This is a genomic window from Paenibacillus dendritiformis, assembly GCF_015845845.1.
Lineage (GTDB): Bacteria > Bacillota > Bacilli > Paenibacillales > Paenibacillaceae > Paenibacillus_B > Paenibacillus_B dendritiformis_C.
In genome coordinates this window covers 1-47,508 of record NZ_LDIG01000102.1, presented here as the reverse complement: position 1 = coordinate 47,508, position 47,508 = coordinate 1, and the positions used below count along the sequence as shown (strand labels likewise).

At 55.4% G+C, this 47,508-nt stretch carries 41 protein-coding genes and 1 pseudogene; 10 read left to right on the top strand and 32 right to left on the bottom strand.

Going from position 1 to position 47,508, the window contains the following annotated elements; genetic code table 11:
* The 13 genes and pseudogenes from ABD76_RS08615 to ABD76_RS08555 form a co-directional block, all read right to left on the bottom strand.
* A pseudogene (locus tag ABD76_RS08615) lies at window positions 1–211 on the bottom strand (IS1380 family transposase); the annotation flags it as partial.
* 367 nt (window positions 212–578) lie between these two features.
* The gene (locus ABD76_RS08610; protein WP_197256007.1) at window positions 579–740 is read right to left on the bottom strand and encodes a hypothetical protein; all 162 of its coding nucleotides are present in this window, start codon (window positions 738–740) and stop codon (window positions 579–581) included.
* 40 nt (window positions 741–780) lie between these two features.
* Entirely contained in the window at window positions 781–3,681 is a 2,901-nt protein-coding gene (locus ABD76_RS08605; RefSeq protein WP_197256005.1) for a DEAD/DEAH box helicase, read from the bottom strand.
* On the bottom strand, window positions 3,678–5,330 hold the full coding sequence (locus ABD76_RS08600) for an SWIM zinc finger family protein (protein WP_338125081.1): 1,653 nt from the start codon (window positions 5,328–5,330) through the stop codon (window positions 3,678–3,680). Before ABD76_RS08600 ends, ABD76_RS08605 begins: the two co-directional genes overlap by 4 nt.
* A gap of 218 nt (window positions 5,331–5,548) precedes the next feature.
* The gene (locus tag ABD76_RS08595) at window positions 5,549–6,763 is read right to left on the bottom strand and encodes a Ger(x)C family spore germination protein (protein ID WP_338125079.1); all 1,215 of its coding nucleotides are present in this window, start codon (window positions 6,761–6,763) and stop codon (window positions 5,549–5,551) included.
* Window positions 6,744–7,859 (bottom strand): GerAB/ArcD/ProY family transporter, encoded by a 1,116-nt coding sequence (locus ABD76_RS08590; RefSeq protein ID WP_242069460.1) that lies wholly within the window; start codon window positions 7,857–7,859, stop codon window positions 6,744–6,746. The genes ABD76_RS08595 and ABD76_RS08590 overlap by 20 nt, the downstream gene beginning before the upstream one ends.
* Entirely contained in the window at window positions 7,856–9,505 is a 1,650-nt protein-coding gene (locus ABD76_RS08585) for a spore germination protein (protein WP_197256001.1), read from the bottom strand. Before ABD76_RS08585 ends, ABD76_RS08590 begins: the two co-directional genes overlap by 4 nt.
* 196 nt (window positions 9,506–9,701) lie before the next feature.
* Entirely contained in the window at window positions 9,702–10,724 is a 1,023-nt protein-coding gene (locus tag ABD76_RS08580; protein WP_197256000.1) for a LacI family DNA-binding transcriptional regulator, read from the bottom strand.
* A 90-nt stretch (window positions 10,725–10,814) separates the two neighbouring features.
* The gene (locus tag ABD76_RS08575; RefSeq protein ID WP_242069459.1) at window positions 10,815–12,434 is read right to left on the bottom strand and encodes an alpha-amylase family glycosyl hydrolase; all 1,620 of its coding nucleotides are present in this window, start codon (window positions 12,432–12,434) and stop codon (window positions 10,815–10,817) included.
* 68 nt (window positions 12,435–12,502) lie between these two features.
* The gene (locus tag ABD76_RS08570; RefSeq protein WP_197255998.1) at window positions 12,503–13,333 is read right to left on the bottom strand and encodes a sugar ABC transporter permease; all 831 of its coding nucleotides are present in this window, start codon (window positions 13,331–13,333) and stop codon (window positions 12,503–12,505) included.
* On the bottom strand, window positions 13,330–14,643 hold the full coding sequence (locus tag ABD76_RS08565; RefSeq protein WP_197255996.1) for a carbohydrate ABC transporter permease: 1,314 nt from the start codon (window positions 14,641–14,643) through the stop codon (window positions 13,330–13,332). Before ABD76_RS08565 ends, ABD76_RS08570 begins: the two co-directional genes overlap by 4 nt.
* 81 nt (window positions 14,644–14,724) lie before the next feature.
* On the bottom strand, window positions 14,725–16,047 hold the full coding sequence (locus ABD76_RS08560) for a sugar ABC transporter substrate-binding protein (protein ID WP_242069458.1): 1,323 nt from the start codon (window positions 16,045–16,047) through the stop codon (window positions 14,725–14,727).
* A 524-nt stretch (window positions 16,048–16,571) separates the two neighbouring features.
* Window positions 16,572–18,353, bottom strand: a complete 1,782-nt coding sequence (locus ABD76_RS08555; RefSeq protein WP_197255992.1) for a glycoside hydrolase family 13 protein — start codon at window positions 18,351–18,353, stop codon at window positions 16,572–16,574.
* Between the two features lie 250 nt (window positions 18,354–18,603).
* Between ABD76_RS08555 and ABD76_RS08550 the strand changes: the two genes are divergently transcribed.
* Genes ABD76_RS08550 through ABD76_RS08540 form a run of 3 tightly spaced genes read left to right on the top strand, consistent with a single transcriptional unit; the run spans window position 18,604 to window position 22,365 of the window.
* Window positions 18,604–19,710, top strand: coding sequence for a GerAB/ArcD/ProY family transporter (locus ABD76_RS08550; protein WP_242069457.1), 1,107 nt, complete (start codon window positions 18,604–18,606; stop codon window positions 19,708–19,710).
* A gap of 17 nt (window positions 19,711–19,727) precedes the next feature.
* Window positions 19,728–21,206, top strand: a complete 1,479-nt coding sequence (locus ABD76_RS08545) for a spore germination protein (protein ID WP_197255988.1) — start codon at window positions 19,728–19,730, stop codon at window positions 21,204–21,206.
* Window position 21,207: 1 nt separating this feature from the next.
* On the top strand, window positions 21,208–22,365 hold the full coding sequence (locus ABD76_RS08540) for a Ger(x)C family spore germination protein (RefSeq protein WP_197255986.1): 1,158 nt from the start codon (window positions 21,208–21,210) through the stop codon (window positions 22,363–22,365).
* Between the two features lie 63 nt (window positions 22,366–22,428).
* Here the strand turns inward: ABD76_RS08540 and ABD76_RS08535 are convergent, their stop codons facing one another.
* The 13 genes from ABD76_RS08535 to coxB all read right to left on the bottom strand — a co-directional run bounded on the left by ABD76_RS08535 (window position 22,429) and on the right by coxB (window position 35,984).
* Window positions 22,429–24,675, bottom strand: coding sequence for a bifunctional 2',3'-cyclic-nucleotide 2'-phosphodiesterase/3'-nucleotidase (locus ABD76_RS08535; protein ID WP_197255984.1), 2,247 nt, complete (start codon window positions 24,673–24,675; stop codon window positions 22,429–22,431).
* Between the two features lie 246 nt (window positions 24,676–24,921).
* Complete coding sequence (locus ABD76_RS08530; protein WP_242069462.1) at window positions 24,922–25,698, bottom strand: tyrosine-protein phosphatase; 777 nt, start codon at window positions 25,696–25,698, stop codon at window positions 24,922–24,924.
* 226 nt (window positions 25,699–25,924) lie between these two features.
* Window positions 25,925–27,196: an ABC transporter permease gene (locus tag ABD76_RS08525; protein ID WP_197255978.1), complete on the bottom strand. Its 1,272-nt coding sequence runs from the start codon at window positions 27,194–27,196 to the stop codon at window positions 25,925–25,927.
* Complete coding sequence (locus ABD76_RS08520) at window positions 27,189–28,094, bottom strand: ABC transporter ATP-binding protein (protein ID WP_197255976.1); 906 nt, start codon at window positions 28,092–28,094, stop codon at window positions 27,189–27,191. The genes ABD76_RS08525 and ABD76_RS08520 overlap by 8 nt, the downstream gene beginning before the upstream one ends.
* The gene (locus ABD76_RS08515) at window positions 28,091–28,990 is read right to left on the bottom strand and encodes an ATP-binding cassette domain-containing protein (protein WP_197255974.1); all 900 of its coding nucleotides are present in this window, start codon (window positions 28,988–28,990) and stop codon (window positions 28,091–28,093) included. The genes ABD76_RS08520 and ABD76_RS08515 overlap by 4 nt, the downstream gene beginning before the upstream one ends.
* A gap of 22 nt (window positions 28,991–29,012) precedes the next feature.
* Window positions 29,013–29,402 carry a GntR family transcriptional regulator gene (locus ABD76_RS08510; protein ID WP_197255972.1) on the bottom strand — a complete coding sequence of 130 codons (390 nt, stop codon included), beginning with the start codon at window positions 29,400–29,402 and terminating at the stop codon, window positions 29,013–29,015.
* Between the two features lie 71 nt (window positions 29,403–29,473).
* Window positions 29,474–30,205 carry an ABC-2 transporter permease gene (locus ABD76_RS08505; RefSeq protein WP_197255970.1) on the bottom strand — a complete coding sequence of 244 codons (732 nt, stop codon included), beginning with the start codon at window positions 30,203–30,205 and terminating at the stop codon, window positions 29,474–29,476.
* Window positions 30,206–30,520: 315 nt separating this feature from the next.
* A complete protein-coding gene (locus ABD76_RS08500; RefSeq protein ID WP_197255968.1) occupies window positions 30,521–30,982 on the bottom strand; it encodes a DUF420 domain-containing protein in 462 nt (153 codons plus the stop codon).
* Window positions 30,983–31,040: 58 nt separating this feature from the next.
* On the bottom strand, window positions 31,041–31,946 hold the full coding sequence (gene ctaG, locus ABD76_RS08495) for a cytochrome c oxidase assembly factor CtaG (protein ID WP_197255966.1): 906 nt from the start codon (window positions 31,944–31,946) through the stop codon (window positions 31,041–31,043).
* 110 nt (window positions 31,947–32,056) lie between these two features.
* Window positions 32,057–32,377, bottom strand: coding sequence for a cytochrome C oxidase subunit IV family protein (locus tag ABD76_RS08490; protein ID WP_197255964.1), 321 nt, complete (start codon window positions 32,375–32,377; stop codon window positions 32,057–32,059).
* 3 nt (window positions 32,378–32,380) lie between these two features.
* Window positions 32,381–33,001 carry a cytochrome (ubi)quinol oxidase subunit III gene (locus ABD76_RS08485; RefSeq protein ID WP_197255962.1) on the bottom strand — a complete coding sequence of 207 codons (621 nt, stop codon included), beginning with the start codon at window positions 32,999–33,001 and terminating at the stop codon, window positions 32,381–32,383.
* A complete protein-coding gene (gene ctaD, locus ABD76_RS08480; RefSeq protein ID WP_197256011.1) occupies window positions 32,998–34,848 on the bottom strand; it encodes a cytochrome c oxidase subunit I in 1,851 nt (616 codons plus the stop codon). The genes ABD76_RS08485 and ctaD overlap by 4 nt, the downstream gene beginning before the upstream one ends.
* Before the next feature lie 62 nt (window positions 34,849–34,910).
* Window positions 34,911–35,984 (bottom strand): cytochrome c oxidase subunit II, encoded by a 1,074-nt coding sequence (coxB, locus tag ABD76_RS08475; protein WP_197255960.1) that lies wholly within the window; start codon window positions 35,982–35,984, stop codon window positions 34,911–34,913.
* 544 nt (window positions 35,985–36,528) lie between these two features.
* On the opposite strand from coxB, the gene ABD76_RS08470 reads away from it, so the two are divergent.
* A complete protein-coding gene (locus ABD76_RS08470; protein WP_197255958.1) occupies window positions 36,529–37,296 on the top strand; it encodes a hypothetical protein in 768 nt (255 codons plus the stop codon).
* 160 nt (window positions 37,297–37,456) lie between these two features.
* Here the strand turns inward: ABD76_RS08470 and ABD76_RS08465 are convergent, their stop codons facing one another.
* Window positions 37,457–37,645: a hypothetical protein gene (locus ABD76_RS08465; protein ID WP_006677863.1), complete on the bottom strand. Its 189-nt coding sequence runs from the start codon at window positions 37,643–37,645 to the stop codon at window positions 37,457–37,459.
* 321 nt (window positions 37,646–37,966) lie between these two features.
* Here ABD76_RS08465 and ABD76_RS08460 point away from each other — a divergent pair, with 321 nt between their 5' ends.
* Window positions 37,967–39,145: an MFS transporter gene (locus ABD76_RS08460; RefSeq protein ID WP_197255956.1), complete on the top strand. Its 1,179-nt coding sequence runs from the start codon at window positions 37,967–37,969 to the stop codon at window positions 39,143–39,145.
* A gap of 135 nt (window positions 39,146–39,280) precedes the next feature.
* On the top strand, window positions 39,281–39,568 hold the full coding sequence (locus tag ABD76_RS08455; protein WP_197255954.1) for a transposase: 288 nt from the start codon (window positions 39,281–39,283) through the stop codon (window positions 39,566–39,568).
* A 39-nt stretch (window positions 39,569–39,607) separates the two neighbouring features.
* On the opposite strand, the gene ABD76_RS08450 is transcribed toward ABD76_RS08455, so the two are convergent.
* Window positions 39,608–40,396, bottom strand: coding sequence for a sporulation protein (locus ABD76_RS08450; RefSeq protein ID WP_197255953.1), 789 nt, complete (start codon window positions 40,394–40,396; stop codon window positions 39,608–39,610).
* A 217-nt stretch (window positions 40,397–40,613) separates the two neighbouring features.
* On the opposite strand from ABD76_RS08450, the gene ABD76_RS08445 reads away from it, so the two are divergent.
* On the top strand, window positions 40,614–41,519 hold the full coding sequence (locus ABD76_RS08445; RefSeq protein WP_242069456.1) for a diacylglycerol/lipid kinase family protein: 906 nt from the start codon (window positions 40,614–40,616) through the stop codon (window positions 41,517–41,519).
* Between the two features lie 87 nt (window positions 41,520–41,606).
* Complete coding sequence (mscL, locus tag ABD76_RS08440) at window positions 41,607–42,116, top strand: large conductance mechanosensitive channel protein MscL (protein ID WP_197255951.1); 510 nt, start codon at window positions 41,607–41,609, stop codon at window positions 42,114–42,116.
* A gap of 115 nt (window positions 42,117–42,231) precedes the next feature.
* Here mscL and ABD76_RS08435 read toward each other — a convergent pair whose 3' ends face one another.
* From ABD76_RS08435 to ABD76_RS08425, 3 genes are all read right to left on the bottom strand, one after another.
* On the bottom strand, window positions 42,232–42,543 hold the full coding sequence (locus tag ABD76_RS08435) for a dipeptidyl aminopeptidase (RefSeq protein WP_197255949.1): 312 nt from the start codon (window positions 42,541–42,543) through the stop codon (window positions 42,232–42,234).
* 208 nt (window positions 42,544–42,751) lie between these two features.
* Window positions 42,752–43,525 (bottom strand): TrmB family transcriptional regulator, encoded by a 774-nt coding sequence (locus ABD76_RS08430; RefSeq protein WP_197255947.1) that lies wholly within the window; start codon window positions 43,523–43,525, stop codon window positions 42,752–42,754.
* Between the two features lie 185 nt (window positions 43,526–43,710).
* On the bottom strand, window positions 43,711–44,472 hold the full coding sequence (locus ABD76_RS08425; RefSeq protein ID WP_197255945.1) for a zinc ribbon domain-containing protein: 762 nt from the start codon (window positions 44,470–44,472) through the stop codon (window positions 43,711–43,713).
* Between the two features lie 502 nt (window positions 44,473–44,974).
* Between ABD76_RS08425 and ABD76_RS08420 the strand changes: the two genes are divergently transcribed.
* Window positions 44,975–45,667 (top strand): GTP pyrophosphokinase, encoded by a 693-nt coding sequence (locus tag ABD76_RS08420; RefSeq protein ID WP_197255943.1) that lies wholly within the window; start codon window positions 44,975–44,977, stop codon window positions 45,665–45,667.
* Window positions 45,668–45,890: 223 nt separating this feature from the next.
* Window positions 45,891–46,115, top strand: coding sequence for a small acid-soluble spore protein Tlp (tlp, locus tag ABD76_RS08415; protein WP_197255941.1), 225 nt, complete (start codon window positions 45,891–45,893; stop codon window positions 46,113–46,115).
* 537 nt (window positions 46,116–46,652) lie between these two features.
* On the opposite strand, the gene ABD76_RS08410 is transcribed toward tlp, so the two are convergent.
* A partial coding sequence (locus ABD76_RS08410) for a reverse transcriptase domain-containing protein (protein WP_197255939.1) occupies window positions 46,653–47,508 on the bottom strand: 856 nt, incomplete at its 5' end.

Here is a 47,508-nt window from a genome sequence, read left to right as displayed (position 1 = left end):
CAAAGTCACTTTTCCCTTGACAAAGTAGCCCCAGGTACGCGTAGACCACATCCGGGTGAGTGACCGTGGGTTGATGTACACCGGGAAGCGAGGAACGAGTCAAGCGCTTGGCAATCTGGGTATGGGAAAGGAGCAAGCCAATGAGGGCAAGACCGGAATGAGCGGTCAGCATCTCCACGGACTGATCCAGTTGAAAACGTACGGGTTTCATCAATGGCACCTCCGGGGTGAGTTAAAGAAATACGGGAATTCTTCCCTTTTTCCTTATTTTACTTTACCGGCGGCTCATTTTCTAACTTTTCTATGATTTCATTTCACGGATTCAGGTCTGCTTATGTTTTGTAAAAAAAGGAAAGTTATGCAGGGCCAACAGAGGAAAGAACACTGTGCTCTATACCGCTAAGACAAACAGCCATCATCTTGAACGGCCCATACACAAAAACGTCCGCGTTTTTCCCTTGCCTTCGGGCTTGGAGCACGCTCCCTTTTCCGTCCCTCCCCCACCAATGCTGCAAAAGTGCAGTAATTTTTACGCTACCTAATCCCCTTATTAGTAATCCTGCAAAATTACATCAATTTCAGCCCGCTTCACCTCCGGCAACGTTAAAACAGGCGAAATCCTGCAATCCAGCAGGAATTTCCGCGAAAAGGCCCGGCGCGGCCATAAAATACTGTAAAATTGCAGGATTGGCCCCAATGGCCGTCATATGAAGCATGGAGAGCCAGGCCATCCGCAGCATGCCAAAAAGGCGCCCCCGGTCTAAACCGGGGACGCCTCTTTTATTCCATCCAATGACTCCGCAGGGCGAACAGCTCGCGCAGCTCCGTCGTGGACATTTCCGTAATCCATTTGTCGCCGCTGCTCATCACCTGCTCGCTCAGCTGCAGCTTCTGCTCGATCATATCATCGATCCGCTCCTCCAGCGTGCCGAGCGCAATGAGCTTGTGCACCTGAACGTTGCGGGTCTGGCCGATGCGGTATGCCCGGTCGGACGCCTGATTCTCGACCGCCGGATTCCACCAGCGATCATAGTGGAACACATGATTCGCCGCCGTCAGATTCAAGCCGGTTCCCCCGGCCTTCAGCGAGAGGATGAAGGCCGATGCGCGCCCGGCGTCTGCGGCGCTCTCCCCCTGGAACTGCTCCACCATCCGGTCCCTCTCCTTCTTCGGCACGCCGCCGTGAAGGAATGGCACCCGTTCGCCGGTCTCCCGCTCCAGCACCGCCTGCAGGAGGCGTCCCGTCTCCGCATACTGAGTGAAGATGAGGCAGCGTTCGCCTTCCGAGCGAAGCTCCTCCAGCATCTCGAGCAGGCGGACCAGCTTGCCCGAGCGTTCCGGCCTCCATCCGGCCGGCCCTTCCTTGCGCAGCATCGCGGGATGATTGCACACCTGCTTCAGCTTCGTGAGGGCGGCGAGAATATGAGCGCGCCGCTCCAACATCTCCATCCGCTCGATCGGCGCGAAAAGATCCTGCAGCGTCTGCTCGTACAAGGACGCCTGCTCCGCCGTCAACGGAACATACACCTTCGCCTCGTGCTTCTCCGGCAGATTGAGCTGGATGTCCGGGTCGCTCTTCATGCGCCGCAGCAGGAACGGCTGCACCAGCCGCTGCACCAGCTGCATCCATTCCTTGTCGCGGGTGCGCTCGATCGGCAGGATGTAGGTCTGGCGGAAATGGGAGAGCGACCCCAGATAGCCCGGGTTCAAGAAATCGAAGATGGACCACAGCTCGGTCAAATGATTCTCGATCGGCGTCCCCGTCAAGGCGATCCGGTGTCTGGCCTGCAGCTTGCGAATGGCCACCGATTGCTTCGCATAGGGGTTCTTGATATTTTGCGCTTCGTCGAGACAGAGCGAGCTCCAGACGATCTGCCGCAGCTCCTCCCGATCCTTGAGCGCGAGTGTATACGTCGTAATCACGACATCCGCCTGACGGGCCGCAGCGGCAAAGCCTTCTCCCTTGGCCCGATCAAGCCCATAGTGCAAATGCACCTTCAAGCTCGGCGCAAAGCGCTCCAGCTCCTTCTGCCAATTCCCCATCAGCGAGGTGGGGCAGATGAGAAGGGACGGAGCCTTCTCAGGCTCCTCCTCTTGAATGCGGAGCATATAAGCAATCCATTGAATCGTCTTCCCCAGCCCCATGTCGTCGGCAAGACAGGCGCCCAGCCCGAACCGCCGCATGAAGGCAAGCCAGGAGAACCCCTGGAGCTGATAGCTGCGCAGCTCGCCGCGCAGGCCCGCAGGCGGTTCGCACAGCGGGATGGAGTCGTGATGCTTCAACTTATCGATGAACGTCTGAAGATAGCTGTTCAGTTCCAGCTCAAGCCGAACCGCATCCTTCCGCTGCAGCGGGTCCTCTTCTTCCAGCGTCTCCTTCTCGGCCGTTAGCTGCAGCTCCAGCACTTCGCCCAGCGACAAGCCTTCCCGCTCGGCCTTCATCATAATGCGCCGTATCCGTGCCGCTTCCTCCGGATTCAGCGCCACCCATTGTCCATTCTGATAAATTAACCGCCGGTCCTCTTCAAGCAGGGCGCGGAACTGCTCCTCCGTGAACTGGGAGTCGCCGATAGCGAGCTTCCAATCGAACTGCATCATCTGCTCCAGTCCGATATAGGACGTCCCGGTGAAGCCGTTCCCGGTGAGCTTCGCCTTCAGCCGCGTCTGCAAGCGGCGCGCGCGCTGCCACCAGGCCGGCACGGCCACCAGAATGCCCGCATCGGTCAGAATCAGGCTGCCCTCCGCCAGGAACTGCCACGCCTCCGCCTCGGTGAGCAGGGTCTTCAGCCCGCCGCCCGCCTCCTCCGGCGCGAGCCAGGGGAGGAGACGGACGATTTTGTCCGTCTCATGGTGTACCCGGCTGTCGACATAAGACTGCCACGTCTCCGGGAACGCGCCTTCCGCGGCGGCAGCCCGGTAACCCCGGCCTTCGGGCATATAAGCGCAGGCCAACTGGACGGCCGGCTGCTCCTTGTCTTGCAGCAGCACGCGGAGCCTCCACGGGCCGCGCTCCTCCTCCGGCTCGTCCAGCCGCACCATGAAACGGAACGGCGTCTCGTCCCTTGCCCAGCCGATCGCCTCCAGCCAGTCGGCCTCCTCCCACCAGGCCGCAGCCCGTTCGGGAAGGCGCAGCGTCTCGATGCCCGGCCTCACGGACGCGATCATCCGCCATACCCCCGGATGTTCGTCACGCCGGGCCTGGGCGTCAGCCATCAGCTCGTCGAACCAGCGGGCCAGGCCCGGATCGCCGAGGGCGGCCGCCTCTTGCTCCAACGCTTCCAGAGCCAGGCGCTCTTCCATCGTCAACTGCAGATCCCAGCCGCGCTTGCCCTGCTTCCACAAGTCGAATGACGGCCGGTAGCGGCCGTCCCGCAGCACTTCCGCATAGATATGGGCGGCCGACGCCGCGATGCGGAAGCTGTCTCCCCATGCAATCCCCGCCCAGCGGACGGAGATCGGCTCTTCCGCCAGCTCCAGGAGCATGACGGGAGAGACGGCAATGCCCAGGACGCGGCCTTCCTCCGCCTCGTCCAGCATCGTGCCGTAAAAGGAAGGCCGGTGCCAGCCGAACAGCGTATGCTTGAACGTCCGCAGAGTCCGTCTGAACTCCCCGTGATGAAGCAGAAATCCGCCCTGGCGGCGAGAGAGGCATTCCACCTTCCAAGCTCCCTGTTCCTTCATGTCAAGAGCGCTCCTTCTCGTAACTCTTTGTGCAGCGCCCGCAAGCGGGCGTAGCGGGCCGCGAACCGCTCCATGAACAGCTCCCATGTACCGGCCGAGCCGCAGGCTTCATAGAGCGGCTTCAACCGTTGAAGCAAGCGGGCGGCCTCGCGGTAATGCTCCTTCGTCCGTTCCTCGATATGGCGCTCAATCGCCTGGTGGAACAACGGCAGCAGCAGCTCCGGAGCGGCGCGTTCCACCGCTTCCAGTTCGCCGGACGCGATATCTGCGGGCGAGACCCGCTGAAGCAATTGAATTTCCGCCCAATCGCGGTACCGCCCCTGTTCCAGCAAAAAGGAAGACAAGTACGGAGAAATGCCAGGCAGCAAAGAGAGGACGAGCGCTTCCAGACCGTCCTTGTCCGGCATCCGTTCATAGACCCGCTTCCAAAATTCCCAGTATTGCTCCAAATCGGAGACCTGGCCGGACTGGCGGATCAACGGAGCGAGGGCGCCGAGCCAATAGACAATCCGATCGTAGCGTCCGGAGCGTTCATGCTCGCGCAAATAACCCCAGTACCGTCCGGGATCGTTGTGGTAGGTCAGCTCGCTCAGCCGCTTCACCGCCTCGGCTTCGCGTCCAAGCAGCACCTCCAAATGAACCAGCGCCACCCGGATCGCGTCCCGGCGCCGTGGACGGAGCGACGAGACGGGAACGAGCATCCGTTCCAGCCTGCGGTGCGCCTCCTCCATCCAGTCCGGCCGGTTCAACACGGTCGACCAGAGCAGGGCGAGCACGTCCAGTCCGTCGACCGCCGATTCCTCCTCGGACAAGGCCACCGCTTCCGCGATCTCGCCCAGGGCGGCGACATGCGGCTCATAAGCGGCAGGGGTAGCGCAGGGGTCGTAAGACTCCGCCAGCCGCCGCAGCTCCTCCATATAGGGCCGGACCGTCTCCGAAGCCGGAGCGTCCCGGCCCGGATAGCTCCGGGAGCTGCCTTGGCCGTAACGGATGGACAGCTGCCGCAGCAAGAAGAGCAGGACATGCATGCGGTATAACGGAACAACCTGCCCGGGAAAGCGTTCTCCCTCGCGGTACAATTCATTTTGAGCCCAGGCCGCGATATCGGTCACCGGAGAATGGTAATCGGTGAAGGGCTTGCTATATTTTCGATGGAAAAAATCATGCCATTCTTGAGCCGGAGCCGACGGAGACAGACTCATCTGCCAAGCCTTCTTGCGCCGTTCGAGCTCCGCCTTATGCTCGGCCCGCTTGCGCAGCACCATGCGTTGGCGTTCCTCTTCGATATAAACCTGGCGGAATTCAGCCAGATACAATTCCGGCTTCTTCCCCAGCTCGTCACACAGCTGAAAATAGACGGCGGCCATATGCTTGCAGCCGCCCTCCTCCGGACAGGTGCACTGGCTCCGCTTGACGGCGGTGCAGTTGAACCGGACGCGGTAACGCTTCGTCTCATACACTTCGGCCGCTATCCACTGATCCGGCTCTTCCCCGCCGCCGGCCTGTTCCTCGGCCGCCATACCCAGCACGGCCCGCTTGCGGTAATAGCGCCAGCCCTGTTCCAAAGTCGCGTAGCGAAAACGGCGCTTCATCTGCTCGGTTACACGGTTGAATGTCTTAACGGATAATCCCAGTTGTGACAAGCGCACGTACCTCCACTTTCACGGCTTCTCAAGGAGAAGGCCGCATTCTGTATCCTTTCAGTTTACACAAAATCAACGAAAGATAGAAGAAAAGCGAACAAAAAATGGCCCATGCAGCGTAGCAAAGTTCGCTCCGAATCGGCGGGAACAGCCGGAGGACGCGCCAAAAAGAGGGCGTGGAAACTTTTCCGATCCGCCCTCATGCGCCATGCCGGCCTATCCTCTTATTTGGCCTTGATGCTCGTGGTGCCGAACTCCTTCACCTTCAGCCTCAGATTGTACCTGATCTCGGCATCCGCGAAGATTTCATCCCAATCCTTCTTCCACTTCCTCCACAAGCGGGGATAATGAATGCGGACATGATCGCCCAGGCGAAGGACATCCGCCCGGTACTCCTTCTGCACCTTATGCAGCATGTCGGCGATGCGGGCTTCCACCTGCTTCGCCGCGTCCGCCTCGACCTGCTGGAGATTCCGGGAGTCGAAATCGTCCTGCTCGCTCGACCACTGCTCGGCAAGCCTGCCCTCCGACTCGATCCGGATATCGAACGCAATCCTGCCCTTCTCGATACGTGAGCGAATATCACTCTTGATTGAAGTTATCTCATAGACGCAGATGTCCCCGGTCCGATTGTCATGGGACTTGACGACACCGCCTTTGATGTCCCCGGTGACCCAGTTGACGGCCTCCAGCTGCTCCTCATCGAGAAATCCGATCAGCTTCCCGGTCTTGCCATAGATGACCGCAGCCCCGGCCTGCTTCACTTCTCCCTCCGCCGTAATGAGGTTCTGCAGCAGGAAGCTGGACGATGCATTGATCTCGTTAAGCACCTTCGTTAACGGCATCGGCGGCAGCAGCCGGCTGCTCCGGTACTGGTTGTCGCTGATGCCGGTCAGCCGCATGGCGGGGAACTCGGTTTGGTCCTTGAGCTCCAATGTCTTGCGTGCCTCTCCCTTGCTGATGAAAAGGCGGCAGCTCGGCCGAAATTCCTGCTCCCGCATGAAGAAATCAAGCAGCTGGCGCAAACTGTGCGTCCGAGCCAGCTTGTCGCTGAGGACGATGACTTTATGATGCTGGCCGAAAATAGGGCGGGCGCGGCTCAAGGCGATTTCCCGCGTCAGTTCATGGAGTGAATCTCCCGTTACCGAAATATTGCGGTATTTTTTCTGAGTGCCCGGCTGCCCTTTCCCCGCCCCTGCGCTGCCCCCGGGCTCGATAACTTGGTAGGTCATCGTCAGCATGTTTTTTTTCGAATAATCGCCGCCCTCTTCCTCCAGACTTTTCTGCAGTTTCGTCTCCTTGCTGATATCGACCGCGGTCCCGATCGCGATTCCCAGCTCCTCGATCTCCCTGGCGCTCCAGCAGCCTGCGGCCAGAAGGAGCAGCGCAATCATTGCGCATGACAGCGGCATCCTCCATTTAGGTCGCTTGTTGCCCACGTTTTCCACCCCGCAGCTTCACGATCCCGAGCAGCACGGCGGGCAGCACGCCGAACAGCACGATTCCGGTATTGCCGATATTGTCGGCGAACTGGAACATATCATTAATATTTTTCGGCAGCATCGCGACAATGAACACGATCGGAATCATCACATACTGAATCGGACGAAGCTCTTTTTTGAGCATGATTGCCAACCCCTTAGCGGCCGCGTAATGCGTAATGACATACGTTGCAAAAATTTGCATGATCCAAATGACAAGCATCAGCGATTCATACCGTTCGAAAAAAATGCCCGGAAAGTCAAAGCTCCGGATTAAGGTGATCATGGGCCAAGCGCTGCTAACCACGCCTTCCACCGACAGCGCCCCGATCACCATGACGACCGTCGTCACATAGAAGAGAAGCGGAATCGACACCCCGAACACCACCGCACGAGCCGCTTGCCTGGGGCGAAGCATATACGCCTGCAAAATAAGCATGATCTCATACCCGGCAAACGACAGTCCTGTCGTCCTGACGCCCTTCAATACGGGCATGATGCCAAGTCCAAGCACCGGGCGCAGGTTGTCGAGATCGAATATTTTGAAGCTCATCGCGGCGATCATGACGAAGATGAGCAGCGTAATGGGAAAAATGATCGCAAACAAGCGGCCGATGGCGGGAAGGCCGCCGAGTATCAGGTAAAATCCGACCCACATAAAGGACAGGATGATGGCCCATCGCGGGGTCCCTTCCAGGAGGAACAAGACCGTCACTTCAGCGAGCGAGCGCACGACATGCCCGGACGTGGCGACAAAATAGACGATCACGACGAGGTTGATGATTTGGGAGAGCCATTTGCCGACAATCCATTCGCTGTATTCATAGAAGGTTCGGCCCGGGAAATGCTCTCCGAGCTTGACGATAATGATGCCCGCCAGCATCGCCAGCAGCCCGCCCAGAATGACGGAGAGCCATATATCCGGCGTCTGGACCTTCTCGGCCGCCTCCCGGGGCAGTGTCAGTATGCCGACCCCAAGGATAAAGTTGCCGACGAATACGGCCGCCTGCTGCGTCGTGATGCCCTGTTCTCTGCCCATCTTCACGCTTTTCATTCCTCCTGCTGCTTTTTGCGTATCGAATCCTGGACATGCAGCATCTTCGGCCGGCGGGTCATCCAGCGCAGCGGCGCCCGCACGAAATAATCCTTCCAATCCCGGAGGCGGTAAGGGGCCGCCGGGCTCACGTAAGGGATGCCGAAGCTCTTCAGCTTCACCAGATGGCTGCAGAGCGCCAGGAAGAACAGAACGACGCCATACAGGCCGAATACGGCCGCGAAGAACATGGCGCCGAAGCGGAGCATCCTCAATGTGATCCCGGCGTTGTACTGCGGAATCGCGAAGGAAGATATCGCGGTCACGGCAACGACGATGATCATGATCGGGCTGATGATGCCGGCTTGAACGGCCGCTTCGCCAATTACCAGCCCCCCTACGATGCCAATGGTCTGGCCGATCGGCTTCGGCAGGCGGAGACCGGCTTCCCGCAATATTTCGAGGGCCACTTCCATAATCAAGACCTCGATCAGCGACGGGAACGGCACCCCCGCACGCGTCTCTGCGATGGATAGCGCCAGCTTCGTCGGAATCAATCCTTGGTGGAAGGAAATGAAAGAAATATATAACGATGGGCCGAACGCCGAAATAAATGCCGCGAAATAACGAAGGATGCGAAGCAGCGTGACGGGCATCCAGCGTTCATAATAGTCCTCCGGGCTCTGCAGCAGCATATTGAAGGTGACCGGAACAATCAGGGCGAACGGGGTTCCATCCAAAAGGAGCGCCACTCGCCCTTCCAGCAAGGCGGCGAGCACGCGGTCGAGCCGCTCCGTGCTCTGCACCTGCGGGAACGGAGACAGAAAGTTATCCTCCACGATTTGCTCGATATAACCGGTATCCTGAACGTCGTCCAGATCGAGACGCTTGATTCTTGCCATGACCTCCCGGACAAGATGGGGATCGGCGATATCGGCAACATAGGTGATCAGCAGTTCCCTCTGAACCCGCTTGCCGACGCGAATCCGGGCAATGACCAGATTCTCGTTGTCGCCATGCTGCCGCAGCAGGGCGGAATTCTCGTCGATGCTCTCATTGAAGCCGAGACGCGGCCCCCGAACCAATAGTTCCGACGGCGGTTCCTGCACGCTTCGCGTAATTTCTTTTCTCGTCGCGAGAATGAGGGCCCCGTGATACTGTTCGATCAGCAGCACGGTATTTCCCCGCAGCAGCTCGGAGGCGACCTGTTCCAGGTTGTCCGTTTCTTTCACTGTACTGACTGCCAGCGCATGCTCTACAATAAATGTCTTGGAATATGGCGGGCCGGAGGCTTCCGAATCGCTATTCATCCGCGCCAAATCTACCATGAGCGATTTCAGGATATGCGTCTCAATCAATTGCTTATCGGAGATGCCGTTGACGAAAAAAACAGCCGCTTTCTGACTTGATTTTCCAAGGCAAAACTCGCGTACGGAGACATCTCTCTGGTGATTGAATCTATTCTGAATCAGCGTCATATCGGAGCGCAGCTCCCCTGTAAAATCGGCAGGCTGGTCCGTTGAACCGTCCTCTTGCTCTGCTGCCTCCTGATTCGGATGCTTGCTCTTGCTTACGGCCAGGGAGATTCCATAGGGCACGCACAGCCCAATCGCCGCCTGCAGCCATATTTCCCAGCCTGGAAAATAGGATACTATCGCATTCCACATTCGTGATCACCTGTCATTACTATGCATCGTTGCCAATCATCCTATTCATCCGCCCGGCATCAATCCGCATGCCTTCCATACAAAAAAGCCGACGCCGGCAATACGCCGAGGTCAGCCTTCCATGTATGCTATGGATGTGGTAATAGCCGAATTCGCTTGGATGTGTTCCTTGCCGAATTCGAGCCCGGAGCGGCTCTTATTCCTTAATCCTCCGCAAAGAGGATTCGCGAACAATCAGCCGATGAGGGATAATGAGCCGGTTCTGCATCGGCTCGCCCTTGATCGACCGGATCAAGGTCTGGGATGCGGCATAGCCCAGTTGATATATGCCAATATCGACCGAGCTAATCGGCGGCGTCGCCAGCTCGGACAGCGGGACGTTGTTGAAGCTGACGAGGCTCAGATCATGAGGCACCCGGTAGCCGAGCTCGACCAATCCCCGCAGCACGCCGAAGGCGACCGCATCGTCGATAGCGACCAGCGCGGTCGGGCGCTCCGGCAGGCTCATGAAGAACGACATGGCCCGATAGCCGCTCTCCTGCAGGAATTCGCCTTCCACAATCCATTCCGGCCGGCCTTCAATGCCCGCCTCCCTGAGTGCGGACTGATATCCCTCCATTCGATCCTTCGAGATCATGAGATTCGAAGGACCGCTTACGAAGCCGATGCGGCGGTGCCCCTGATCGATTAGATGGCAGGTCGCGTCATAGGCGGCCTGCAGATTATCATTATTGACGGATAAAATATCCGGATGCTCCTCGCTGCGGCCGATAAGCACGAACGGAAATCGCTGCTCCTTCAGGAACGACACGATCGGGTCGTTGCGCCGGGAATAGAGCAGGATGACCCCGTCAACCCGCTTGCCCTTGACCAGCCGGGTGACGGCCTCAAGCTCCTCCTGCTCCGTCGAGCCCGTCGTCATCAGCAGATCGAAGCCCGCGCGGCTCGCTTGCGTGACCAAGCCGCGCATCACTTCGGAGAAGAACAGGTTCAGAAATAATTCCTCCGCCGGGCGGTGAAGCAGCACGGCAATCGTGTTGCTTACTTTGGAGACCAGGCTCTTCGCCATCACGTTCGGATGATAGCCGAGATCGGCCATCACTTCGCGGACCCGCTGCGCGGTCTTGGCACTGATCCGGGGGTGGTTGGATAATACTCGCGATACCGTCGAAGGAGAGACTCCCGCTTGCTTGGCGACATCGATGATCGTTACGGACATAACAGCTTCCTCCTTCGTCTTGCATCCACAGTCCTTCCATTCCCTTCTTGATACTATAGAAGATCTTCAAAAAGTCTGCTTTGTTCCGTTTTATTTCAATAGTACGGAACTATACGGGGGCAGCGTCACGATACCGTCGCGCAGCGCGGTCTCCTCCTTCGTCGAGCGGGCGATCTCCCGGAACGGCAGATCCGGTTGAGCACTGATGTCGACGCTCTGTTCGCGGGCCGACAAGTTGTGAAGGACCAGCACTTGATCGTCCTCATTCATGCGAATGAAAGCCAGCACTTCATTCGGCACGCCCGCATACGGCAGGATCGCGCCATCGGCCAGGAGCGGTTCCTCGTTGCGCCATGCAATCATCGTTTGGTAATGCCGCAGCAGCGAGGCTGGATCCTTCAACTGCTCCTCAACCGGCACGACGCCGTCCGCGTGCTTCGCCGGCTGCCATCGGGTCTGCCCCTCCGCCTTCTCATCGGAGTGCCAGAGCATCGGTTCGCGAATCCGCTCATCCGGCTTCACCCCGCGCATCCCAATCTCTTCCCCATAATAAATAAACGGATTGCCCGGCATCGTCAACAAGAGCGAGGCCGCCATCTTCGCCCGCTCCGCATGGCCGTCCAGCTCGCTCATGACCCGGTTCTGATCGTGATTGGTCAGGAACGGGGCATCGACGAAAACGCCGTCCGATTGCTTGCTGAAGAAGGAATACGTCTTGCTTAGCACCGACGGAATCGTGGAGGCGCGCTCCAGTTTGGCGGCGTTGACCAGCATCTTCGCCAGATCGAAGTTGAAGCCCGAATCGAGCGCGTGATCCAGATACGGCCCGACGACGCTCGCGGCATCCCATATCTCCCCGATCAGATACGCCTCGGGATCGGCCTCGTCGAGACCGCGGCGGAATTCCTGCCACCACGCCTGATTCTTCTTCACCACATCGGGATTGTTGACCGATGATTGGAAGTCTTCGTAGATATGCTTCGCCGCATCGAGACGGAATCCGTCCGCGCCCTGCTTCAGCCAGAATTGTCCGATCTTGATCATCTCGGCGCGCACATCGGGATGATCCAGGTTCAGATCCGGCATCCCCTCCCAGAAAATCCCCAAATATTTGTTATCCCCCGTTCCATGCCACGCCTGCTGCCCCCAGGCCCCCAATTGGGACTCCTCCGGGCGGGAGCCTTCTGCAAAAGTATACCATTCCCGGTAGGGGCTGTTCTTGTCCTCCAGTGCGGACTTGAACCACGGGTGCTCGCTGCTCGAATGATTGACGACCAGATCGATAATCACTTCAATGCCGCGCTCATGCGCCGCTTCCGTCAGCGTCCGGAAATCGTCCAGCGTTCCGTAATCCGGATTCACCTCATAGTAGTCCGTGACATCATATCCGTGATAGCTCGGCGACGGATGGATCGGCATCAGCCAGATGCCCTTGATGCCGAGATCCTGCAAATAGTCGAGCCGTTCGATGACACCACGCAGATCACCGATGCCGTCGCCATCGGAATCATGGAAGGATCGGACGAAGATCTCGTAAAAGACGCCCCGGCTCTTTCCCATCGCCGGCTGGGCGCGGTCCAGGACGAAGACGGCTGTGCCTGCTGCGCTATCCCCAGGCTGGACCGCCGCGCTGTCAACCGGCGGATCGCGTTCCGGCTCCGTAGACGCGCAACCCGCAGCCAGCGCCGCACCCAGGCAAATTCCAATCATAGCGCCCAGCATCCGCCGGATGAAACCGGGCGCTCCCTGTCGATGCCCGCATGGTCTGTTCCCTGTCTTCATCCCTTATCCGCTCCCGCCGTCAGACCTTCGACCAGGAAGCGCTGCATCGACATGAACAGGATTGTAATCGGCAGGGCGACGAGCACGCAGCCGGCGGCGAAGACGGTGAACTGCGTCGCGAACTGATCGCTGACCATGCTGTAGAGCCCGACCGCCAGCGTCTGCTTCTCCTTCGTGCGCAGCACCATCTGCGCGAAGATGAAGTCATTGAAGGCCCCGGCGAACGAGGTCACGCTGAGGAAGACAATCAGCGGGCGCGACAGCGGCAGGAAGATGCGGAAGAATACGGTAAGATGGTTGGCGCCATCGATCCGCGCCGCTTCTTCCAAGCTTTTCGGAATCGTGTCGAAGTAGCCCTTGACCAGCAGGTACCCCATCGCTGCGCCCGCAGAGTAGACGAGCATCAGGGCCGAATGCTTGTTCAGCAGGTTCATGTTCAACAGCAAAATGTACACGGCAATCATGCTCATGAAGGAAGGGAACATGCCGAGTATGAACAGGAAGCTCATGATTCCTTTGCGTCCGTAGAAGCGGAAACGCGAGAAAGCATAGCCCGTCAGCAGGACGAACAGGGTGCTGAATACCATCGACACGACCGCGATTTTGATCGTGTTCACATACCAGTCGGCGAACGGGAACTTAATGAACAACTGACGGTAATGCTCGAGCGTGAACCGATCCGGGATAAGCGATTCGCTGAACAGGGATGTCCCCGGCCGGAAGGAGGACAGAATCACCCAGATCGCCGGATACAGGGCGAACAGGGCGATAAGCACAAGCAGAATATGGGTAATGACGGACCAGGTCTTTTTTCTCCACCGGTTCATCGGTAAACATCCTCCTCTCGGAACGAGCGCGTGCGGCGGAAATTCCATAATGAGATCGTAGCGAGAATGACGAAGATGATAATGCTGACGACAGCGGCGAAATTATACTTGCCGTTGTTAATCGACAAATTGTACAGCCACGTAATCAAAATATCCGTCTCGCCGGCAAATTGGTAGTCGCTATTGGCCGGCCGCCCGTTCGTCATCAAATAGATGACATTGAAGTTGTTGAAGTTCCCGGCAAACTGGCCGATCAGAATCGGCGCAAGCGAGAACATGACGCTCGGGAACGTAATCTTGCGGAACTTCTGGAACGGCGACGCCCCGTCGACTTCGGCCGCCTCGTACAGATCGCGCGGAATCGTCGTCAATATTCCGATGATGAGCAGCATCGACACCGGGAACCCGAGCCATAGGTTGACAAGCAGAATCGTCACCTTCGCCCAGACCGGATCAGAGAGCCAATTTGGCCCCTCCAGTCCGAGCCAGCGCAAATACTGATTTACCGGCCCGAACTGCGCGTTGAACATATTGCGCATAATGAGCAGGGAGACGAAGCCCGGAATCGCGAACGGAAGCATATACAGCGTGCGCCACATCGCCTTGAAGCGCGTAATCGGCTGCTGCACGAGCAAGGCGACCGCGAAGCCGCCGAAGAACGTCGTCACGGTGGACAGGATGGCCCATACCACGGTCCAGGAGAAGACGCCGTAGAACGTTTTGGCCCAGGCGCTGAGCGCAAACAAATCTTTGAAGGTCGACAATCCGACCCAATCCACCAGATTCGCGGGCGGAAGATTTTTCGGCGAAGAGTAGTTCGTAAATGCAATCAAGATATTGAATATGAGCGGCAGCACGCTGAAGAAAAACACGAACAAAAGCGGCGGAAACAGGATGAGCTGCGCGAAATTTTTCTCGAACACATGCTTCAACGATTGCGCGAACGTGTGCGGCCGTCCGCCGGCTTCCCGAAGCGCTCCGTTCCGGTAGGCATCCCGAATATTGTAAATATAAAGCATGATGAAGACGATAACGACAAATACGACAATGAGTCCCTCAATCAGCAGAAAGATAGAGTGATCGCCGGCAACCCGCTGATATACCTTCCCGACCAGCTTCAGCTCCTGCTTCCGCTCTCCGAGCGTAGCCAGGCCCCATAACGCATGCCCGAGATTCTGGAAAGCAAAATATAGTCCTCCGGCGTACATAGCCAACAGAACGAGGCCCTTGCCCAACTGCCGATTGTAGATCTGACCAGCGCCCATAATAAGAGCGGATAGCACGGCGGCGATGCCGCGGTGTCTGTTCATGAGTCAATCCCCCCGATGAATGAGACCGTCACCTGCCCGCAAGCGGGAAGGTGACGGCGCCCGAAGTGATAATCGATCTTATCAGCCCTGTTGGGCAATCGCGGTCTTAACGTCCTCCACCGCTTTTTTCAGAATGGCCTCGACGTTGCCGCCATCCCAGATCGGCTCCAGCGTAGCGGTCAGCGGCCCCCATACGGAGCGCATTTCAATAATGTACGGCATAGCCTCCACGTTTTTGAACTGCTCCAGGAACGCCAGCGCATTCGGATTCGCCTGGATGGCCGGCTCGTTCTCCATGCCGTTGCGCGCCGGGATGATGCCTGACAGCTCGTAGTTCTTCACCATCGCTTCCTGAGAGGTAACATGGTGAATGAACAGCTTCGCCGCATTCGGATACGGGGAAAAGGTGCTCACGAAGTAAGCCTTGACCCCGAGGAACGGCTTCGGCGCCTTGCCGTTCGGCATCGGAGGCAGCGGCACCGCGCCGACCTCGAAGCCGAGCTTCTCCTTCGTGAAGTTGCCCAACTGCCAGATGCCGTCCATATTGATCGGCAGCTTGCCGGTCTGGAACAGACTGGTTTTGACGTCTCCGCTCGCGTCCGCGGCCTTGATCGGAATCGCTTCCCGCAAGCTCTGGAAGAATTGGAACGCTTCTATCGCTTCCGGCGTAGCCAGACCGATATCGGCCGGATCGGTTCCGTTTTTGCCGAAGACATAAGCGCCGTTGCCGGCCATAAAGGCATAGTTGTAGTAGAAGTTGTTGACTTCATACAAGAACCCGAATTTGTTGTTCTTCGCATCGTTGTATTTTTTCGCAAAGGCGATAATGCTGTTCCACGAGGCCAGTTCCTCTTCCTTCACCAAATCTTTGTTGTAGTAGAGCAAATAGGTCTCCATATTGCGCGGATAGCCGTAGATGATTCCGTCCAATGACACCGCTTCCACCGCAGCCGGCGCAAAGTTTTTCATCGTGTCTTCCGCGTAGAAATCATTCGGCATGACGAGCCCCGCAGCTACCGCTTCTCCCAGATGATCATGCGGCAGCACCATAATATCGGCTCCGAGTCCGGCCGGGCCGTCTGTTTTCACCTTTGCCATCTGCTCGCCGGATCCAATCTCCTGGATCTCGACCGGAATGTCATACTTCTCCGTGAACTCCTTGGCCATCGTCTCCAGGAACTCCTTCTGCTCCGGGCCTTCCCAGATGACCAGCTTCGCTCCGGGCTCGGGAACAAGCTCCTCCTCGCCAGCCGCTCCGCCGCCAGCGGTATCATTGGCCTCGCCCTGTGCCGCCGGTTCCTCTGCCGCTGGCGTCCCGCTGTCCGGCCGCGGTCCGCACGCCGAAATCATCAACAACATCATGACCATTACGATGAACAAGCTGCCAAGCTTTTTCCCCTTCATGTTCATACCCCTCTCCCTGGTTGGTTCCGATGATGTCATGCTTTTATGCAAACGTTTGTCTTTTTTGGCTGACCATCTCTTCTTGTTTGTCTCCATCCCTCAAATTCCATAAAAGATCCATTTAAAGAAAAAAATAAAAGATCTGAACATTTGTACAACTGATGAAAATAACAAAAACCGCTATCCAATCGCAAAAATCCCCTCGTGAAAACAACCTCTCTTTTATCTTGTGCCCATCATGCGCGCCGTTGTTCGTTCAGTGGCCAGCCTGCGGGGTCTTCTTCCGCACCGCATTAGCCTGCCTTATTCTCCGATTCATTCAAACGATTGCACAAATGGACGAAGGACACCCTTCCGTTCGCATCATCCCCTTATCCGGCACTAGCTCTCTGGCACGTCAGAATACAAAATAACCCCGGCATCTCTTCACTCAAGCTTCAAAGAGAATACCGGGGTTGTTCGGCTAAGCCGCCGAAAGCATTGCCCTTAAATTGTCGTCTGTCTTAGTTGCATTGTATATGTTTTCATTGAGCATTGTCAATATTGCTTTTCATGCGAAGGACCGCAAAACCATAGCCATCCAAGGCCAACTCCAGCGTGTCCGGCTTGGCGGCGATGCGGCTGCCTTCTCCGTATTCCAGCGACCAGGCATGCCGCTCCTCGGCTTCCGTTCCCGTCTCCAGCCGCAGTTCCGCCGGAGCTACGCCTGCGTTCATCGCGATCAGGAAAGTAGCGTCGGAGCCCGTTAACTCATACATCAACGTTCTTCCCTCCGCTTCGGCATGCAGGAACCGAATCCGCGCGGATCGCAGGGCCTCATGCTCGCGGCGAAGCGCGATGATGCGCTGGTAGAAGGCGAACAGATCGCGGTCTTGCTCGGCTTTATCCCATACCATGCATCGGCGGCAGCCCGGATCCGGTCCGCCATCGAGACCGATCTCGTCTCCATAGTAGATGCAAGGCGTGCCCGGATAAGTGAACTGGAACAGCGCCGCCAGCTTCATCGGACGGACATCTCCCTCGCAGAGCGTCAGCAGGCGCGGCGTATCGTGGCTGTCAAGCAGATTGAAGGATACTTCCGTCACCGGCTGCGGATAGCTGGCCAGAATCGATCCGATGGAATTCGCGAACTCGCGGGCGTCCGTCGTCTGCCGGGCGAAGAAGTTCAGCACCGCATCCGTGAACGGGTAATTCATGACGGCATCGAACTGATCCCCCTGCAGCCACATCATCGAATCATGCCATATTTCCCCCAAAATATACGCGTCCGGATTCGCCTGCTTGACGACTTGCCGGAATTCGCGCCAGAATTGATGATCGACCTCGTTGGCCACATCGAGCCGCCAGCCGTCAATGCCGATCTCCTCTACCCAATATCTCGCCACCTCCAGCAAATACCGCTTCACCTCCGGATGGCTCGTATTGAGCTTCGGCATCAACGGCTCGAAGGCGAACGTCTCATAGGTCGGCTTTCCGTCGACGACGCGCAGCGGGTAGTCTTTGACATAGAACCAGTCCGCATACGGGGAGTCGCTCCCCTTCTCCATCACGTCGACGAACGGAGGGAACGTGCGGCCGGCATGGTTGAACACCGCGTCCAGCAGCACCCGGATTCCCCGCTTATGGCACGCTTCGACCAATTCCTTCAGCTTCTCATTCGTGCCGAAGTGCCTGTCCACCTTCAAATAATCCCGTGTGTCGTACTTATGGTTCGTCGTCGCTTCGAAGATCGGCGTAAAGTAAATGGCATTAATGCCTAACTCCGTTAAATAATCGAGATGGTCCAGAACCCCTTGCAGGTCGCCGCCGAAGAAATTGCCGGGCTTCGGTTCCCCGCCCCACGCCTCGGTCTTCTCCGGATCGTTGCCGGGATCGCCGTTCGCGAACCGTTCCGGGAAGATCTGATAGAAGACGGCCTCCTTCACCCAGGCAGGGGCTTCGAACATATCGTTCGGATGGAGGAACGGATACTCGAACGATTCGAAGTAGTCCCAAGGCAAGTCGTCGAAAAAACCGCGCTCGGTCAAATATACCTGCTCGTCCTTGCCCTGAATCCGGAAGGCATAGCGCAACCGCCGGTACGGCGGACGGTACGCAGCCTCCCAATAATCGAACAACGCATCCGATGCAAAAATATGCATCGGTATGAACTCTGTCGAATCTCTGAACGCATATTTGTCCACCACGATCGCTTCCGCCTTCACGGCATCATCCCGCTTCGTGCGGAGCCGGAGATGGATCGTCTCGCGATCGTAGGCATACGACCAATTCAGCTTGGAACGATGATACACCGCTTCCCTTTGCATGTGCCCACTCCCTTGTACATCATCTCAAAAAGCGATAACCGAAGGCATCGCGGACAACAACAAAAAAGGCACAGCCAGCGCGAAAAAATCACGAGGTTGTACCTGTCCGGTAGCATTGCCTTTAAGTTATTTAGCTGTATTATAGCCGGAACCGTCTCTTTTGGCTATATCTTTTACCGTTTTATGATTAATTTTTTCCTGCCCGGCTCATTCTAAGGATGTCAATCAGACCCAAAAAAGGATGATCTTCATGAACCGCGGCTCGGAATTTATCACCTATCTTCAATTATGCTTCATCATGATGCTGTCAACCGGGCTCCTCAATCATGTCATCATTATTCCGATCCTGCTTCAGCAAGCAGGCCGTGACGGATGGTTGAGCGTTATTATGCTGATGCTTATCGTTCTGAGCTGGATACCGTTGCTCCAGAGGCTGATGAAGGCCAAGGGGCAGCAAGCGTTGTTCCCATGGATGAAGGAGACCTTCGGCCCTGCGGTTGCCTGGTGCGTTACGGCCGTTCTTGGGCTGTACTTGTGGATCAGCGCGTTTGTCACGGTGAAGGATACCGTGAACTGGGCCAGAACATCGTATTTACCGCAGACCCCCCTGTTCGTTCTTACGGTATCGCTTCTGCTTCTCTGTATTTTCGGGGCACTGGCCGGCCTGCGATCCATTGCCGTTTGTTCGGGGATCCTGCTTCCGTTTGTCCTCCTGTTCGGATACTTCATCATGTTCGCCAACGCCAAATATAAAGACTACTCCTTAATGTTCCCGCTGTTCGAGCACGGGTATATGCCGGCGGTTCGCGGAACGCTGTACATCGGAGCGGGCCTGGCCGAACTGTTCCTTTTGATCCTTATTCAGCACAGGATATCCAAGACGCCTCGCTTCTGGGGAATCGCGGCGCTCGCTCTTATTTTATGCGGATTGACGATAGGGCCGCTCATCGGATCGATTACGAACTTCGGCATCAAAGAAGCTGTCAATATCCGATACCCGGCATTCGAGCAGTGGAGATTGGTTACCGTCAGCAAATATATTGAACATGTCGATTTTCTGTCCATTTATCAATGGATGTCGGGCGCGTTCATCCGCATTTCGTTCATGCTTTTTCTGATCGTGGAACTGCTTCCGCTCCATTCGCTCTACCATCGGATGCTGATGTGCATCTTTGCGGGGGTAACCTTGCTGATTGCCGTCAATTTGCATCTAAGCGATATGTTGTTTTTCAAAGCTCTTGAATTATTCGTTCTGCCCGGAACAACCGCAGGCCTTACCCTGTTATCCCTGTTCCTGTTCCTGATGAGCTGGTTCCGTTCCCGGCGTGGCACGAAGCCGCGCCCCAAAGACCTATAAGCAAGGAGGCTTCAAGCATGAGCGCCAATTCATCATCCTCTTCTCCGCTTACGCTCAAAGTCATTCGAGATTATTTCGCGGAATGCTCCGATATCAAGTCGGAGACTTACGAGTTCGGTCCGGCTGCAAAGCCGTTCAAACTCACCTTAATCTACTGCTCCGGTATGACCGATATGAAGCAGTTGAATCAGGCTGTCGTGCCGGCGTTGCAGCGCATGCTGCAAGATGCCTCGTCCGTATCTCGGGCGGTCGCACGCAACCGGTTCATTCCTCTGCTTCCCATGCCCCCGGGAGCCGGCCTGACAGAGATGGAACGGAAGCTGTTCACCGGGGAGCTGCTTGTCTATGTGCATGGCGACAATGAAGTATACTTTATCGATATTTCCGAGCGCCCGGAACGGCAGCCGGAAGAATCCAATACAGAAGTCTCCATCAAAGGCCCGAAGGATGGATTTACGGAAAATCTGGCAACGAATGTGGCGCTCGTCCGCAAGCGTCTTCGCACCCAGTCCGTGAACTATGAGACGTTTATTATCGGGAGGCGCTCGCAGACCGAGGTCGGCCTGCTCTACATGCAGGATGTCATTCGGCCGGATCTGGTCGATATCGTAAGGAAGCAGCTTCATGCAATTGATACCGATATAATCGTCGGCAGCTCCCAACTGGGCGAATTGATGCTGAACTCCAATTATTCCATGTTCCCGCTGATGGATTACATCGGGCGCCCCGATTATGTGGTGGAGTCGCTGAGCCGCGGAAGATTCGTCATCCTCGTCGACGGCTCGCCTATGGCGCTCATCGGGCCTTCCAGCCTGTGGCTGCTCCTGAAGTCGCCGGAGGATGTTCATTTTCCGACTTTTTTCGTCGGCTTCCAGCGCATCATCCGCTTGTGCGGGCTTGTCATCTCCATCTTCATGCCTGGCTTCTGGCTCGCCCTCAGTGCTTACAATGTGGAGCAGCTCCCGTTCCCGCTCCTGGCCACCGTGTCGACGGCCCGGATGGGCCTGCCGATGTCTGCGACAATGGAATTGCTGTTCATGCTGGGGATGTTCGAACTGTTCCGGGAGGCCGGCATTCGACTTCCTAAGGTCGTGGGGCAAACGCTGGCCGTCGTCGGCGGCTTGATTGTGGGAGACGCCTCGATCCGTGCGGGGCTCGCTTCTCCGACTACGCTGGTGGTCGCAGCCGTCACGGCCGTCGCTACCTTCACCCTGATCAATCAATCTCTGAGCGGAACGGTTAGCGTGCTGCGGCTTGGCGTGCTGCTGGCCAGCTCGCTGCTGGGGATGTTCGGCTTCTTCTTATCGGTGATGGCCATTTTACTCTATTTGTCATCGATTCTGTCTTACGGCATTCCGTACCTTGCCCCCGTATCGCCGCCCAGATGGAGAGATATGTGGAAAGCGCTGCTCCGCGTACCGCTCAATATGGATAAGTACCGATCCCAGTTATTGACGCGGGGCCAGGACGACACGAGAAAGGGGGAGGACTCTTGAGATGAACGCCAGATGGAAGCTGTTGGTCATCATTCCGCTCGCGGCAATGATCCTTCTCGGTCTGCCCGGCTGCTGGGATGCCAAAAATATTCAGGACATTAACTACATTGCGGCCATCGGCATCGATTACGAGGGCGGAAAATACGTCATCTACACGCAATCGCTCGACTTCACGAACGTCGCCAAGCAGGAGACAAAAGCAAACGAGCCTGCTCCAATCTGGGTCGGACGGGGCACAGGCTTTACGCTGGACATGGCGGTTAACGATATCTATAACATCTCCCCGCTGCGCGTACTGTTCGAGCATACATCCGCTCTTATCATTACGGAGAGAGCGATGAAGCATAATATCAATCATATGATGGACGCGCTTCGCAGATACCGTGAGGTTCGTTATACGCCATGGGTGTTCGGCACGAAGGAGCCCTTGGACAAACTGCTCTCGGTCACGAATGTGTTCAATATATCGCCGATCACATCTCTGCTTCATCATCCGGAGGACGTGTATCAGCAGAGTTCCTTCATCGCCCCGGTTCCGCTGCAGAAAGTGACGTCGGAGCTGGGAGAGCCGACTTCCTCCATTCTCCTCCCGTCACTGATCACGCAGGATACGCAATGGGTTCAGAATGGAAAGCCGAGCGGACAGTACCTCATCAACGGAGCTTATATTATCGCGAACGGGGAAAATAAAAAGTGGATGTCATGGCGAGATCTGATGGGCCTGCGCTGGCTGACACGGACAACGGCGCGGGCGCCCGTCGTCATCGGCCAGGAAAAAAAGCCGGTGGCCGTCCTGTCCATGTATTATCCGGTGAGTTCGGTTCAAGTCACCATGAAGAACAACCAGCCCGTCTTTCGCATCAAGCTGAAAGTGTCCGGACATCTGGATGAAATGCTGGAAAATGTGCAGGTGGCCGAACTTCGCCGCCTGCTCAACGAAAAAATCGAGAAGGATATCCGCCAGACGTTCGAGAAGGGGTTAGAGTATGGCCTTGATATTTACAACTTGAAAAACGAAGTATACCGCAAGAAGCTGAAGCTGTGGAAAGCGCTCGGCAACGGAAAAGAGATCCGCCTTACCCCCGAGTCCATCGCCTCCATCGAAATCAATGCGGACATTCACCATAGCGGCGCGTACAAGTTCGTAAATCCAAAATAATCTTCCGAATAGGGAAAGACCCTGTCAGACAAGACAGGGTCTGTTCTGCTTCCGGTGTCCGCCTTAGCTTGCAGCCGGAGAGGACGCGCTCAATGATTGCAGGATCGATTCCGACAGCCACAGCCGGTTGTCCGTCAGCTTCGATTGCACCGGCTGCTTCTGACCATTCACCTGAATCTCGCGCGAATTCAAGATATAAATCACGGTGGCATCGCCTTTGGTCAAGGTTACCGTCTTCGTCTTGTTGTTATAGACGATGTCGATGCCTGCCTCCTCCGCCTTCGCCCGCACCGGAACAAGAGCATCCGAAGCGGATGGCTTCTCCGGCGCCGTCTGCTGCTCCTCGCCTGCCGACAGGTCCAGCGAGAACTTGGCGAAGCCGTCGCTCTCCAGCCCGATGAATTGCATGCCTCCGGCTTGAGCCGCTGCCTCTTGCGCCTTCGGAGACGTGCGGAACGTAACATTGGCCTCCCCTTGGATCGGCACGAAGGACCAGTTGTTATCCGCGGTCGGATTGATTTTTTTGTTCTGCGCGATGTAATCGATCAAGATTTGACGTGTCTCGTCCGGCGAAGAAATAACGATATTCGACCCGTCCAGATTCGGGAAGTTGCCTCCGCCGCTCGCACGATAATTGTTCGTGGCGACCAGGAATTTCTGTTCCTTCGTCACCGGCTTCCCGTTATATTGCAGATTGACGATCCGGTGCGAATCCGGAGCCGCCAGTTGGCCCTGCCGATTGTAGCGGGCAGGCTGAGTCACGTCGAGCTGGTACGTCACGCCGTCAATGACATCGAACAGATAGGTAGGGAACTCTTCATTGATAAGCGGCTGCTCTCCCGCCTTGCCCGGCACAATCTGGTTGAATTGCCCCGCCGCATGCTCCAGCCATTCTTTTACTTCATCCCCATTAAGCAGGACGACATTCACCGTATTCGGATACACGTACAGATCGGCGGCGCTCTTCACGGCCAGCGTCCCTGCCGGAATATCGGTGAAATAACTCGGGCCCCAGCGTCCGCCTGCCTTGAACGGAGCTGCCGCCGACAGAACCGGAATGCCCTCATAGGAAGTGCCTTGAATATATTTTTCCGTATACCATTTCTGGGCGTTGGAGACGATCTGAACGGATGGATCGTCGCGCACGACGGAGAAGAAGCTGTTGATCGGCGCCGTCGTCTCCCCGATCGGCTGGCGCACATATTCGATCGTGCCTTCGTGATCCGCCTTCACGGCATCCACGATGCGCTGATCGGCATCGACGAGCGGCTTTTTATTCACTTTATCGTAGATCGGACGGGCTTCGGACTTGCTGTCGACCACCGTCCATTTCCCGCCGGATTTCTCCAAGGTCAGATCGATGATGCCGAGATGATCTCCCCAGAATCCCGGCATGACCGCAGGAGTCCCGTGAATGGTTCCTTTCTTCACATCGACCCCTTCGATGTTCTCGAAGTCCGGACTCGGGAAGACGTTATGGTCATGCCCGAACATGACGGCGTCGATTCCTTTGACCTGGGTCAAATAGTAGACCGTGTTGTCATCATTGCCCTTCCGCGGGCTGCTGTCGAAGCCGGAGTGAGGAATCGCGACGATGAGATCGGCGCCCTCCTGCTTCATCTTCGGCACGAACTTCTCCGCGGTCTCGATAATGTCCTTGACGACAACCTTGCCTTCCAGGTTCGCCTTGTCCCACTCCATCACCTTCGGCGGAACAAATCCGATGACCCCGATCTTCAGCGCAACGTCTTTGCCGGCTTCATCCTTAAATGTTCTCGTCAAGATTTCATACGGCTTGAAGTAATTTTTATCGTTGTCCGGGTTGTTGTCCCCGTCATCGATGTAGACATTGGCATTCACGTAAGGGAACGCGGAGCCCTTCAAGCTGCGATCGAGGAACTCCAGACCATAGTTGAACTCATGATTCCCGATTCCGGCCGCATCGTACTTCAGCAGATTCATCGCTTTGAACACCGGATGGACCTGGCCGTCCTGAAGAGGCTTGATTTTGGCCGCATAATCTCCCAGCGGATTGCCTTGAATCAGGTCGCCGTTGTCGAACAGCATGCTGTTCGCCACCTCTTGACGCGCCTTCATAATGAGCGAAGCCGTCTTCGCCAGGCCGAACTCGTCGGTTTCCTTATCCTGGTAGTAATCATGATTCACAATATGTGTATGAATGTCGGTCGTCTCCATCAGCCGCAGCTTCAGCTTCGGCCCCTGCGCCGCCTCGCCGAACGCCGTCATGGAGAATGCGCTGCTCAGCAGCATGACGGCAAGAAAACATGTTAACGCTTTCAATTTCTTCATTCCAGCAACCCTCCCGTTGTATTCAATCCCATTTCGGCAATCAAATGATACGAGCGTCTTTACAATATTTCATAATAATCCCGCTTCACCTATGTACAACGATGCTCTATCCTCTTCCCTCCTTACGAAAAACGATAGATTGGAATCATATCATGAACGACTTGCTTTATTACTGTAACCTTTGTTCACGAATTTAGCAATAACCTGCTTCTCATTTACAAAATAAAAAAATCTCTCCCCGGCAGATTATGAGCGAAGCAAAAGGTCTTTCATTTTATGAAGCGAGTATTCGCTGATGCCGCATCCTTCGTTTAAATAAGCCTCTACCGATCCATATTGGCAGATGAGCTCATCCAGCACTTCTTCCAAATAATCGCGGCGAACTTGAAGCAAAGGCTTCAACCGCTCGTGCGTGAGGCGAAAAAGACTTGTATACCGCAGAAAAGCCGCCGCTCTCTTCATACGGGCTTCCGTCAATGAATTGGAGAGCATATAATCCGCCATCACGGCGTCACGCGGAACCCCCGCCAGCAGTTGAATCAAGGCAACAATCACGCCCGTCCGATCTTTCCCGTCTGCGCAATGGATAAGTGCCGGTACATCGTTTTCTGCGCCAAACAGCGTGATCACTTCGCGGATTTGCGGCATACTCTCAAATGCGATTCTTCGATAGAAATCCTTCATCATCTTTTCGAGGTCTATCGTTTTGGCCGATTTCATCATCATCATGAAAAACGCGAACCGCGTGTAATCCTCTTCGTGTTGAGAAATGGGGATGTTGACGACTCGGATCGTCCGGTTTTGATGCGTTGGCATGATTCGGGACTTGCGCTCATTCGGCGTTCGTAGATCGCAAATCAATTTAAGGTTCAAGGCATTAAGCTTCTCCAAGTCATGCGCGGTTAACCTCGACGGTTCCCCGGAACGGAACAGAATGCCCGTCTTCATCACGCGGCCGTCCTCGGTCGGCAAGCCGCCGATATCCCTGAAATTTGTTATTTTTTTGAAAGGCTTTACTGCCATCCGCCTGTCGGCGTATAAATGATTCATCTGCAAGCGACCTCCAACATAGAACGAAAGGTGTCATCTTACCATAGCATAGTCGGCTTCCATTTGGGACAGAAGATAACATCTTCGTGACGCAGAAAATCCCTGACAAACCAAAGATGCAGTTCATCAGGGAATTTCAACGATGATTAGTGATTTGCCTTGCCGATAACGCGTCCCCGCAAGGTGTGTCAGCGGCAGCTTAAATTTTGTACGCCTTCATCGCCTTGCGGATCTCTTTCCACGACGGGCGCTTGCCGTACATCAGGACGCCAGTGCGGTAGATCTTGGCCGCCAGCCAGCCGAACACGAAGACCGAGGCGAGGAGGATAACAATTGATATCCCGAATTCCCACCAGGCCACCTCGCCTGCGCCGAGGCGCAGCAGCATCGAGGTTGGCGTGAAGAATGGAATATACGATGATATTCTGACCAGCAGCGAATTCGGCGTCGAGATGCTGAAGATGGCAATATAGAACGCCGCCAACGTCAGCATCGACATCGGCATAATCGCTTGGCCGAGATCTTCTGTCCGGCTAACGATCGAGCCGACCGCCGCGAACAAGGTCGCGTACAGGAAGTAGCCCAGCACGTAGAGCAGCAAGCCGCCGCCTACGACACCCCAATCGATCATCGAGATATCGAAGTTAATGGCCTTCAGCGGCGCATTGTTATGCGGCAGCATCAGATTCCCGATCATGACGAGGAAGAAGAGCACAATCTGCATCAACCCGAGGATGAACATGCCGATAATCTTCCCGAACATCTGGGCGAGCGGCGAGACGCTCGTAATGAGAATTTCCATAATGCGGGAGCTTTTCTCCTGCGTAACCTCGGACGCGATCATATTCCCCGTCATCGTATTTGTCATGAAGAACAAGATGATGAGCACAGTGACGACCGCAACCGAGACCCCCTTCTTGGCAGGGTTCTTCTCTTCGCCGGCCTGACCGCCTTCCTTCAGGATCGTCTTGCTCTCGACTTGAACCGGCTCGTTCAATTGCGCAATCTGCTCCGGCGTCAATGAATCCTTGACCAGCCACTCCGTCTTAATCAGCGCGAGCGTGCCTGTCAGCTTCGATTCCTTCTCCATGCCAAGCTCATCTTTTCCGGAATAGACGACAAGCGGAAATTCTCCCTTCGCCTTATCCTCGAATGTAATATACCCTTCGATCTTGCCGGCCTCTACATCCTTCTTCAACTGCTCCTCCGACGCATCGGAATACGGAACGAAGCGGAAGTCCGCCTTCTCCTGCTTGGCATAATGATCGGCGAGCGACTTCGCGATGTCCGGATGCGGCCCGGAGACGACGCCGATCGTAGTCGGCTCGTTATTCGAGAATAAAGATATGAAGTACGGGACGTTGGCGCCCACGCTAATGAGCAGAGCCAGAACGAGCGTCGAAATAAGAAACGATTTGGTCATCAGCTTGGTCCGCAGCGTAAATCCGATAACCGTCCATACATTATTCATTCGAATCACCTCCTACCGCCTTGATGAAGATTTCATTCAAGGTCGGCTCCTTCACTTCGAAATGCTGAATCGGACCTTGGGCGAGCGCCTTCTGCAAAATCTCCTGCGCGACAGCCTCGCCGCTGATCCGAATCCGGTATCCTTCCTCCGTCCGGTTCACATCGGTTACTCCCGGAATCGAGGCCAGCCCTTCCACTTCTCCGGCGGCGCGAAGCAGCACCTGCTCCCGCGGGTAACGGGACTTCAACTCCCGCAGCGAGCCTTGGACGACCGCATTGCCCTTCTGCAAAATCGTCACATTGCGGCACAGTTCCTCGACATGCTCCATCCGGTGGGTCGAGAACAGAATGCTCGTGCCTTGGTCGCGAAGCTCCTTGACGGTCTCCTTCAGCAGCTCGACATTGACCGGATCCAGCCCGCTGAACGCCTCATCCAGAATGAGCAGCTTCGGCTTGTGCACGATGGCCGCGATGAACCCGATTTTTTGCTGATTCCCTTTGGACAGCTCTTCAATCTTCTTGTTATAGTTCTCCGGCACATTGAAGCGTTCCAGCCAATATTTGAGATTCCGGTCCGCTTCCTTGCGCGGCATTCCGCGCAATTGCGCCAAATAAGTCACCTGATCGCTTACCCGAATTTTCGGATACATGCCCCGCTCTTCCGGCAAGTACCCCAGCGTCCGCTGCAGATCGGTATGGAACGGCTGGCCGTTATAACGGATCTCCCCTCCGTCCGGGTAAATGAGGCCAAGCACCATGCGCATCGTCGTCGTTTTCCCCGCGCCGTTCGCCCCCAACAGACCGTAAATTTCTCCCTCTTCCACATTCAGACTCAGGCCGTTAACGGCTGTCTTGTCCGCATACTGCTTCACGACTTGCTTCAACTCCAATGGCTTCATTCGCCTCGAACCTCCTGATTCAACTCGATTACATACGCCAGAATATCATCCAGCTCGATGCCGGCCGTCTGACGGGGGATAATGCCGTTCTCCGCCAGGAACGCATCGACCCGATCCGCCTGGCTGGCAATCAGCCGCACCCCGTGCCTTTCCTGTATCGCCTTGACCACGCCCGGAACGCCGGCATAATCTTCGGCCTCCCCTTCTAGCCAGAATTCCTTCCAGGCATCGAACAACGCATCCTTCTCGATGACGAGCAGCACCTGCCCCTGGTGCAGGAACAGAACATAATCGGCAAGCCGCTTCACTTCCTCGATAATATGCGTCGCAATGACAATGGAACGTCGGCCTTCTTCCAAATACGAATTCAAATCGTCGATCATCATCCGCCAGGATAGCGGATCGAAGCCGGAAGACGGCTCATCCAGCAGCAGAAGGTCCGGCCGAGGGCAGATGGCCAGGATGAGATCGAGCTTGCGGCGCATCCCTTTGGACAGCTTCTTGAGCTTCGTCTTTGGGGGGATGTCATACCGGGCCATCAGATGATGATACAACCTCCAATCCCATCGCTCATACCAGTAAGCGGAGAAGGCTGCCGCCGCTTCCGCGGTTAGATCATCCTCCTCCGAATTGGGACTCTCCGCCACATAGCCGATGCGCGCCTTGACAGACGTGTCCGGCTCCGGCTGATAGGTCTCCTGGAAGAGCGCAACGGTGCCGCTATCCGGCTTAATGAAGCCCATGAACATGCCCATCAACGTTGACTTCCCGGCCCCGTTCGTTCCCACAATCGCAGTGACGCAGCCTTGGGGAAGCTGGATGTTCAACGGTCCAATTTGCAGCCGTTCCCTGCGCTTCACCACGTCCTTCAATACTATGACCGGCTCGATATTCATCGCATTCGCTCCTTATTCCGGATTACTTCATCTGCTTCTGCCGGATCAGGTCCTCCAGCATGTGCGCTAGCTCTGCAGCAGACATCTCTACCCGCATGGCAGCCTCGACCGCTGCCAAGAGCGCATCTTCCACTGCCTGCTTGCGGTATCGCTCCCGCTCGCCGGCCCCGACCGGCGCAACGAACGTCCCCGTTCCCTGCTTCGTCCGCAGCAGCCCTTCCGCCTCCAGATCCTGATATACTCGTCGAACCGTAATGACACTGCATCGCAATTGGTGGGACAATTCACGAATGGACGGCAGCAGCATTCCTTCATTCAGATAACCGCTCAAAATCAATGCGCGCAGTTGACTCGTAATCTGCGCATATAACGGTTCCGAGCTGTTCTCATTAATGTCAATCGGTATGAACACCGCCTGCCCCCCCTGACTCTTCTCTTCATATTGATATCGTCATTTGTTCCCCGTACAGAGACTGCCCGCGTCTAATCGAGATCCCGATTGCGAATCGTATTCCGGGTGGCGGCTATGCCGATAACGAATGTCTGGACAATGACGCCTGCGGCGATCAAACCGCTTATCCACGGATAATGCTTGGCGATATAGATGACGGCCATCATCATGCTTCCCCCGGACAAGGCCACGATAACAGAGAGGGCAAGTATGATGAACATTACAATAAAGACGAGTCGCTGGTAGCCCCCGGCATGCTTGCCTAGTTCAAACTGGATGTACACCGTCTGAACCACGACAGAGTACGCGGTCAGAACGAGCACATAGGCGATGAGCGATAGCGGCGAGAAGGTCGATTGCAGTCTGTCGCTGAGCATCATCTGCAGGGTCAAGAACACCCCCATATTTATGACGAAGGCCACCGCCAGCATCAAATAGCGCGAGAGCGCGATCGTACCTGCATCAATCGGCATCATGCACAGCCTCTTCATCCATTTCGTATAAGCATCCTCCTGCAGATAGCGCATGTTTCGCCGGGAGAAAAAGAATCCGAAATTCGGCAAGGAGATAAGGTAGACAAAATCAAAAACCGCTCGCAGAACTAAAGTATCGCCCTCCTGATCCGGTTTCAACAAGCCATTCAGCATCAGCGTCGAAATAGCCCCCATATAACCACTGAACAACAGCGTGAACAAGACCCCCCATTTAAAGCGAACCAGGTCCGTCTTGACCAGCATCCACGCATCCTTCCACTGCTTATTCACCGGTATCCCCTCACTTCTCGAATCCATCGATGGAGATTCAGTTCTCTCGTATCCTGCATCTTGAAGGCGCAGGCTCCATGATCACTGTGCTCACTATGTATATCTTTATACACAGTATACTCACTTTGCCTTTTTAATGTCAATACTTGTTTCTAGCGGTATGCGTTTTCAGGTTGACATCCATAAAAAAAGCATTCCGGGGCAGGGATCTTCCTTCGTCCGGAATGCTTGATCGCGATTGTAGCCGGCACCAAGAAAATGCCCCCATGCCGTGCTCCCTTAACGGGAGCAAGCATAGGGGGGTTGAGTGCGCATCTAGCCAAAGATGGCTTCGATGACCGGCTTCGTATGTCCGCCAGGGTACAGTATATAAAGAAGCACATATACGGTAACGCCGGTGATGGCGGTAATGAACCAAATAATCGAGGTGATTTTTCCGATTTTGCGATGCAGCTTGAATTTGGAGCGGAATCCGCTAATCAATGTCGTAATGCCGAATACGGCCGCCACGGTAGCGAGCACAATATGGAACAGCAGGAAAATGAGATAGATCGTCTTCAATCCTTCAGGGCCGCCCCAGGATGTATTGCCGACAAATATGGTCCGTGATACGTAAATGATAAAGAACAGAAGGGCGGCTACGGCTGCCGCGATCATCGTCTTCTTGTGCGCCTCGCGCTTGCCCTTGATGATAAGCGCCCAGCCGATCGCGACCAGAATCGCGCTAATGACGATAAATGTCGTGCTTACCGCAGGCATAAGATTATACAAATCCACGAATGGTATGCCTCCTCTACCTCAACTCAGACTTGCCTTTCATTATAAACCAATTCTCTCAATGGAGCTGCCCTTCCGGAAGAGTGTCCACAATATCGTCATCCTCTTTGCTTTCTCTGCGGTACCAATGAATGAAGACATAATAGAGAATGCAGCCGAACATAATCTCTTGCACCAGCTTCATCACGATGCCGCCCAGCTGCTGATCCTCCACCGGCGAGAACCAGTTGAAGAATTCAGGGCCGTCAAAAGCGGCCAGCAGCTTGCTCGGATCGCCGGTTAGACAGTAGCCCATCGCTTGAATCCACGTTTCCTTGTCCACATAAGTCGCATACAACGGCTCGCCTGCAAAAATTATAAGCGCGCACGCCGGCGTAATCAGGACGCCGTTCAAGAAGATATAGCCCATCTTCTTGACGTCTGCCAGCATAACCCACTCCGGGACAGGCACGACAATCGGCCACCACATGATCATGGATGCGATGAACAGGACAATATAATAGACGACATGAACCGCATAATGCGTCATCACATAATCATGAATCGCAGGTACATGGTAGAACGAGAACAAAGCATTGAACAGCAGGGCCATGAGGATCGGGTGCATCAATCCTTTCAGCCGCCGCAGCGGCTTGCGATCGAGCAAGTACTTCCACAGCCAGGCCGGGATGCCTAATAGAATCAATGGCGGGACAATAATGTACGTGATGGCCATCATCAGCATATGGAACGTCAGCATCATATGGCTCATGATGTTAAGCGGCCCCCCTTGGGCCAGATATAACAGCAGCACGCCGCTGATGAACATCAGCTTTTTGGATACGGGAACAGGGTTAGTCTGGGCGAACACTCGTCTATACGGGCCCGTAATTCCCAGATAGAGAATGACAACAAGCACCGAAGAGACAAGAAACAACGGACTCCATACATCATACGGGCTAAAGTATTTCGTTAATTCAAACAATCTCGTTCATCTCCTTCTCTCGCGGATGCCATCATTTCGCCACATTTTGCTCTATTACGGAAAAAGAGGCGACGCCTGTGCGTCCCCTCTTTCTAAATATCCGATTCGGCTTACCACCAGACCCAGTATACGGCCATAATAATCGCCAAGAATGCGACGAAAGCTCCACCTATCATAAAGACAATGGGCAGCATATGGCCTTTGTCCTTCATATGCATCCAGTAGGCCATTTGAATGACGACCTGCAGAACAGCCATGACAAGCAGCAAAATATAGGTGAAGGTCTTGTTAACGATACCGGCGGAAGCTACCATTACAAAGGCGATAAGCGTCAGTACGATGGAGAAGATAAAAGCAATGATATGCTTTTGCTTTCCTTCATGCTTATGACGGCGATTCGACGAGTTGGATGCCACGTTTTGAGCTGCCATCGCTTACCCCACCTTTCCCATCAAGTAGACAACCGTAAAGATGAATACCCATACGACGTCGATGAAGTGCCAGTAAATAGCCGACACATACACCTTAGGCGCCGTAACCAGGTTCAGCCCTTTCTTGAAAAGCTGGCCGATCAGGATGGAGATCCAGACGACGCCGAAAGCAACATGCGCGCCGTGGAATCCGACCAGCGTATAGAACGATGTACTGAAGGCGCTCGTCGTAAACGTATGGCCTTCATGGACGTACTCGACGAATTCGTAAATTTCCAATCCCAAGAAGCAGAAGCCAAGGACGACGGTCACGATCAGCCACGTAATCAGAGACTTGACGTCCTTGCGGTGCAGAGCTTGAACCGCGAATACGCTCGTCAACGAACTTACCAGCAGGATGGCCGTTGCCGCCGCAATCATCGGAAGCTGGAACAGCTCATTGGCAGCCGGACCGTCGCCAATCTGATCGCGGAGCGCAAGGAACGTCGCGAACAGCGTGCCGAACAACACCGCTTCGCCGCCAAGGAAAAGCCAGAAGCCAATTACTTTATTGCGGCCGTCTAACGTCGCTTTTTCCGGTTCGTGCGGCCATTGGCCGTCAGCGTGGTGTGCAGGTGCGCTCATGCTTTTACCCCCTTCTGCTCCAACTCTTCCGGTTCAATATGATAGCCGTGATCGTCTTTGACGGAACGAATGACCATGCAGGCGAACGTAATCAACAATCCAATAATCGCAATGAGATGGTTGTTGAACAGGAAATTCAATGCCCCATTTTTGAAATCGTCCTTGGCGAACATGAATCCGAAGCCGGCGATGAACAGGCCGACGGACATCATGAACGGCAAGATGGAAGGTGAAGGCATATGGATCGCCCCAACCGGTTCGGCCGGCGTCATCTCCGTACGGCCTTCCATCTTTTCTTTCCACCAAGCGTCATAGCCGCGCACAAGCGGAGTCTGCTTGAAGTTATACTCCGGCGGCGGAGAAGGAATCGTCCACTCCAGCGTGCGTCCGTCTTCCCAAGGATCGTTGCCCACAACCTGCTTCTGGCGGTGCGAGACCACAATGTTTGTCAGGAAAAGCAATACCCCAACCCCCATCATCAGCGCCCCGATCGTACTGATGAGGTTCATCGTATCGAAGCCCTGGTTCGGCAAATACGTAAAGATGCGGCGCTGCATCCCGATCAAACCGAGGAAGTGTTGAACGAAGAACGTCAACTGGAAGCCGATCCAGAACATCCAGAACGTGGCCTTGCCTATCTTCTCGTTCAGCATCCGGCCGAACATCTTCGGCCACCAGTAATGGAAGCCCGCGAACAAGCCAAGAATCAGCCCGCCTACAATCGTATAGTGGAAGTGGGCTACGACGAAATAGGTGTCATGGAACTGGAAGTCTGCCGGCGCCGCGGCCAGCATGACCCCGGTTACGCCCCCCATAACGAACGTAGGGATAAAGCCTACGGCAAATAGATTGGCGGTGGTGAACTTAATCGAACCGCCCCATAACGTAAATACCCAGTTAAATATTTTGATCCCCGTCGGAACGGCAATCAGCATCGTCGCTACCGAGAAGAGCGCGTTCGCAACCGGTCCCAGACCGACCGTGAACATATGGTGCGCCCAGACCATGAAGCCCAGGAATCCGATGAGCACGGTGGCGAAAACCATCGAGCTGTACCCGAACAGACGCTTGCGCGAGAATGTGCTGACGACATCCGAGATAATACCGAACGCCGGAAGAATCAGAATATATACTTCAGGGTGACCGAACAACCAGAAAATATGCTGCCATAGAACGACGTTGCCGCCATTCGGCGTATAGAAAAAGTTCCCTCCGAAAAGACGGTCGAACATGAGCAAGACGAGACCTACCGTAACGGCAGGGAAAGCGAACAAAATGAGCGCGGACGTAATGAACGCCGTCCAGGTGAACATCGGCATCCGCATGAATGACATGCCCGGCGCACGCATGTTAATAATCGTAGCCAGAAAGTTAATTCCGCCGATCAGCGTTCCGAGACCGGAAATCTGCAGCCCGAGAACATAAAAGTCAACTCCGTGATGCTGGCTGTAGTCCGTACTGGACAATGGAACATAGGAGGTCCAGCCTGCGTCGGGCACCCCGCCCAACAGCCAGCTCAGGTTGAGAAGCAGCCCTCCGAAGAAGAATGTCCAGAAGCCGAGCGCGTTCAGGAACGGGAACGCAACGTCCCGCGCCCCGATCTGCAGCGGGACAATTGCATTCATTAGGGCGAATATGAGTGGCATGGCGCCCAGGAAGATCATGGTCGTTCCATGCATCGTAATCAATTCGTTGAATGTCTGAGCATCCACGAACTCGAAATTCGGTTTGATCAATTGTATACGTATCAAGATGGCCTCAATACCGCCGATACCGAAGAACAAGCCTCCGGCAATAAGGTACAGAATACCTATCTTCTTATGGTCGACCGTCGTCAGCCAATCCATTAAGCCGCGATGACGCTTCACCGTGTGAGCCAAGGTCGTTACCTCCCCTAGAAGATGCTTTTCTATTGCTTATTGATTTCTTTCAGAGAATCAAGTTTGTATTCCGCCAGATATTTTACAATGCCGTCCAGCTCTTTCTCTGACAATACGCCCTCGAATTTAGGCATCGTATTCCCTGGCTTCACCTTCTGCGGATTCAGAATCCACTGGCGTAAATGATCTTCCACCACTTGCTGCTCAATCGGCTCGTCAATCGTATCCCGGTTGAGCATGATGCCGGCGACAGCTTCGCGGCTTCCCGTTCCCTTCAGGTTCGGGCCGAGGGAAGGCGCATTATCGATAGCGTGGCAAGTCAGGCAGTTCTGCTTGAAGCTCTCGGCGACTTGCGCATCGCCTTCGAACGGCTTGGGCTCTGCCTTCATCTCATTAACCCAAGCGTTGAACGTCTCCTCGCTTACCGATTTGACCTTGAACTCCATCAAGGCGTGGGACTGTCCGCACAACTCGGCGCACTTGCCCCGGTATACCCCAACTTCGTTCGCGCTGAAGTACATTTTATTCACGTTGCCCGACGGGTTGGTGTCCATCTTCCCTGCGAGAGCAGGTACCCAGAACGAGTGGAGAACGTCGGCCGTCCGCAACTCGACCGCCACATTTTTCCCTGTCGGGATGACTAGATCCTGTGCTGTATGTACGCCCAGTTCAGGGTATTCAAATTCCCACCAGAATTGGTGCGCGGTTACCTTGACCTTGATAGCGTCCGGATCCTTGCTGTAATCTTCAGCGAAGGCGAAGACGTACTTCACGGTCGGCACTGCCAGAATAATCAAGAGGAGAATCGGAATAACCGTCCAAATAACCTCCATCTTGTGATTGCCTTCGACTTGCTTCGGAATCGATTGGTCACCCGGCCGTCTGCGGAAGCGGATGACGGCATAAATGGAAAGCGCGAATACGGCAACGACTACGAGCGTCATAATCGAAATCGCAATCTTCATCAGACCGAACTGACCCTCTGCTATCGGCCCCTGTGGATTGAGAGCGGACAAATCCGCGCGGCCACAAGCGCTGAGCAGCAAGACGAGCCCGGCTAACAGAGGAAGGAGTCGCTTCACTGCATGCCACCGTTTCATCATTGATCAACCCCACTTTGTACGTTTTCGCTGATTACCGCATCTCATGCCCCTTCACTGGCCTTTCTGTCCGAAAGCATCGGCATACATTCATGCGAACGTATACATTATGCTCCACGCGCGGTATTCCAATCCTCTCGGCACGCTTCAAATCGGTACGGAAGAAAGGCTTCGACCGTGTCAGGCAGCGGCATGTTGCATGCGCTTACGCATGCACATAGCTATCCAACCGGTCCCCATGGAGTCACCGGCTCTAGCACGGATGTCGTAATCCTGTCAATTAATACAATCACTTACCTAAATATAATTTCCAATATTTTATTTGTCAATGTTTCGGAGGGAGTTCACAAAGTGTTCAGAAAGTCATTTTGGCCCGTTATATCAACAAATGCAAACGCTTACAAAATGATTTTACCCCTATCGAAATGTGTCGAAAGCAAGAAGATGTTGTCAAATTTTCGATTCTCAAACATTGACGGCGGTGCTCCCCTGCATACTTATACCCGTTTTTCAGAAAAATAAAGTAAATCGTGAAGGAGGGATGCTTATGTCGTCAAATAATGGTCACCAACATAAACGGAATGTTCACTCAATTGTCACTTATACCGTCTGTGCGCTAAGCATTGCCATCGGCTTGACGGGGTGTATCGGCTATCGGTCCGAGAAGACGAGATCCTACGACGGAAACACGACCGCCAATTACGCGAACCGGAAGACGGTGCAGCCCCTGGAAAAGAGGCCCTCGACCCCGACCGATTCCGATATCGCCACGCCGGATTACAGCGCCAAGGGCAACAGTCTGGAGCGGAAACGATTCGCCCGCCCGGAAGTGCATCGTCCCAACACATTGTATGTGGACCGTCCGCTGAGCGCTCTCGTCAGCAACATTGACGGGGTCGCCGTCGGCTATGTTCTAAGGTGGAACGACACGGCCTACGTGTCTTTGACACTCGACGGGACCGCCAACGGGGTGAACGGGCGAGGCGGAAAAGGGACGCGGGAGCAATACGGCATGGGACGAATCGAAACCAGCGGCGTTCTCGACGACGAGATGAAGCGCAAGGTTCCCCGGATTGCGACCAAGCACAGCCCTATGCGCACGCTGGAGCGGATGGACGATCTGTCCGATGAATTCCTGCATACGGTGGACACGGCTATTCGGCGTCATGACCCGAGTATCGCCAAAGTATACACGAGCGCCAATAAGGAGCTGTTCAATTCGGTATCGATTCACGCGTTGCGAGCCTATCCGGGGGAGTCGCTGGAATCGGTGCAGGACATTATCCGTGAAGATCTGCGCCGCTATATGCGGTAAGTGAGGCCCCTTCCTCGTCGCAGGACGCAAAAAAAGCGCTCCGACCTGTTCGGAGCGCTTATTATCTCTATATCTAAAAAATGACGCCTTCCTGATTGCCACACGTCCTGAACGCGGCCGATACATCCATCTGCCTGCGTCTCTGCCGTGACTGCGTGAATTACGACACGCTGCTGTCAATCTTGCCAAGCTCAAGCTCTACAAGATGAGTTAGTTCGTCTTCATAGCCTCCCATAATCCGGTACTTCCGGATATACTCCCTCACAAACTTCCGCGGATTCTTCGGACGGAAAATGCGAGTCATCTCCAACAAACTTTCTTTCACCTCGTTGTGACCTTTCGTTGCCATGAAAATTCCCTCCCAAAAGCGTTGTAGAACATGCTCCGCAATGGAGTACAGCCTGGACGTATCGCTTCTCTTTCTGGAAATTCGCAACCGTTTCTTTATTATAACATATTCGAAAGCGCAGCAAAAACACACCGCTAATGTTCGCCACGCCAATGAATCGGGCACCCTAGAAGTGAACCGCTATTCCGCTTTTTTCGCCATAACTCCGGCGCTTCCGGGGCGCGGGCTCTGAAGCACGGCTCCCGGCGTCCTGTCCCGCTTGCTGGCAAGCGGTTGCCGGACACGCTATAATGGGATAATTAGGAAAGGGGCGTTACTTGCTTGAAGGGATTACGGGGACTTGGATTGGGCAGAGACATCGCATTGTTGGCTATTATTTTATTTTTTGTGGAGTTCGTTCGGGGAGCGGCCCTGATTTCATTCATTCCTATTTACGGAAAAAATACATTGCATATCAGTCTGGCCATTATCGGAACGGCCATTACCGCTCATTATTTAACGGATACGATTTTGAAAATGGGGATTGGATATTTGCTTGACCGCTTCTCCCCCCGGCTCATCATCAATGCCGGTTTATTGATTTCATTCGCAGGCATCGGCCTGTTCTATTACGGTTCAAGCGACTGGCTGTTCATCGCGGCGGCCGCCCTGTATGGCGTCGGCATCTCTCCGGTATGGATCGTCTGCCTCACCAAGGTGAAGGAAGAGAACCGGGCCGCGCAGATGGGATTTCTCTATACGATCTGGCTTGTGGGGATGGGGGCAGGCCCGGTCGTGCTCAACCTGATCGTGGACAAGCGCCCGCAGACCGCCTTTCTGCTGCTGTTCGCCTTATCGGGCATCGCGTGGGCGCTCAGCTTCTTCATCAGGGGCGGCAAGCAGCAATTGGCCGGGGCAACGCCGGCTCCGTTCAAGCAGCAGTGGGACGCCCTGCTGGCGAAAGTGAAGGCGATGAAGCCGCTTCTCCCGGGCATGATTCTCCAGACACTGGGCGCGAGCATGCTCGTCCCCATTCTGCCGACCTTCGCCGCGGAGGCGCTCTCCTTCTCGAGCCAGCAGTACTCGGTGCTGCTCGTCCTTGGCGGCGGCTTCACTGTGCTCGGGCTTGTCCCGATGGGCAAATGGTCGGACCGCGTCGGCCGCAAGCCGTTCCTGATTATCGGCTTCGGCATCTTCGGCCTGGCGCTCGCTTCGCTGTCCCTCTATCCGTCCGTCATCTTCGCTTACGGATTGGCCGTGCTGCTCGGCATATCCTATTCCGCGGTGCTGCCGGCCTGGAACGCGCTGCTGGCGCTGTATGTCCCGCCGGGGAATAAAGGTCTGGGCTGGAGTCTGCTCTCCACCGTGGAAGGGATCGGGGTGCTGCTCGGCCCCGTAATCGGAGGCGTCATCGCGAGCGCGTCGTCCGCCGGCACGGTTATCTGGATCAGCGCCGGCCTGTTCGCCGCCATTTCCATTATTTATTTGTTGTTCCCTTCCCGCTGGTTCGCGGAAAGGTAAGCCCGCGCCCAGACAGCCGGGCAGCGAACCGGACCCGGATACAATTCGTTGACAGGGGGCATCTATAATAGGGAGCCTGCGCGACGGCACCGCCCTCGCAGCAGACGGATGCTGAAGAAAAGGAGTTGCGCACCGATGACAAAAGAACAGGAGCATAATCAATATAAGATGCATCCCATGTCCCGCGATCGGGTCGAGGTGGACGGCATATACGCGAATGAATGGGGACGGGAAGAAGTGCTTCACCGCGGCCAGCACTTTCCCTCGGATCCGCAGTTGGGCGCGTCCGAGTGGGAGCTGAAGGAGTTCATGTTCGACAATCACCATGAAGGCCGGACCGATCCCCGTCTCGTGCCCAAAGCGGAAGAGGAGCCGCCGAAGCAGATGCATCCGCGCAAGCATACCGATCGGGGCGATAAATAAGATTGACGATACCGGGGCCTGCGGGCCCCTCGTCTTCTATCAGGTTACATAGCGATATTGTGTTCGAATCCATTCGGCCAGTTCCTCCGCCAGTTCCTCCGCGCCGAGCAGCCGCCATTCCATATCCGACAGATTGTAATGCTTTATTCTATGATCGGCTTCGATCGGGCCGGCGAGCGGCTTCAGCCTCATTTCTTCCCATGCCGTCTCCGTATACACATACAGCTCCATCCCTTCCTCACCCCGCCAAAATACAAGCCGCAGACCGGAGATCAAATCTTGGAAAGAAGAGGCGGCGACGAATTCAAACGGCTGCATGAACGAAGGGAAACCGCTTCCATCCCATGGTAGGCAGTGAATGCTTCGCAGCCGAAAGCCCAGCCGGTTCACCGCATCGATAACGATGCTCTGCTCCACGCTCGGAATCACCTCAATCCGGTCCTCATCCGAAGGCTCCCGCGCCTCCCCGTTCTCCATCACCGTCTGCAGCCAGACGGATGTCTCTCCGATAGTCAAGGGCAAATGAGCCGGAAGCTGAATGCAAAAAGGAAGCTCCTTCGTCTCCAGCGGACCCGCGCACACATAGGAACAGACGGGATAACGCATCAGCGTGCAGGCCCTCGATATGCCTTGCGGAAGGTGCGGTTCTGCATAATCGGTCTGCAAAATCAAGTGAATCCCTTCGATTCTTCGGGACAAGGGGCCGCCGCGAAGCTTCACGATGCCGCGCATCTGCTCGCCCGGCGCATAGCGCCCCCGCTCCAGCAAGGTATCAATCTGGCTTCCTTCGTACATCGCGCTTGCCAAGAAACGATTGAACATGGACATGCGGCAGCAGCCTCCCTGGAATCCTTTTTGGCGATAACGGTCCATGCATACGATGGCCCATTCGATCCATTCGACGAATCCCTTATTTTTCCTGCTCCTTGCCGGGAACTTCCTTGCAAAAAGTTCACGCAAATCATCGCTGTTTTGCTATGATAAGAGAATCATAGTTGACCCTGGTCCAGCATCGTGTTGGACTCGAATGGACATAGGAGAGAGCATGATGCTGTTTGTGGTGAACCGCAATGCGGGGAACGGAAGAGGAATATGGATCTGGCGCAGCGTAGAGGACTGTCTGCGGCAATTCGACATCCCTTACGACTCCAGTCTTACACGGACGGCAGAAGAAGCGGAGGAGGCGGTCCGGCACTATGTGGAGCGCAATCCCGGCGCTCTCATCGTCGTGATCGGGGGAGACGGCACCATTCACCGCCTTCTGCCGCTGCTGGTCGCCACGGAAGCAGCCCTGGGCATTATCCCCGCGGGTTCGGGCAACGATACGGCGCGCGGCTTCTCCCTTCCGACGGATCCGCTCGAGGCGCTGCATACGATTCTCCATGGACAGCGGTCCATCGTTGATCTGATTTATGCGAACGGCCAATGGACGCTGACCGCGCTCGCGACCGGATTCGATGCGGATGTGGCGCAGTACGTGAATTCGATCCGCTATAAAAGGTGGTTCAACCGTCTTGGCATCGGCTCGCTTGCGTATGTGTACGGCATGCTGCGCACCTTGTTCCGGTTCCGGCCGGCAGATGCCGACATCGTCGTGGATGGAGCAGACCGCTCCTTCAAGGACGTCTGGCTCGCCGCCATCACCAACGTCCCCTATTACGGGGGCGGCATCCCGATCTGTCCGGATGCCGAGGCCGGGGACGGACTATTGGATGTCTGCGTCGTACACGGCTGCAGCCGCTGGGAACTGCTGCGGCTCTTCCCGACGGTCTATTCGGGACGCCATCGCACGCTTCCGTATGTTACCATGCTGCGCGGCCGGCAGGTAGGCATCCGCTCCGCGATCCGCCGCTGGACATACGGGGACGGAGAGTGCGTCTCGGCGACCCCGCTGCACGCCGCTGCCGCTCCGGGCAAGCTGCAGTTGATGATTCCGCAGCGCTCGCGCTGACCGGGGCGCTGCGCCCGGCTGCCATGATGCTGGCCGTATGTCCTCATTCGGACGGCCAATTCATATAAGAAAGGACAATGAATACGGATGGCCAAATCAAAAGTAGGCTCTTTTTTTGAAGAGTTCAAGCAATTCGCCGTTCGGGGCAATGTTATCGATCTCGCCGTCGGGGTGATCATCGGAGGCGCGTTCAACAAAATCGTCACCTCCATCGTCAACGATCTCATCATGCCGCCGATCGGCAAGCTGTTGGGCGGAATGAACTTCAAGGATCTGTTCATTCCGCTCGATCCGGATCTGGTCGTGAATGGACAACCCGTCTCTTCCTTGTCGCTTGCCCAAGCGCAAGAAGCCGGGGTTGCCGTCATTGCGTACGGCCAATTCATCAATGTTATCATCGATTTCCTGATTGTCGCTTTTTGCGTCTTCCTTATCGTGAAGGGCGCCAATATGCTGCACCGCCGGAAGAAGGCAGAAGAAGCGCCGGCGGAGCCGACCACGAAGGAATGCCCATACTGCCTCTCGGAAATTCCGAAGGAAGCCGTACGCTGCGCCCATTGCACGTCCATGCTGGACGAGTCCGGCGCGCGCGCTTAGCCGGCCGGAATGAAGCAAGGCCTTCTCCTCTGCATGCGTGTCACCGCATGTCCGGGAAGAAGGCCTTGCTTCTATTCATTCGAACGCATTGCCGGACAAGTCCGCTCCCATTCCGCTACATCGGCCGGTTTGGCTTGTTCATCAATTGTTCGGCTATGGCGCGCAACTGCATGTCCGGGGTGTAGGATTCCTCCCCGATATCCAGCTTTTTGACGCGAATCTCTTCAATATCGCCATCGCTCGTATTCGGCTCGAAAATCAGACTGTCTTTATCCGTGCAGCGCACGTTATATCCCATCATCCGGAACATCTCTTCCAGTTCCGGCGGCGTCGGCTTCTTCCCTTCCTCCGTCATGACCAGCCCGCGCAGCTTCGCAATCTCTCCCGCTCCGCGATGTACCGCTTCAAAATGAACAATGCACTCCATCTGACTTCCTCCTCTATGCTGTCGCCCGGCTTGGTTCCATCCAGATGGTAGACTGCCCGTCGCGCCACGCCCGATGCACCGCGCATCACGCTCTCTTGAAAGCTTGGCCTGGCAGAGCGACGCATCACATTTCTTCCTATATTAATCAATACGCAATGAATTGATTCGCGTTCCAGGAATTTGTTTTATTTTTCACAAAGTTCGAAAATTAGTCAAAATATTTGGCCATAATCTCCTCAATCCGTTCGCTGAAGCGCCGCTGGCCGTCAAGGTCCATCTCCCGCTCCAGTTCATACAGCACCGCCTCCTGCAAGAAATGGCTCAGGACGAGGCGCGTCACGGCCGGGTGCTCCGTCAGCAGCGCTTTGGTCGCGTGCCCGCTGCCTCGCGCCCCAATCAGCGTCTCCCGCCGGTCGACGACAAAAGCGAAATGCCGCGGCTCGCTCTCCACCGTACCCGACATCGGCCAAATCCGTTCGGTCGTCCGGCCTTCATGCCCGGCGATCGACCACAGCACCTTCACTCCCCGCGCTTCCGCCAGGAGCAGCTCCTCCCGCAGCTCGGCCGCTTCATCGGGCCATACATCGACGATAATCTCCCGCTCCGCTTCATGCAGCGTGCGCTTGATCGTATCCGATACGGCCCGCTCCCCTTCGACACTGTAGAAGGAGCTGCCGTCCGCTTCCGCCGCAGGCATATGCTTCTCCACATAGCGCAGCGACGTCTCCAGACGGGCCGCCAGCAGCTTCGTCAGCTCCTCCGCCGGCAGGGCCGCATAATGAGACGGATCTCCCTTGCGGTGAAGGATGACGCCCTGATCGACGAGGCGCTGCAGCGCGGCATAGACGTTGGAACGGGATACCCCCAGCTTTTTCGCGATTTCATATCCGGTCATTGCGCCCTGCTCAGACAAGCTTACAACAATCTTTGCTTCCATTTCCGTGAACCCGAGCGCTCGCAAATGCCGTACGAGTCCTTCCATCAGGCCAGCCTCCCACTCTACGAATACATCTGTCAGATACCAAGGCTGTTCACCTGGCGTTCCCTGTTGTCATTGTAACTCAATCCGGAGATTTTTTCATCGAATACGGTCGCTATTTGTCGACAGTCCGCATAAAAAAGAGAACCCTCAGGTTCTCTTCAAGTCGTCCCGCGGCTCTTCGCCGTTCATATAAATGGCGTGCCGCAGCGCTCGCACCACTTGGCCTCCGGCTCTGCGGCGGAATTGCAGTTCGGGCAGCGGCGAACGGAAGGCTCCTCCCGCTTCGGGACCGGTCTGCCGCCGACGGTAATATTCATCTCCCGTCCGGACCGGCTGGACTCCAGCGGCGGGATGGAGAAATCCTCCTTCTGCCTTGCCAGGCCGTCGCGAGACGAGAGACGGTCCGGATGGTACGTGTAACGTGCCTCCGCCTCGCGCTCCCCGTCTTCCTCCGACTGCGGAGACTCCCATCGGCCGTCATCTTCCGCCGCAGGAGCCGATTCGGATACAGAGGACGGTTGATGCGTATAGACTCTCGTCTCCTCTTCCTCTTTGCCCCATTCCTCGTCCTCTTCGAACAGCTCCTCCGGCGCCTCCGGCAGCTTGCGGCCGCAGGCAGCGCAATAATTCGAAGTTATCGGCGCCACTTCTCCGCATTCGCACCGCTTCTCATGGCGCAGCTCGCTCACCTTCCATTCCAACTGTTTGATCTCTTCTTCCAGCAGCAGGTTGGCGTCTCCAAGCGCCATCACCTCATCTTCCGCCAGCGTCAAATCCTTCTTTTTATAGGCATCATATACCCGTTCGCCGATCAAATACACATTCTGCTCGATCTCTTTGCGCCGGGCCGCAATCTGTGATTGCAAACGATTGATTTCAATGACATTTTGCGCCTTTTCCGATGCTTTGCTGGCGCCTTCTCTCAACTTTTGCAAGATTCGATTCATAAGCAATCCCTCCCTTTCCATGCCCACCGTTGAACATGGCCCCTTATCCCAATACACAGGACGGCGCGGATCGAAACAGACCCTTCACACAATCGGGGTAATGCTTCCTCCGTTCTTCCATGGCGGGCATGCCATCCGTTGCCGTGCAGAGCCGGTTCCAGAACCAAGCCTCTTGTTCAACGTATGCGCAACTGATACAGAACATGTACAACAACTGCTTCACAAATCGGGCGCCCCGCAAGCCCGCTCAGCCATGATGTATCGGGGGTGATTTATTATACTACGAAGGAACCCGCGATTACTATGGGAAAGGAGATGCCTTTTTTGGCCAAGCCTGTGGTCTCTGCGGTTCCATTCCGCAGCGGCTCGGCATTGGCCGCCGGATGGGCGTGCTTTGATATTCTGCCCCCGAATCCGTTACAATAGAAGAAGCATACGGGCAATCCGGTAATCCATTTGCCGATGTCTCTTGCATACTACGCAATTACACGAGGAGATTCGTATGTCACAGACCGATATCATTATGAAGCAGTACGAAGAAGTGAAGCAGCTCCCGACATTGTATCAATTGGCTCTGGAAGAGCTGGAGACCAAGATCAAGGTCATCCAAGCGGAGTGGAAGCTTCGCAACGGCTATGAGCCCATCGAGCATATTAAGACACGCCTTAAGGAGCCAAGCAGCATTTTCAATAAGCTGCAGCGCAAGGGCCTTCCGCTCACCCTCGATTCGATTGTGAACAAGATCTACGACGTGGCTGGAATGCGGATCGTATGCGCGTTCGTCAAAGACATCTACCTGATACTCGATCATTTGAAGACCCGCGATGATATCCGCATTACCGAAATCAAGGATTATATCGCCAATCCGAAGGCGAACGGCTATCAGAGCCTTCATATTATCGTCCAGGTTCCGCTGGTCCTGTTCGAGGATACGCGCTGGATATATGTGGAGATTCAGCTGCGGACGCTGGCCATGGATTTCTGGGCGAGCCTGGAGCACATTATCTATTATAAATTCGAGCAGCAGGTGCCTTCTCACGTCATTAAGGAATTGACGGAAGCAGCCAAAGCCGTAGACGAGCTGGATCGGAAAATGCTTGATTTGCGCAAAGAGATACTGTCTTACAATCATGAGGATTGGCTCAAAGGAATCCAGAATGGCCTGTCTCTTCGCGACATTGCGTCAGCGCCATAGAATGCGCGAATCGCGTGTTCCGATTCTCCCGCCATGCAGTCCGGCAGCCTTGCCCCCATGGTGCTTCTATAAGGCGCGGCAGCCATCCGGCATAAAAAACGGGCGGCTGATGCACCTTATCAAATGACGCCACGAACGCGGACATGCGCAGGCGGACCTTCGGGGCCGTCTGTCTTGTCGCGCCGCGTCCACCATACTCGGAAAGGCAAAGGAGGCCTTGCATATGCCAAAGCCGGACAACCGGGCGGACAATGCAGCGCATATTCAGAACGCAATCGACAATACCGTGGAGAATCTGCGGGAGAGCGAGCAGTATTTGTCGGAGCACGCAGATGAAATAAGCAAAGGCGAGCAGGCGCAGTTGAAGGCGAAGAACGAACGCCGCCGCGACAGCATCGAATCGCTGGCGGACGAGCGCCGTGACGAGCAGCCGTACGCCAAAGAGTAACCCGCATGCATAGAGAACCGGGGGAAGGGGAGCTTCCTCCGGTTCTTTGCGTTACGTGCGCCCTTTCCCTTCCCTTGGCCAGATGCTTCTATTCGCTGCATTTCGCTTCACTATCCGCGTATCGTCATCATCGCCGCCTTTGGGCCATTATCCCCTTCGCTCATATGCTCGCGCCGTCCCGCCGTTGTCCTAACGGTGTTCTTGTTTCTATGTCCCTTGTTCCGCTACACGATAGGTCATATTCGCTTCCTTTACTCCATTATCCCATTCACTCATAAGCTTGCGCCGTTCGGGGTTCCTCTCGTCCGGTCCTGTTTTGGGCCGCATGATCGATTATCCCATTCGCTCATATACAGAAACTTTACACCCTTTTCCCTCGTTCTTCCCAGCTCTCTTTCTCCGCCAGCCGCTGCCGCGCGCCCCGACAGCAGACAAGCGCTGCGGACGGACCGGGCCCGCCCAAGACAATCGAGTAGGAGGGGGCGCCTAGCCCCCGACCTCTCACACCACCGTACATACCGTTCGGTATACGGCGGTTCATGTTATATTCCGCAATAGATTATATCTGTCCTGTAGACTTCTCAAACCTTGTTCGAGCCAGTAGTTGTTATTTAAGGCCCGATCGAGAATTGGACTATGAGCGCACCACCAGTATTTCTTCCGTGAATTGCCCCACTCCCTTGCCTTCTGCTTTGAGATACCTAAGGCTATCAGGTTTCTTACCCTGGTCCTTGGCAGCTTCCATTGCTTCCAGATGCACATCCGCAATCTTCTGCGTATCCATGAATCGAGGATTCCGAAAATGGTTGGCGTGTCCGCCAGTGCATAGTATCCGCACCATCCCGTCAGGTACTGGTTCAGCTCTCTTATCCGCTCTTTCATCGCGACCGGACTTTTCCTTGCGGTAAGCTCCCTTATCTTCGCCTTCACTCGTTTCAGGGACGATTTGGATATTCTCACCTTAGGATTCTCTTTGTCCGCACTCAAGCTAAACCCCAGAAACTTTCGTTTCCACGGACGGTCTACCGCACTTTTCTCTTGGTTGACCTTTAACTTTAGTTTCTTTTCAATGAATTGCGTTATCGAGTGCTTTACCCGAGTTCCTGCCTTCCATGTCTTTACGTAGATGTTGCAGTCATCTGCGTACCTTACAAATTTCAGGTGTCTCTTCTCCAATTCCTTGTCCAACTCGTCCAGTACAATATTGGACAGGAGCGGACTTAAGGGGCCTCCTTGCGGAGTTCCCTTTCTGCTCGGTTGTACAAGTCCATTTCGAAGTATCCCCGATTGTAGATACTTTCGGATTAGCTTTAACAGTCCTTTGTCTGTTATCCGTTCTGCCAATTTCGCCATCAGTCGGTCATGGTTGACTCGATCAAAGAACTTCTCTAAA

Coding starts and splice junctions, on each gene's coding strand:
- ABD76_RS08610 (WP_197256007.1), bottom strand. CDS start 740: ATGCTGCGGATGGCCTGGCTCTCCATGCTTCATATGACGGCCATTGGG.
- ABD76_RS08605 (WP_197256005.1), bottom strand. CDS start 3,681: ATGAAGGAACAGGGAGCTTGGAAGGTGGAATGCCTCTCTCGCCGCCAG.
- ABD76_RS08590 (WP_242069460.1), bottom strand. CDS start 7,859: ATGAAAAGCGTGAAGATGGGCAGAGAACAGGGCATCACGACGCAGCAG.
- ABD76_RS08585 (WP_197256001.1), bottom strand. CDS start 9,505: ATGTGGAATGCGATAGTATCCTATTTTCCAGGCTGGGAAATATGGCTG.
- ABD76_RS08580 (WP_197256000.1), bottom strand. CDS start 10,724: ATGTCCGTAACGATCATCGATGTCGCCAAGCAAGCGGGAGTCTCTCCT.
- ABD76_RS08575 (WP_242069459.1), bottom strand. CDS start 12,434: ATGATTGGAATTTGCCTGGGTGCGGCGCTGGCTGCGGGTTGCGCGTCT.
- ABD76_RS08570 (WP_197255998.1), bottom strand. CDS start 13,333: ATGAACCGGTGGAGAAAAAAGACCTGGTCCGTCATTACCCATATTCTG.
- ABD76_RS08565 (WP_197255996.1), bottom strand. CDS start 14,643: ATGAACAGACACCGCGGCATCGCCGCCGTGCTATCCGCTCTTATTATG.
- ABD76_RS08560 (WP_242069458.1), bottom strand. CDS start 16,047: ATGAAGGGGAAAAAGCTTGGCAGCTTGTTCATCGTAATGGTCATGATG.
- ABD76_RS08555 (WP_197255992.1), bottom strand. CDS start 18,353: ATGCAAAGGGAAGCGGTGTATCATCGTTCCAAGCTGAATTGGTCGTAT.
- ABD76_RS08550 (WP_242069457.1), top strand. CDS start 18,604: ATGAACCGCGGCTCGGAATTTATCACCTATCTTCAATTATGCTTCATC.
- ABD76_RS08545 (WP_197255988.1), top strand. CDS start 19,728: ATGAGCGCCAATTCATCATCCTCTTCTCCGCTTACGCTCAAAGTCATT.
- ABD76_RS08540 (WP_197255986.1), top strand. CDS start 21,208: ATGAACGCCAGATGGAAGCTGTTGGTCATCATTCCGCTCGCGGCAATG.
- ABD76_RS08535 (WP_197255984.1), bottom strand. CDS start 24,675: ATGAAGAAATTGAAAGCGTTAACATGTTTTCTTGCCGTCATGCTGCTG.
- ABD76_RS08530 (WP_242069462.1), bottom strand. CDS start 25,698: ATGGCAGTAAAGCCTTTCAAAAAAATAACAAATTTCAGGGATATCGGC.
- ABD76_RS08525 (WP_197255978.1), bottom strand. CDS start 27,196: ATGAATAATGTATGGACGGTTATCGGATTTACGCTGCGGACCAAGCTG.
- ABD76_RS08520 (WP_197255976.1), bottom strand. CDS start 28,094: ATGAAGCCATTGGAGTTGAAGCAAGTCGTGAAGCAGTATGCGGACAAG.
- ABD76_RS08515 (WP_197255974.1), bottom strand. CDS start 28,990: ATGAATATCGAGCCGGTCATAGTATTGAAGGACGTGGTGAAGCGCAGG.
- ABD76_RS08490 (WP_197255964.1), bottom strand. CDS start 32,377: ATGGCAGCTCAAAACGTGGCATCCAACTCGTCGAATCGCCGTCATAAG.
- ABD76_RS08485 (WP_197255962.1), bottom strand. CDS start 33,001: ATGAGCGCACCTGCACACCACGCTGACGGCCAATGGCCGCACGAACCG.
- ctaD (WP_197256011.1), bottom strand. CDS start 34,848: ATGGATTGGCTGACGACGGTCGACCATAAGAAGATAGGTATTCTGTAC.
- coxB (WP_197255960.1), bottom strand. CDS start 35,984: ATGATGAAACGGTGGCATGCAGTGAAGCGACTCCTTCCTCTGTTAGCC.
- ABD76_RS08470 (WP_197255958.1), top strand. CDS start 36,529: ATGTCGTCAAATAATGGTCACCAACATAAACGGAATGTTCACTCAATT.
- ABD76_RS08465 (WP_006677863.1), bottom strand. CDS start 37,645: ATGGCAACGAAAGGTCACAACGAGGTGAAAGAAAGTTTGTTGGAGATG.
- ABD76_RS08455 (WP_197255954.1), top strand. CDS start 39,281: ATGACAAAAGAACAGGAGCATAATCAATATAAGATGCATCCCATGTCC.
- ABD76_RS08450 (WP_197255953.1), bottom strand. CDS start 40,396: ATGTCCATGTTCAATCGTTTCTTGGCAAGCGCGATGTACGAAGGAAGC.
- ABD76_RS08445 (WP_242069456.1), top strand. CDS start 40,614: ATGATGCTGTTTGTGGTGAACCGCAATGCGGGGAACGGAAGAGGAATA.
- mscL (WP_197255951.1), top strand. CDS start 41,607: ATGGCCAAATCAAAAGTAGGCTCTTTTTTTGAAGAGTTCAAGCAATTC.
- ABD76_RS08435 (WP_197255949.1), bottom strand. CDS start 42,543: ATGGAGTGCATTGTTCATTTTGAAGCGGTACATCGCGGAGCGGGAGAG.
- ABD76_RS08430 (WP_197255947.1), bottom strand. CDS start 43,525: ATGGAAGGACTCGTACGGCATTTGCGAGCGCTCGGGTTCACGGAAATG.
- ABD76_RS08425 (WP_197255945.1), bottom strand. CDS start 44,472: ATGAATCGAATCTTGCAAAAGTTGAGAGAAGGCGCCAGCAAAGCATCG.
- ABD76_RS08420 (WP_197255943.1), top strand. CDS start 44,975: ATGTCACAGACCGATATCATTATGAAGCAGTACGAAGAAGTGAAGCAG.
- tlp (WP_197255941.1), top strand. CDS start 45,891: ATGCCAAAGCCGGACAACCGGGCGGACAATGCAGCGCATATTCAGAAC.